The following is a 54,008-nucleotide window of genomic DNA, read 5'->3' on the forward strand; positions in this document are numbered from 1 at the left end:
GCCGCCCTGCGCCGTCAGCGGCACCTCCACCTCCATGCCGGCCCGGTCCCTGACGCCGAGTTCCTTCAGCGCGGCGTGATAGCCGATGCGGCGTTGCTGCAGCCGGTCGTTGCCGTGGATCGGCGTCGAGACGAATCCGATTCGCTTGTAGCCCTTGGCGGCGAGATGCATCGTCATGGCGTAGGCCGTCTCGAAGTTGGAGACGCCGACCACCATGTCGATCGGCTTGCGCCCCTTGATCTCCGAGATTTCCACCACCGGCGCCGGCCCGTTCTGAAGCAGCGTTCGCGCCGTCTCGCTCTGCACGAAGCTCTGAAGCACGAGGCCCGCCGGCCGCCAGCCGATCAGCGCGCGGATCGAGCGCTCCTCGGCTTCCGGCGTGAACTCGCCCTGTACCAGAAGCATCGAATAGCCGCTTTCATGGCACTCGTCCGACATGCCCTGCACCTGCTCGGCGATGCCGGAATTGATCAGGGGCGGCACCACCGTGCCGATCATGCGGCCGCTGCCGCGCATGCTGGAGGCGAGCCGGTTCGGCACAAAGCCGGCCTGGTCTATTGCCTTGAGCACCTTTTCGCGTGTCTCCGCCGAGACGAGGTCGGGATTGGAAAGCACGCGCGATACCGTCATTGGCGCGACGCCGACACGCTTCGCGATTTCGCGCACGCCGAGCCGCGGCGATTGCGGTTTTGCCGCGCGCTGCTTCCCCTTGGCCATGAATCCCCTTGCTCCCGTCGCGGCCGGCTTTTCTCGAATTTATCAGGCGACGCTGCAAACTCAAACGAGAGGTGACCGAGGGCCGGAACACGGAAGCCCTTCGATTCGCTTGAGATACCCATGGCTTGCGTCTATTCCACCCCGAAGAAGGAGACGCCGATGCCGATCACCCTTTATGGTTTCAAGAACTGCGACACGGTCAAGAAGGCGCGCAAGTGGCTGGAGAGCCGCGGCGTCGAACATGAGTTCTTCGACTACCGCGTCAAGCCGCTCGACGCGGGGACGGTGGACGGCTGGTTCACCCGTGCCGGCTGGGAAGCGGTATTCAACCGCAATAGCACCACCTTCAAGGAGCTGCCCGACGCCGAGAGGGCCTCCATCGACGCGGCGAAGGCGAGGAAGATGATCCTCGCCGAGACCAATCTCATCAAGCGTCCGGTCCTCGATACCGGCGACCATCTCCTGTTTGGTTTCAAGGCAGAAGCCTATGCCGAGGCCTTGCACGGGAAGTGAGGTTGCGATGCTTGGAGGTCGTTCGCATGCCGAACTGATGACGCAGTTCCGCGCGGCGCACCGGAACATCTGGAACAGGCGGTTTCACCTCGTAGGCATCCCCGTCCTGCTGGCTTCCGGCGCGCTTTGGATTGCTTCGCCCTTTGTCGCCGGCCTATGGATGTGGCCCGCCGTCATGATGCCGATCGGCTTCGCCTGCCAGTTCATCGGACATGCGATCGAAGGCAACAGGCCGGAAGTCTTTCAGGACTGGCGGTTTTTCTTCATAGGCATCGAATGGTGGTTCGACCTCCTGCGCGGCCGCGCATGACGAGGGTCCGGCTGTCCTCTGGAGCATTTCCAGCAAAAGTGTGAAGCGGTTTTGCGTCCGGCAATGCGGCTAAAACAAAAAGACGGAGCGGTTGCGCCGATTCCATAAGAACCGGAACCGCTCTAGGCCCACTCGCCCTTGCGCATGACCGGCGTGCGGCCGCCGCTGGCGTCCAGCCCGTCGATGTCGATCTGGCCCGAGCCGATCATCCAGTCGATATGGATCAGGCTCTTGTTGCCGCCTTGCGCGGCGATCTGCTCTGGCGTCAGCGTGGCTCCGTTGACGAAGCAGTCTGAATAACACTGGCCGAGCGCGATGTGGCAGGCGGCGTTCTCGTCGAACAGCGTATTGTAGAACAGGAGTCCGCTCTTCGAGATCGGCGAGGAATGCGGCACCAGCGCCACTTCGCCGAGCCGGCGCGCGCCTTCGTCGGTATCCAGGACCTTCTGCAATACGGCTTCGCCCCTGGAGGCTTTCGCCTCGACGATGCGTCCGCCCTCGAAGCGCACTTCGATATTGTCGATCAGCGTGCCCTGATAGGAGAGAGGCTTGGTGCTCGACACGCGGCCTTCGACGCGTCGCGCATGCGGCGTGGTGAACACCTCCTCGGTCGGGATGTTCGGGTTGCAGGTCACGCCATTCTTGGCGAGCGACGCGCCGCCCTTCCATTCGTGGCCATCGGCGAGCCCGATCGTCAGGTCGGTGCCGGGACCGGTGAAGTGCAGCGCATGGAAGTTCTTGCCGTTGAGCCATGCCGTGCGGCTCTTCAGGGCCGCATTGTGCGCCTTCCAGTTTGCCACCGGATCGTCGACGTCGACGCGCGACGCCGAAAAGATCGCATCGGCGAGTTTCCTGACCGCCACGTCTTCCGCGTCGTTCGGGAAGACGAGCTTCGCCCACGCCGCGTCGGGATAGGCGACGATGGTCCAGTTGATATAGAAACCGGTGATCTTCTCCAGCGCGGGCCGATAGGCGAGCGAATTCGCCTTGTTGGCGCGCGCCACCTTCGCCGGGTCCTCGTTGGCGAGCAGCATCGGGTTTTCGCCGCGCACGGCGAGCCGCGCCGCTCCGGCGGCAAAGGCCTTCGCCTGCGCCTCGTAGAGCCAGTCGGCTGCCCGGTCGAAGCTGGCGTCGGCGCCATGGCGGAAGCGGGCAAGCGTCATCTCGTCGTCGGAGAAGAGGCACGTCACCAGCCCCGCGCCCGCTTTATAGGCATGTTCGGTGATGAGCCGCGCCAACGGCAGCGCAGCCATGGAGGACGTCATCACCAGATCCTGCCCGGGCGCAAGCTGCAGCCCGACCTTGATGGCGACTTCCGCCAGCCTGTCCAGTTTGGCGGGATCGATAGCGGCGGAAGGATTGGCGCTCATGCAGAATTCCTCGGATGACGGTCTATCGAGCGACAGATAGACTGCGCGGCACGGGTCGCCAAGGGGCGCGGCGTACGGCCGTCCCGGCGCTGTTCCGAGCATCAACAGAAAAGCGCCGCCTGCGCCAAAGGTCATGATTGCAGCCTCGGTGCGCTGCAATATGGTCGGCCCGATGCAGCCCGCTTCTCCTTTCCGACTGGCCCTCGGCGGTCTTTTCGCGATTGCCGCCGCAATGGGCATCGGACGCTTCGTCTATACGCCGATCCTGCCATCCATGATGGCGGAACTCGGTTTGACGGCACGCGAGGCCGGTTTGATCGCTTCCGCCAACTATCTGGGTTATCTCGCCGGCGCCATCGCGGCGGCCGGCAGCTGGGCTGCCGGCCGCGAGCGCACGGTGATGATCATCGCCCTTGCCGGGAGCGCCGCGTTCGCCGCGGCGATGGCAGGCGTCGATTCGATGCCAGCGTTCATGCTCATCCGGTTTCTTGCCGGCTTCGCCAGCGCCTTCGCCATGATCTTCACGACCGCGATCGTTTTCGGGCATCTCGGCGTGGCGGGACGCGACGATCTTCAAGGCCTGCAATTCGCCGGCGTCGGGGTGGGCATTGCCGTATCGGCGATGATGACCGCGCTTCTGCACGGCGAGGGTGCGGCATGGACCGCGCCATGGATATGGTCCGGAGTCCTGTCTGCGCTGGCGCTGGTTCTCACTGCCATCCTGGTCGATCGCGGCCCGCCCGGCACAGGCCGCAGGACGATGGAGCCGCCGCTGCGCCTCGATTCCAGGCTCTCCGCCATGGTCATCGCCTATGGTCTGTTCGGTTTCGGCTACATCGTCACCGCTACTTTTCTCGTCGCCATCGTCAGGCAGAACGGCTCGGGGCCGCTGCTCGAATCGGCGGTATGGCTGGTCACCGGCATCGCCGTCATCCCTTCCGTCCACCTCTGGTCGCTGCTTGGCCGGCGCATAGGCTTGCCGCGCACATTCGCGCTGAGCTGCGTCGTGGAGGCGGTCGGCGTGGTGGCGAGCGTGTTGCTCGGCGGCACGATCGGCCCGTTGCTGGGTGGTCTGCTGCTCGGCGCCACCTTCATCGCCATCACCGCGATCGGCCTTCAGCTCGGACGACTCGCGGTGCCGCGGTCGCCCCGCCGCATCCTGTCCTTCATGACTGTTTCGTTCAGCATCGGCCAGATCGCGGGGCCGGCGCTGGCCGGCCTGCTGGCGCAGGCGGCGGGCGGCTATCTGCTGCCTTCGCTCGCCGCCGCGCTCGCCCTTGTGATCGCGGCGATACTGGTCGTCCGCATCGCGTGAACCAAATTCGCCATGTTTGCCGTATTTTACGCAGCACTTCCGCGGCCGATCAGCCATTTCAATTCGAACTGATCTGTGACTTGATGCCGGCCGATCGCTGATTTGTCCCGACGAGGATTGTCGCCAGGTGTTCGTTTCCTTCTTTCCGAAGCCGAAATTGTTCTTCGCGTCGGCTGTTCTGTGGAGCCTTGTCCTCGTCATTGTCTGGTTCATGGGCGGCGAGCAGTTGGGAGCCGCCCTCGGCCTGCCGCCCGCTGCGGCCGACGCCCCGCCCATCATCGGCGTATCGGTCTTCTGGTCGAAGCCGTTTCTTTGGTTCTATGCCTATTTCGCGGTCGGCGTGCTGCTGTTCTACGCCTTCTGGAGCTGGTTTTCGCCCCATCCCTGGCAGCGCTGGTCGATACTGGGTTCCGCGCTCATTCTTTTCATCGTCTATTTTCAGGTGCAGGTCAGCGTCGCCGTCAACAACTGGTACGGGCCGTTCTGGGATTACATCCAGAACGTGATGAGCAAGCAGACCACGTCGAACACGACGGAATATTACGGTCAGGTCGCGAGCTTCGCTGGCCTCGCGCTTGTCGGCATGAATGTCGCCGTGCTCAACGCCTTCCTTGTCAGCCATTGGATCTTCCGGTGGCGGACGGCGATGAACAACTACTACATGGCGCACTGGAGCAAGCTCCGCCACATCGAGGGCGCGTCGCAACGTGTTCAGGAGGACACGATGCGCTTTTCGCAGATCATGGAAGGCCTTGGCGTCTCCTTCGTCGATTCGATCATGACGCTGATCGCGTTCATGCCGGTGCTGATCCGCCTTTCCACGCACATTACCGAACTGCCGCTGGTCGGAGCGATCCCGCACCCGCTGGTGATCGCCGCGGTCGGCTGGTCGCTCTTCGGCACGATCTGCCTCATCGTCGCGGGCGTGAAGCTCCCCGGACTGCAATTCCGCAACCAGCGGGTCGAGGCGGCCTATCGCAAGGAACTCGTTTACGGCGAGGACGATGCCGATCGCGCGCGGCCGGCGACCGTTTCGGAACTCTTCGCCAACGTGCGAAAGAACTACTTCCGCCTCTATTTCCACTACGTCTATTTCAACGTGGTGCGCTATACCTACCTCCAGGCCAACAACATCTTCTCCCTGTTGATCCTCGGGCCGTCCATCGTCGCCGGAACGATCTCGCTCGGGCTAATGAACCAGATCAGCTATGCCTTCAGCCAGGTCACGTCCTCGTTCCAGTTCCTCGTGAATTCCTGGTCGACCATCGTGGAACTGCTGTCGGTTCACAAGCGTCTGCGGGCGTTCGAGGCGGCCATAGACGACGAGCCGCTGCCGGACATCGATCAGCGCTATCTCGAACGCGAGCGCGCCGGAATGGCCGCCCACGAGCAGCCGGCGTCCTGATTTTCACCGACGACGTCTCCGCGAGGGCGGCTCAGCCGCCCGCCGCGCTCTTCGCTGCGACGGTATCTCCGCTGGTTCGCGCCAGATAGTCGCTGTAGGTGACGCAGGCGACGTCGGGGCGGATGCAGACCTCGCCGGCAAAGCGCTCCAGAGCGCGCCAGTAGGCGCCGCCGTTCATCTGCGTGAAATGGAAGCCGAGTTGCAGCGGTGTCCTGTCGCCAGAAATTTCCTTCTCGAATGCCCTGCGGAACGCAAGATAGGTCCGCTCCTCGAACACGCCGTCGTCATCCCGGCGCTCGAAACCGCCCGAATGCCGGACGAAGAGATTGTAGTCCATCGCGATCACGCGCCGTTCCTTGGGTCCCTCCGGGATTTGCGGCAGCGCGAAGCGCGTGACCGCCGCGGACCTGTCGGGGCGTTCGGGCGCGCGCGACACGCCGCTGGCGTCGAATGTGAAACCCTTGGCTGCGAGCGCCTGATAGAGACCCGGTCCTGTCGAAAGATAGGGTGCGCGAAACCCCTTGATTCCGTTGGCTGCGAAATCGCGCCATCCATCCGGCTCGCCGTCGATGCCGTTCGCCGTATAGGCCTCGGTCAGCGCGGTGCGGAACGCGCGGAACTCGGCCAGCCATTCTGCCTTGCTCCAGCCCTTGCCGTCGAAATGACCGCAGGCGTGGCTGCCGATCTCGTGACCTTCGCCATGCGCCGCCCAGATCTGCCTCAGCCGTTCCGTGACATCATCGCGCGTTGGCGCGAAGCCGATATTGGATTTTCCCGCTCCGTGTTCCGGCGCGACGTAGCTCGCGCGCCGCTCCTTCGGAATCAGGAACACGCAGGACAGGAAATATGTGAACCTCGCGCCGGTCTTCGCCGCCAGCGCGCGACTGCGTTTCCATTCGGCGATGCCGTTCGAATTGTCGAAGGAGATGAGCACATATTGCGGATTGTCCGCCTTCACGAACGTCTGTCCGGGCTCGGCCAGCGCCGGTGGACTGACGGCTGAAAGGGCGATGGCAAGGCTGACGGCGACACGGAACGATGACAGGGACGACATGTTCCGCCGGTAGTCGCGAAATATGGCCTCGATTTGGAGACGGATCGGTTTGCCGATCTCTCCCGATGGAGTAGGTTCGTCCCGCCAGCAAGATTCAGCCAGCAGGACGTCATGCTCGTTCTTATTCTCGGCCTCGTGATTTTTCTCGGTACGCATTCGATTCGTATCCTCGCGCCCGAATGGCGGGACCGGCAGCGTGCCGCGATGGGCGACGGGCCCTGGCGCGGCGTCTATTCCCTCGCTTCGCTTGTCGGCTTCGTGCTGATCGTCTGGGGCTTCGGCATGGCGCGCGCCGAAACCGGCTATCTTTACGATCCGCCGGTCGCGCTACGCCACGTCGCGCTCCTGCTGATGCTTTTCTCCTTCATCTCGCTCGCGGTCTCGATCTTCCCCGCCGGCCGACTGAAGGCGATGCTGAAGCATCCGATGCTGCTGTCCGTGAAGATCTGGGCCTTCGCCCATTTGCTGGCGAATGGCGAGACGGCGTCCGTCGTGTTGTTCGTGGCGGTGCTGGCCTGGGCGGTGATCGACCGCATCGCGCTGAAACGGCGTGGCGCGCCCGTTGCGCAGCCCGGCCCGGCGAAATGGGATGCCATCGCCATTGCCGTGGGCATCGTGGCTTACGCGTTGTTCGTGTGGAAACTGCATGCGTGGCTGATCGGCGTGTCGCCGATGTAGCGCGAAAGTGAACCGGATACGGGTCGGAAGCGCGCCGGTTCGGGCTAATTTCCGCGGCGGGCCTTCCCACCCGTCAAAATTTCGCTAAAACGCGGGCTCAAGCGAGGCCCGGTTGGGCGCAGACGGGCAGACGACATGTCGGACGATACCTTTATCCGCGAAGTGAACGAGGAGATGCGCCGCGAGCAGGCTCAGGCGATCTGGGATCGTTATGGCCCCGCGGCCATCGCCATCGCCGTACTGGTGGTTCTGGCGACGGCGGCGTGGGTCGCCTACGACTATTGGGACACGTCGCGGGCCAATGCGTCGGGCGACAAGTTCTCGCAGGCTTTGGTGCTCGCCAACAGCGACAAGGCCGACGAGGCGCTCGCCGCGCTCAAGGATCTCGAGGACAATGGCTACGGCGCCTATCCGCTGCTGGCCCGCATGCGCGCCGCCACCGTGCTTGCCGACAAGGGCGATGTCGCCGGCGCGGTCGCGGAGTTCGACGCGGTCGCGGCCGACACTTCCATTCCCGTCGCTATCCGCGACATGGCGAAGCTGCGCGCCGCCTTCCTGCTGGTCGACAATGGCAGCTACGCCGATGTCGCAAACCGCGCGGAATCGTTGGCGGCGGACACCAATCCGCTGCGTTTCTCGGCGCGTGAGGCGATGGCCCTGTCCGCGTGGAAGGAAGGCAAGGCCGCCGACGCGTTGAAGCTTTACGAGCAGATCACCGCCGATCAGAATGCGCCGCGCAACAGCCGTGAGCGGGCGACCATGATGGCCGAACTGATCCGCGGCTCCGGCGATGCGTCGTGATGCATGAGCTTCACCGCAGCCATAATCGGCCGGCCGAACGTCGGTAAGTCGACGCTGTTCAACCGGCTCGTCGGCCGGCGGCTGGCGCTCGTCGACGACACGCCGGGCGTGACGCGAGACCGCCGCGTCCATGCAGCAAAACTCTACGATCTGACCTTCGACGTCATCGATACGGCCGGTTTCGAGGATTCCGGCCCGGAAACGCTCGCCGGCCGCATGCGCCGGCAGACCGAGATCGCCATAAGCGAGGCCGACATCATCCTTTTCGTGATCGATGCGAAGGGCGGACTGCTCCCCGACGACAAGACCTTCGCCGACATTGTGCGGCATTCCGGCAAGCCGGTCGTGCTCGTCGCCAACAAGGCCGAGGCGCGCGGTGCCGGCGCCGGCATGCTGGAGGCGTGGGAGGTCGGCCTCGGCGAGCCTGTTCCGATCTCCGCCGAACATGGTCAGGGCATGCCCGATCTTCGCGACGCCATCGTGGAGGCGCTGGGCGAGGAACGTGCGCTGGGCTCGGACGACGAGGACAAAGACCTCATCGCCGAAAGCGAAGTGCTGATCGGCGAGGATGTCGAGCCGGATGACGAAGAGCCGGCCTATGACGACACCAGGCCGCTGCGCATCGCCGTGGTCGGCCGCCCGAACGCGGGCAAGTCGACCCTCATCAACGCGCTGATCGGTGAGGAACGCCTGCTCACGGGTCCTGAAGCCGGCATCACGCGCGATTCGATCTCTGTCGACTGGGACTGGCGTGGCCGCAAGATCCGCCTGTTCGACACGGCCGGCATGCGTCGCAAGGCGCGGGTTCAGGAAAAGCTGGAAAAGCTCTCCGTGTCGGATGGCCTACGCGCCGTGCGCTTCGCCGAAGTCGTCATCATCGTGCTCGATGCGACGATCCCCTTTGAGAAGCAGGACCTGCAGATCGCCGACCTGATCATCCGCGAGGGCAGGGCGCCTGTCATCGCCTTCTCCAAATGGGACCTGATCGACGAGCCGCAGCGCGTGCTTGCCGAACTGCGCGAGAAGACCGAACGGCTGCTGCCGCAGGCGCGCGGCATTCGTGCCGTTCCTCTCTCGGCCGAAACGGAGCGCGGCCTCGACAAGCTGATGGAAGCCGTTATCGCGACCCATCAGGTCTGGAACCGCCGCGTTTCCACTGGCCGGCTCAACCGCTGGCTGGAAGGCATTCTGGCGCACCATCCGCCGCCGGCCGTTGCCGGCCGCCGGTTGAAGATCAAATATGTGACGCAGGCGAAGACCCGGCCGCCGGGCTTCGTCGTCTCGTGCTCGCGCCCCGACGCGATGCCCCAATCCTACGTGCGCTATCTGGTCAACAATCTGCGCGACGCCTTCGACATGCCGGGCGTTCCGATCCGCGTCGCCCTGCGGACCTCGGACAATCCGTTCGCCGGCAGGGCGAAGAAGCGCGGCTGAGAATCCCGGTCCAGCTGCAATATTGCTCGAATCCGGCCGTTAACCGCTCGTCAAGGTTAATGCATCATTGTCGCCCTTCAGTGGGGTTCTGTTGCGTCCTGGAGAGCGTACGTGCAGCGATTTCGTCTGGCGCGGCGGGCGTCCTATGCCTTGCCTGCGGCGCGGTCCTTCCTGTCTCCGTTGGTGGTTGGTCTCGGCCTTTGGGTCGGATTTCCGACGGTTGCCGCCTATCAGGACATGACCAGCATGGTCTCGGGGCTCGAAGGGCAGGGCGCACGCTGGACCGCTTTCGTCGAAAAATCCGTCGCCGGCTCCCTGCATGTTGCGGAGATGCCGTTCGCCAATGCGGATGACGTGACCGGATCGATATCCGGTTCGGGCGTCGAGATGCCCGGCATAGGCAAGGTCGCGCTGCTGGCAAAGGGCGCCAAACACGCCGGCAGCAGCGACGAGGCCCGCATCAACCGCGCCGACAAGCGCGACCGCGTCGTCAAGGTGGTCCCGGTGGCGCCGCCGAAGGCCTTCAACGCCGGCTCGGTTTTCCGGCGCAGCAGCTCGCTTCTGCGGCCGACGCTCGACGGCGATCTGAAGATGGCCTTCGCCAGGCCGGACATCGCCGGCAAGGAGATCGAGATCGCCGCCGCTTTCCATCCGACAGTGGAAAAGAAGGTGCATCCCGCTGTCCCGAGCTATCTCGCGGACCTCGTCACCAACGACAAGCCCGATGTGCTCGCCACCGCCTATGCGCCGGCCGAGCCCGACTATGCGAAGGCCTCGCCCTTCGAGACGCTGCTGCGCGACGAAAAACCGAACGGCGGCCGTTTCATCCCGCCTATGCTGCCGGGCGACCACGCCTGGATGGAGACGCCTCTCCCGGCCTCGGCGTTCTCGCCGAAGGAACAGGAGTGCCTCGCCAACGCCATCTACTTCGAGGCGCGGGGCGAATCGACGCGCGGACAGGCTGCCGTCGCGCAGGTAGTGCTCAATCGTGTGCGCAATCCCGCCTATCCGGATTCGATCTGCGGCGTCGTCTACCAGAATCAGGACTGGAAGAACCGCTGCCAGTTCTCCTTCGCCTGCGACGGCATCAAGGACCGGGTGCTCAGCCCGTGGCACTACCGCCGCGCCAGGGAAATCGCCATGGCGGTGACGGCCGGCAAGATTTTCATCCCCGAGGTCGGCTCGTCCACGCATTACTATGCGCAATATGTCAGCCCGGGCTGGGCGCGCACGATGAAGAAGATGACCAAGATCGGTCTTCACATCTTCTACCGCACCTATGGCGGCGGCTGGAGCTAGCGGGCGTCTCCTTCGCCAAACGGGAAGAATCTGACCTCCGACGATCCCCGACATCTGTGCGCATGATGTCGCACCGAGCTAAGTATCGGAAATAAAAGCAAAAAATCCCTTGGACGAACTGCCTTCCGGTGGCTTGACTGCCGGAAGACCGCTAACTATGTTGCGCGCGACTTTGAAGCGGGCAAGGCGGAGACGTTCTGGCCGGGCGAGGGGGTTGCGATGGCCGATAATGACGGGCCAGGCGAAACCGGCGATACCAGGCCCGGAACGAGCGGAAGTGCTGGCCGTGAAGGCGATCTCGAACGCCGCCGCCGTGATCTCGACGCGATACTTGCGGCGAGACGGCCGGCAAAAGGGATCGAGGCTGACAAGCCGAAGTCGGGCGGAATGGCCGGGTTCGGCAATGCACTCAAACTGTCGAGCGAGTTCATCGCCGGCATTTTGGTTGGTGTGGGGCTGGGTTGGGTGATCGATCACTGGGCGGGTACGTCGCCCTGGGGATTGATCGTCTTTCTTTTCTTGGGCTTCGGCGCCGGCGTGCTGAATGTCCTGAGGTCGGTCGGCAGGGTTGCCGAAGCCGGCATCAGGCAACCGGAAGACAAAGGCGGTACGCCGCCGAAAACGTGAAACCTGCGCCGCTCTGGCGCTGCTGTCGAGGGCTCTAGGTGGCAAACGATCCGATCCATCAGTTCCAGATCTCGAAGCTGATTCCGATCGAAATCGGCGGCATGGATTTCTCGTTCACCAATTCCTCTCTGTTCATGGTGCTCACCGCGGCGTCGGCCGGCGCCTTCCTTTATATGACGACCTCGCAGCGCGGGCTGATCCCGAGCCGCCTGCAGTCGATCTCCGAAATGTCCTACGAGTTCATCGCCAACATGCTGCGCGACGCCGCCGGCAGTCACGGCATGAAGTTCTTTCCGCTGGTCTTCTCGCTCTTCATGTTCGTGCTGGTCGCGAACCTCTGGGGCATGTTCCCTTATTTCTTCACTGTCACCAGTCACATCATCGTCACCTTCGCGCTGGCACTTCTGGTGATCGGCACCGTTATCATCTATGGCTTCCTGAAGCACGGCTTCGGCTTCCTGAAACTCTTCGTGCCGCAGGGCGTGCCGGGCATTCTGGTGCCGCTGGTGGTGGCGATCGAGGTCATTTCGTTCCTTTCGCGTCCGATCAGCCTTTCGGTACGTCTCTTCGCCAACATGCTCGCCGGCCACATCACGCTTAAGGTGTTCGCGGGCTTCGTCACCTCGCTCAGCGCCATGGGCGCGGTCGGCGTGATCGGCTCGGTTCTGCCGCTGGCGATGACCGTCGCGCTGACCGCTCTCGAGTTTCTCGTTGCCTTCCTGCAGGCCTACGTCTTTGCGGTGCTGACCTGCATGTACCTCAACGACGCCCTGCATCCGGGGCACTGACGATCATCCACGGGGCGGCTCGCCGCCTCCAGACAAGCCATTCCAGTTTCACGAAGGAGTTGAACAAATGGAAGCTGAAGCAGCACGTTACATCGGCGCTGGTATTGCATGCCTCGGCATGGGTGGCGCAGGCATCGGCCTGGGCACCATTTTCGGTAACTACCTGGCGGGCGCGCTGCGCAACCCCTCCGCCGCCGACGGCCAGTTCGGCCGCCTGATCTTCGGCTTCGCCGTGACGGAAGCTCTGGGCATCTTCTCGCTGCTCGTCGCGCTTCTGGCGCTGTTCGGCTGATCGATCGGAACGCTCTCGGGCCGGCTCGCCTGCCGCGGCCGGCCTCGGACAGGGGATGACGATGTTTGTGACACCTGGCTATGCTCAGGAAGCGGCTCCGGCCGAAGGCGAGGCGCATGATGCGGCCGCCGGCGAAACCGGACATGCCACGGAGACGCATGCGTCGACCGAGCACGCGAAAGGCGAGTTTCCGCCTTTCAGCCCGCAATACTACCCGTCCCAGATACTCTGGCTGGTCATCACCTTCGGGCTTTTCTACCTTTTCCTGAAGAAAGTCGTCCTGCCGCGGGTCGGTGGCATTCTCGAAGTCCGCCGCGACCGCATCGCCGGCGATCTCGATCAGGCGGCCCGCATGAAGGCGGAGGCCGACGCGGCCATCGCCGCCTATGAGCAGGAACTCGCCGAGGCCCGGGCCAAGGCGAACGCCATCGGCCAGGAAGCGCGCGACGGCGCCAAAACGGAAGCCGAGGTCCAGCGCAAGCAGATCGAGAAGGATCTTGAAGGCAAGCTCGGCGAATCGGAAGCGCGCATCGCCTCCATCAAGGCTTCGGCCATGAAGGAAGTCGGTTCGATCGCGGAGGATACCGCTACCGCGATCGTTCAGCAGCTCGTCAGCGGGAAGACCGACAAGGCGGCGATCGCCGCCGCCGTCAAGGCAGCACGGGAGTAGCCGGCATGGATGCGACATTCTGGGCCACCGTTGCTCTCGTCCTCTTCCTCGCCATCATCTTCTACCTGAAGGTGCCCGGCATGATCGGCAGGTCGCTGGACGGGCGCGCCGCCAAGATCGCCAATGAGCTGGAGGAAGCCCGCAAGCTTCGCGAGGAATCCCAGCAGCTTCTGGCCGAGTTCCAGCGCAAGCGGAAGGAAGCCGAGAAGGAAGCCGGGGAGATCGTCGAGGCTGCCAGGCGTGAAGCGGCGATTCTTGTTCAGGACGCGCACAAGAAGAGCGAGGAGTATGTCGCGCGCCGCACCGCGATGGCCGAGCAGAAGATCGCCCAGGCCGAGCGTGACGCGGTGAACGAAGTCCGCTCGACGGCCGTCGACATCGCGATCGAGGCCGCCCGCAAGATTCTGGAGACCAAGGTCGATGCAGGCGCCGATGCGGCGCTCTTCTCCTCCTCCGTGCAGGAATTGAAGTCGAAGCTCAACTGAGCATCGTTTCGTTCAACTCTGGTGACTGGGGCCATCGCGGCGACGCGGTGGCCTTTTCATTTGCCGATCTGCCGACAGAGGCACGGAACCAAAGGCTCCTTCCGCCAGTTTCGCACCCGGTTGCAAACAGCGTGCAAGGAGAGCGGCATGGCTCGCGAGGAAAATACCGGAAAGTCGGAACAGGAGCTGCGCGAGCGGGTGTGGGAACTCGCCGATGACATCGGATTCTGTATGTTCGTCACCTGGGACGGAGAGAGGCAGAAGGCGCGGCCCATGGATGCGCATGTGGACGAGGACGCCGGTTCGGTCTTCTTCCTGACCGACGTCGACGGCGGCAAGGTCGATGAGCTTGAGGAATTCCCCGAAGCGCTCATCACATTTTCCGACAAGATGAAGTTCGTCAGCATGAGCGGCAGGGCGACCGTGTCGAACGACCGGACCAAGATACGGGAGCTGTTCGAAGCGTCTTCGAAAGCCTGGTGGGATTCGGCGGAAGACCCGGACATCCGTCTGATCACCCTCGTTCCCGATCAGGCCGAGCTGTGGGACAGCCCGAACCTGCTGATATCGAGCATCCTCATGCTCACGGCGGCGGTGACGGGCGCCAAGCCGAAACTCGGCGATCACGCTAAGGTCGCCATCTGATCCCGATGGCCGCCTTCAGACGAGGGCGGCCACTTCCTCTTCCAGATCGGCCTGTATGCGAAACGGAGCGAAGGAGGTCCGGTGGAGCCTCGGCACGGCGCCGTGGAGATGGATGGCGGCGCGATGGCGTTCGGTCGCATAGCCCATATGGATCTCGAAGCCGTAGCGCTGGTCGGCGCGACCGCATCCGCACATCATGCGGTCCCGCATCACCTTGGCGACGATGGAAGCCGCCGCGATGGACTGGGAACGCTGGTCGCCCTTGATCAGCGCCTTGCCCGGGCATGGCAGGCCCGGCGGCACGTCGCGGCCGTCGGCCAGCGCCAGCATGGGCCGTATGTGCAGGCCGCAGACGGCGCGGCGCATGGCCTCGAGGCTGGCTCGCAGTATGTTGATCCGGTCGATGCCCTCCGCCGCCACCGACGCCATGGATACCGCCCGGGCCTTCGCCAGAATCTCGTCGAACAGCGTCTCGCGCTGGGCGAAGGTGAGTCGCTTCGAATCGTCCAGCCCTGCCGGGATTTTTTGCGGATCGAGGATGACCGCCGCCGCCACCACCGGACCGGCGAGCGGTCCGCGACCTGCCTCGTCCATGCCCGCGACAGGCGCGAGGCCATCCCGCATCGCCGCCTCCTCGAAGGAGAAGTCGGGTCTGATCACCATCTCGAAGAGGGGCGGAGAATCGGAAGTCCGGCGAGCCATGGTAGCGACGATGGTCGCATCGGCTCCGATTCTCCGCAAGGCCTTCCCGGCCGCAGGGGTAACGGCGGGGAGGGCTACACCGTCGGGCTTGGGGGCGGGCCGGACGGGATTCTTCTGAGACTGCGCCAGCGGCGACGTCCGGCTCAGATCAGGATGAGTTGTTCGCTCTCCCTGTCTCCGCCGAGAAAAAGATCGTTGCGCAGCGGGCGTTTCTCCACATTCAGCCCGAGCCGCTTGGCCGCGATCTCGAAGCGCCTGCCGATCTGCCAGGCATAAGGCCCCGTGCCTTTCATCCGCTTGCTCCACTCCGAATCGTAATCCTTGCCGTCGCGCATCGAGCGGACTAGCGACATCACGTGCCGGTACTTGTCCGGATAATGCCTGAGCAGCCAGTCCTTGAAGATCGGCGCGACCTCCAGCGGCAGGCGCAGGATGACATAGCCCGCTTCGGCCGCGCCCTGGGCCTGGGCCGACTCCAGGATGCGCTCGATTTCCGAATCGTTGAGTCCCGGAACGATCGGCGCCACCATCACCGACACCGGAATGCCGGCCTCGTGCAACCGCCGCATCGCCTCCAGCCGCTTCGACGGGGTCGAGGCGCGCGGCTCCATCGTCCGCGCCAGCTTGCCGTCGAGCGTCGTCACCGAGAGGGCGACCTTGGCCAGCTTCTTCTCGGCCATGCGGGCGAGGATGTCGATGTCGCGCGTCACCAGCGCCGACTTGGTCACGATGCCGACCGGATGCCGGCGCGATTCGAGCACTTCCAGCACCTCGCGCATGATGCGGTACTGCTTCTCGATCGGCTGATAGGGATCGGTGTTGGTGCCGATGGCGATGGTGCGCGGCTGGTATCCGGGTTTGCCGAGTTCCCGTTCCAGAAGCCGCGCCGCATCCGGCTTGGCAAACAGCTTCGATTCGAAGTCGAGTCCCGGCGACAGGCCCATATAGGCGTGGGTGGGGCGCGCGAAGCAGTAGACGCAGCCATGCTCGCAGCCGCGGTACGGATTTATCGACCGGTCGAAGGAAATATCCGGCGAATCGTTGCGGGTGATGATGGTGCGCGGCTTTTCGACCTGCACTTCGGTCTTGAAGGGCGGCAGCTCCTCGAGAGAATTCCACCCGTCGTCGAAGGCCACGCGCGCGGTCGGCTCGTATCTGCCCGACGGATTGATGCCGGCGGACCTGCCGCGGTTGCGCTCGGGCCTCACCCTCAGGCCGCTCTCTTCGATCATCGCGTTTGCCATATCTGCGCGTCCTGCTCCGAAAGCTGCAATATCGGCGCGCACGATCTGTTCCATCTTCGCCCGTTCCCAGGGCGCCTGTTTCGGGATTTGAGTCGCTGGTCTCATGAAATTATTCCTATTCCTATCATGAGAACAAAGCAAGAACTTTATGGTTCGATATGCCCAACTGGCGCCGGGCCGCCGTTTCGGATAATCGGTAAGGAATGCTGACCGTTCTGATCGAGACGAAGAACAGCGAGGAAGGATTGGCGCGCACGCTGGCGTCGCTCGTTTCCGGAGCCATAGAGGGTGTCGTGCGCGACGTGATCGTTTGCGACCGTGGCTCGGCCGATCAGACGCACCGCGTCGCGGAGCATGCGGGCTGTCATCTCGTCGCGGCCGGCCTCGCCGCCGCCATAAGGCAGGCAAAGAGCGAGTGGCTGCTGATCCTGGAGCCCGGCGCAAGACTTGCGGAAGGCTGGATTGAACCGGTGCTCATCCATGTCGAGCGCCAGTCCATGCCCGCGCGCTTCACGCCGTCGAGGGCGGCGCGGGCATCCTTTCTTGCGCGCGTCTTTTCGCGGAAGCGGGCGCTGGCCAATGGGCTGCTGATTGCGAAAGGACAGGCGGCGTCTCTTGCCCTGAAGGCGCGCGGCACGGAGGAAATGGCGCGCGGCCTGTCGGCCAAGCGGCTGACCGCCGAAATCATCACCGCAGCGCGCTAAGGGAGCGTCTGTTCGTGCACTGCCGCGACTTCATCGGCGTTCCGGCATAGATTCTATGGTCGCGCTCCGCTTCGCTGTGCTTGCCAGAGGATGACGAAGGCGGAAGGATGTGCACTGGTCTCAGGATGGAAGGATGGACGCAATGAAGCCGACATCAACCTTCGTTGCGGGGAGCGGAGACGGCTACGAACAGGTGATGGGTCGCTGGAGCAGGCGCCTAGCAACTCCCTTTCTCGATTTCGCCGGGGTGGCCGATGCCGAACGCGTGCTCGATGCGGGCTGCGGCACCGGCAGCCTGACCTTTTCGCTGGCCGGGCGCATGGATGGAGGTTGGATCGACGCCGTCGATCTTTCGGAGATCTATGTCGGACACGCCGCGGAGCGCAACGCCGATCCCCGCATCAGTTTCGCGGCCGCCGACATATGCGCGCTTCCCTATGATGCGGCGACTTTCGACCGCGTGCTTTCCATGCTGGTGCTGCACTTCGTGCCCGAGCCGCAGCGCGCGGTGAACGAATTGCGGCGCGTGGCCAGACCCGGCGCGACCGTCGCGGCGACGGTCTGGGACGTGCGCGGCGGCTTCGTCGCCAACCGCATGTTCTACGATACGGCCGCCGCCGTCGACGCGGAGGGCGCCCGCCGCCGCGCCAGAAACTTCACCCGGCCGATGACGCGGCCCGGAGAATTGGCTTCCTCCTGGCGCGAGGCCGGATTCATCGACATTCGCGAAGCCTCGCTGATGATCCGCATGGAGTTTTCGTGTTTCGATGACTACTGGGCGCCTTATTCGGGAAAGGATGGCCCGGGCGCGGAATATATGGCGACCCTCGACGATGCGGCGCGCCAGCGCATCGGTACGCTGGTCAGGGACGCCTATCTCGACGGAGAGGCGGACGGTCCTCGATCCTATGCCGCCGTGGCGTGGGCGGTTTCGGGCCGCGTGCCGGGTTGAGGCGGCCGGGCTACTTGCCGCCGCGCCGCAGGTGTTCGTCCAGCCGCGGCATGATCTCCACGAAGTTGCAGGGCATGTGCCGATAGTCGAGCTGGGCCTTGAGGATGCTGTCCCAGGCGTCCTTGCAGGCACCGGGGGAGCCCGGCAGGACGAAGACGAAGGTGGCGTTGACGACGCCGCCGGTCGCGCGGCTCTGGATCGTGGACGTGCCGATCTTGTCGTAGGAGATGCGGTGGAAGACCTCCGAAAAGCCGTCCATGCGCTTCTCGAAGATCGGCTCCAGCGCCTCCGGCGTCACGTCGCGGCCGGTAAAGCCGGTGCCGCCGGTGGTGATCACCACGTCGATCTCGGGGTCCCTCGACCAGCCCAGCACCCTTTCCCTGATCCTTTCGATGTCGTCGGTGACGATGTCGCGCGCGGCAAGGACGTGTCCAGCTTCGACGATGCGGTCAGCCAGCGTCTGGCCGGATTTGTCGTCCGCCAGCGAACGGGTGTCGGACACCGTCAGAACAGCGATGCCCACAGGCATGAAGGGGCGTGTCTCGTCCATGCGTGCCATCATTGTCCGGTTCCCGAGGGAATACTGCGTGTCGCGGCCACGAACCATTCCGGATGACGGCTGCGAATGGCGGCGGCGGCGCGCTTGGCCACATTGTTGGTTTCGAACAGGCCGAAGCAGGTTCCGCCCGAGCCCGACATGCGCGAGAAGCCCGAGCCGGCGCGGTCCAGAGCGGCGAGGACCACGCCGATGGTGGGATCGATCGAGCGGGCAGGGGCTTCCAGATCGTTGCGGGTGATGTCGAGCCAGTTGCGGATCGTATGGAAATCGAAATGTGCGGGCAGCGCCGGCAAGGGCGGATTGTCGCGCCGCTGCAGCCTGCCGAATACGTCGGCGGTCGAGACCGAGGTGCCGGGATTGACGAGCACGAGGGCGAGCGCCGGAAAATCGTCGACGGGCGAAAGCACCTCGCCGATGCCGCGCGCGACCAGCGGCGTTGCGGCCAGGCACATGGGCACGTCAGCACCGAGCGAAACGGCGATGCCGGCGAGTTTCGCCCCGCCAAGATCGAGATGCCAGTGGCGGTCGAGGGCCTGCAATACGGCGGCCGCGTCGCTGGAGCCGCCGCCGACACCCGACGCGACGGGCAGGTTCTTTTCGAGGGTGATCCTGACGGGTTCGGGGTGGTGTGCAGCCTCCCGCAACGCGTCGCGCGCCCGGATCATCAGATTGCTACTATCTGCCGGAACATCCGCAGCATAGGGACCGGTGACGACAAACCCGTCCTCCCCGGCCGGCTCGACCGTCACCCGGTCGCCAAAGCGGGTGAAGACGACAAGGCTTTCGAGCAGGTGATAGCCGTCGGCGCGCTGCCCTGTCACATGCAGGGCGAGGTTGATCTTCGCCGGTGCCAGATGCGCGAGCGAACTGGTCTGCTGGTCCACGAAAGAACTGCGATCAATCCTTGGCGACGCGGTATTCGCCGGTGGCGGGGTCCTGCACCAGCGTGCCGTTCGCGCCCGTGCGAGCCTGCCGCTCCTCGCGGCGCACCTTGGCGGTGACGCGCTCCGCCTCGCGCACGAAGGCGCGGTATCCGAAATATGCGGCGATCCCGATCACCGCGAAGAAAATGAGCTGCGGCATGAACATCTCCCACCACCGCCGGCGATATGCCGGCCACGTCGGGTCAAGCGGCTAGATTAAACCGCTTTTCCCAATTCTCAAAGTCCGAACCGAGCCCAAAGCACGCGGTCCTCTATCGCCTGGATCAGCCCGGACGCCGCCGCGCCCGCTATGCCGCCCGCTTCCGCTTCGCCGCGGACGCCAAACAGATTGAACTTGCGGCCGAAAAGGCCGCGCGGCGCGGATACGAGCCGCAGCCGCGTCTTCTCGCCGTAACGTTCCTTGAGCACCGCGCGCATGTCGCCCAGCCCGTCGGCCAGCCCCAGTTCCACCGCCCGCTGGCCGGCCCAGAACAGGCCGGTGAAGATGTCGGGGTCGTCCTTGAGCTTCGCGCCGCGCCGCGACTTGACGAGATCGATGAAGACATCGTGGATTTCGAGCTGGAGCGCCTTCAGCCGCTCGACGTCCTCCTGCTTTTCCGGCTGGAAGGGATCGAGGATCGACTTGTTCCTGCCGGCCGTGTGCACGCGCCGCTCGACGCCGATCTTTTCCATCAGCTCGGTGAAGCCGAATGAGGAGGAGATGACGCCGATCGAGCCGACGATGGACGAGGGATCGACGAAGATCTCGTCGCCGGCGATCGCGATCATGTAGCCGCCGGATGCCGCGACATCCTCGACGAACATGAGAACCGTCCGATTCTTTTCCTTCGCAAGATCGCGTATGCGCTTGAAAACAAGGCGGGATTGCACCGGGGAACCGCCTGGCGAATTGATCGAGATGGCGACGGCCGGCGCCTCCATGGAGAAGGCTTTTTCCAGCAGGCCGGCGGTCGAGGCGAGCGACAGCGTCTGGCGCAAGGGGCCGCCGCCGCTCATGATCGTGCCGTTCAGGCGGACGACCGGGATTGTCACGGCGTCGCTGCGCATCCATCTGGGCAGCAGGCGTCTGAAGAAACGCTTCAAGGAAACTGTCTCCGCTTCGGTTTTTCTGATGTAGTGGATTACAGGCCGTGCGCAATGGCTGCGTGGCGTTTCGTCGATCCGTTGTCGCCAAAGTCCGTCAATCGCCGAAAAGCGAGGCGCGGCCATTGTTGATCGCATCGGCCCGGGCGGAAAAGCGGTCGCCTTCGTCATGCAGCACGAGCGGCGGGCTCAAGGTCAGGCTCGCGCGCGATCCGCGCACGGCCCTGACGATGATGCGGATCGCCTTCTGGTCGGCGCGCGGATGGACAGGCACGATTTCCGCGCCGCCGAAGCGGCCTTCGAGGGCGGCGAGCAGGGGTGCGAGCGATACCGGGCGAGCGATGATCGCCAGTCCGCCGCGCGGTTTCACCACGGCAGCTGCGCTGCGCAGCCAGCTTTCGAACAATCCATCATCCATGACATGCGCACTGCGCTTCAGGATATCGGGCGTCGCGCGGTCGGCCTTGACGTTGAAGGGCGGGTTCATGATGGCGAAGTCGAATGTCCCGTCGCCAAGTCCTGCCGCAACCCGCGCCTTGCCTGTCAACGTGACGTCGGCTTCGAGAAGGTCCACGCGCCCGGCAAGATGGTTGTTGGCGGGATGGGCGAGGGTCTGCCGCGCGAACGCGGCCATCTCCGGGGAACGCTCCACCAGCACCACCTGCGACGACGGACAGCGCGACGCGACGGCAAGCCCGGCCGCGCCCGCGCCAGCGCCGAAATCGGCGAGCCGCCCGGCGAAACCGGCAGGTGCCGCGGCTGCCAGCATCATCGCGTCCATGCCGGCCCGATGCCCGCCCTTCGCCGGCTGCACCAGCCAGAAATTGCCCCTGTGGAAGGCGTCGAGGGTGGTGTCGGAGGTCATCGGAGGGGCTTCGTGTTTGCTTTTTCCAACCCCTCTCCGGTTCGCTTCGCGAACCACCTCTCCCCAGAGGGGCGAGGAACTGCGGTCACGATCTTTCCGCTATGCCGGCGCTTCTCCAGCTTGGGTTCCTCGACCCTCTGGGGAGAGGTGCCGAGCGAAGCGAGGCGGAGAGGGGTCGCTGGTGAGATCATCGACCTGCCGCCTGCTAGCCGCTTCAGCCTTCCCGTATCTCGTTCGCTATACCCGCGTCGGCGAGGATCGCCCTTGCTTCTGTCGCTTCAGTATCCGGCACGAGGATGCGGCGCGGCAGGATGCCGATCGAGCCGTCGAGCACGCTCATGTTCTGGTCGGCTACCAGACAGTCGATGCCGGCGTCGCGCAGCAGCGACTGGACGAAGGAAATCACGACGGCGTCGTTGGTGCGCAGAAGCTCGATCATGCCGTCAGCGTGGCAGGTTGCGCGCCGAGTTGCAATGCGCGCCAATTCGCCATCTGTGCGCCGCGCCGGGCTTCCCCTAGACTCTTGGGCGGCGCGGTGCGATCAAAGCGCCGAAAGAGAGCGGAGAACGAGTGTGGGCGTAGTCGTCAATCTCGAGGGCGGAAAGCGCGAGGCGGCATCGATCAAGCCGCTGATCGACCTCACCGCCAAGGATATGGGGCGGGTCAACGAGCTGATCCTGTCCAAGGCCGGCTCCGACGTGGAAATGATCCCGGAAGTCGCCAACCATCTGATCTCGTCGGGCGGCAAGCGCCTGCGTCCGATGCTGACGCTCGCCGCCGCCCAGATGTTCGGCTATGCCGGCGACGGCCATGTGAAGCTCGCCACCAGCGTCGAATTCATGCACACCGCGACGCTTCTCCATGACGATGTCGTGGACGAGAGCGACCTGCGGCGCGGCAAGAAGACGGCGCGCATGATCTGGGGCAACCAGGCAAGCGTTCTGGTCGGCGATTTCCTGCTCGGCCAGGCCTTTCGCATGATGGTCGACGTGGGTTCGCTCGACGCGCTGGACATCCTGTCCACGGCTGCCTCCATCATCGCCGAGGGCGAGGTGATGCAGCTTGCGGCCGCCAAGAACCTCGAAACCACCGAGGATGAGCATTTCGCCGTCATCAAGGCCAAGACGGCCGCGCTGTTTTCGGCTGCGGCGGAGGTCGGCCCAGTCATCGCCAGCGCCTCCCGCAACGACCGCGCGGCGCTGCGCTCCTACGGCATGAATCTCGGCCTTGCCTTCCAGCTCATCGACGACGCGCTGGACTATGGCGGCAACAGCGCTGACCTCGGCAAGAATGTCGGCGACGATTTCCGCGAGGGCAAGGTGACGCTGCCCGTGATCCTGGCCTATCGCCGCGGCACCGCGGCCGAGCGTGCGTTCTGGAAGGCGGCGATCGAGGACAACGAGACCGACGACGCCGCGCTGGAAAAGGCGGTGGGCCTGATGACGCGCCACGGCGCCATCGCCGACACGGTCGGCCGTGCCCGCCACTTCGGCGAGATCGCACGCGACGCGCTGGCGCCGCTGCCGGCGACGCCGCAGAAGGCGGCCCTGATCGAGGTCATAGAATTCTGCATCAGCCGCGCGGTGTGAACCGGACGCTAACCATGCGGCTGTAGCGTCGGGCTTGCGCAGGCGCGGGCTGCCGATGTTGTGATCGGCGCCGCGATTGACGTGCATCGCAAAAAGGCCATGCTTTTTGCGCAATGCACGAGCTGATCCGCCGCGCGGCGCGATGGGTCGGAAAGGAACGGAATGCAGCTCAAGGGTTCGACCTCGCGGATGGCGCTGGCAGCGCTGGCCGCGATCATGCTTTCGGGGACGCCGGGCTGGGCAAAGCAGGCGTCGGAGCCGGTGCGCATCAATTCGTTCTCCGGCGCGTTCCTCGCGGCGCGCGTGGCCGAGGTCGACAACGACCTCGATGACGCCATCGCCTATTACAAGCGAGCGCTGGCTTTCGATCCCGACAACCAGGCGATGCAGCAGAGCCTGATGCTGGCGCTGCTCGCCGACGGCCAGTTCGACGATTCGCTGGTCTATGCCGAGAAGCTGAAGACGGTGGCCGAGGTCGAACGCTTTTCGCGTGTGGCGCTGGCCATCGACGATATCCGCAAGGGCAAGTATGCCGAGGCGCAGTCCGTGCTGAAGCTGGCGCTCGCCTCCGATCTCGACCGCCTCATCGCCGGCCTGCTGACGGCCTGGGCGCAGCAGGGCGCGGGCGACACGAAGGCGGCGCTGAAGACCATCGACGATCTGCGCGGTCCGGAATGGTACACCATGTTCAAATCCTACCATCACGCGCTGATCGCCGAAGCGGCCGGCATGACGAAGGAGGCGGACGAGGCGTTCGCCAGGATCATCGACGACGTCAATTCGGGCGCGGCCGCACCCGACACATGGCTGCGCGCCGCCGAAGCGCAGGCGCGCCACCTCGCGCGCCGCGGCGACAAGGCGAAGGCGATCGACGTTCTGAACAAGGCAGAGCAGTTCGTGGCGGGCCGCCTGATGATCAACCAGCTCCGCGCCAAGGTGGAAAAGGGCGAGAAAATCTCCGCCTTCATCGAGAAGCCGACCGACGGCGCGTCCGAAGTGCTGCTCGATCTCGGCAGCGCGCTCAATCGCGGCGGCGGCGAGCCGTTTGTGCGTCTCTATCTGCGGCTGGCTCTGGCGCTGCGGCCCGACAGCGACGCCGCGCTGTTGCAACTCGCCTCCTATGCCGAGCAGCAGCAGGACGCCGAAGGCGCGATCGAGCTCTACAATCGCATCCCGAAGGATTCGCCCGTCTATCGCGCGGCGGAATTGCAGCTCGGCCTGAACCTCGCCGATCTTGATCGCCATGCCGAAGCGGAGACGCGTCTGAAGAAGCTCATCGCGTCCGACCCCGGCGACATGCGCGCCTATCTGGCGCTTGGCGGCGTCTACGCCTCGCAGGAAAACTACGCGGCGGCGGCGAAGAACTACGACGAGGCCGTGGCCCATCTCGAGACCGCCCGCTCGCTTGACCGGACGGATGGCGGCGAAACCGCCAACTGGAACATCTACTATCAGCGCGGCATCGCCTATGAGCGGCTGAAACAGTGGCCGAAGGCCGAGCCGAACTTCCGCAAGGCGCTGGAACTCGCGCCCGACCAGCCGCAGGTGCTGAACTATCTCGGCTATTCCTGGGTCGACATGAACATGAACCTCGACGAGGCGCTGGGCATGATCCAGCGCGCCGTCGACCTGCGCCCGAGCGACGGCTACATCGTCGATTCGCTCGGCTGGGCGCATTACAAGCTCGGCCGCTACGATCAGGCGGTGGTGGAATTGGAGCGCGCCGTCTCGCTGCGTCCCGACGATCCGGTGCTCAACGATCACCTCGGCGACGCCTACTGGCGGGTCGGACGTCGTCTGGAGGCGACCTTCCAGTGGAGCCATGCGCGGGACCTGAAGCCGGAGCCGGCCGTGCTGGCCGAAGTGGAGAAGAAGCTCAAGGAAGGCATGCCGCCCGTGCCGGACAAGGCGACGGCCGATCAGCCGGTCGAGCCCGCGCCGCCTGCCGTCGTCCCGGCAGAGGAGCCGAAGGAGGAGAAACGGACGGAAGCTGCCCCCGCTGAGGCGGCGCCTGTCGTGCCGGCCGCCTACAAGGTGCTGCCGGGGCAGTCGCTCTGGTCGATCGCCGACGACGTGCTCGGCAACGGCAACCGCTACCTCGAAATCCTCAACCTGAATCCGCAGTTGCAGGGAAACCCCGGCCGGCTCGTTCCGGGGCAGGAACTGATCCTGCCGGCGGGGAACTGAGGACGCTCGCACCGCTGGGATAGCGGCACCGCGCCTGTTCTGTTTCGGGTTTCGCCATCACCTCTCTCCGCCTAGCGGAGCCTGTCCTCGGGCTGGCCAAAGGCCGGAGAGAGGTCAAGGTCCCTTAACTCCCCTACTTCCTCCCGATCGCCGAAATATCGAACGGCGTCGTCTGGTAGAGTTCGTTGATCCAGTTGCCGAAGAGCAGATGCGCGTGGCTGCGCCAGCGATTCTCCGGCTGCCGCTCCGGATCGTCCTGCGGGAAATAGTTGCGCGGCATGGCGATCGGCACGCTGGCGTTGCGGTCGCGGAAATACTCTTCCCCGAGCGAACTGGAATCGTACTCGATGTGGTTGAACATGTGGAGCGAGCGGTGAGCCGGGTCTTCCAGCAGGCAAAGGCCGGCCTCGTCCGACTCCATCAGCACCTTCATGCCGCTCGCCGCCGGAATATCGGCGCGGCGAACTTCCGTCCAGCGTGACACCGGGATCGAAAAATCGTCGGAGACGCCCCTGAGATAGGGCGAGGTCGGCGCGAGGTTGCGGTGCCGGTAGACGCCGAACGCCTTCTGCGGCAGGTCGTATTTCGGCATGCCATGGAAGTGATGCACCGCCGCCTGCGCGCCCCAGCAGATGTTGAAGGAGGCGTGCACATTGGTCTGCGTCCAGTCGAAAATGCGGCGCAATTCGTCCCAGTAAGTGACCTCCTCGAACGGCATCTGCTCGATCGGCGCGCCGGTGACGATGAAGCCGTCGAACTTCTCCGCCTTCACGTCTTCCCAGTTCCGGTAGAAGGAGATCATGTGTTCGTTCGGCGTATGCCGGGCGACATGGTTGGTGATCTTCACCAGCGTCAGCTCGACCTGCAGCGGCGTCGCGCCGAGCAGCCGCGCGAACTGCGTCTCGGTCCTGATCTTGTTGGGCATCAGGTTGAGCAGGCCGATATGCAGGGGGCGGATGTCCTGGCGCACCGCTTCGGCCTCGCGCATCACCATCACGCCCTCGGCTTCCAGCGTGGCGCGGGCGGGGAGGTCGTTCGGAATCTTGATCGGCATGCGATATCTGTCCCTTGTCTCGCATCGGGAGTCGGACAGATTGTGTGGCGTGATCCGTTTGGTTGCCGGCCGGCCACATCCTCCCGTCAGGAGCGCCACCTTGCCCGGAACGGCAGGTTGGCGTCGGGCATCGGCCCGACTCTTGATGTTGCCGCCTATCTAGCCGTGGCGGAAAAGGTTTTCAATGGGGACGCTGCGCGGAGCATCGGCTGTCTCGACATATCACTAACACGAAGTCTCGTCGGTCCACTCGATCCTGTCGAGATCACGGGCGCCATCGACGACCCGCACGATCTGCACATCCTCGCCCGCAATCCGATAGAGCACGATCCAGCGTTTAATGACCAGAGAGCGGGCATCAGCCGCGATTTCCGGTCGTGCGCGACCGATCAGGGAATGCGAGCGCAGGACAGCGCACTGCTCTTCGATCGTGTCGTAGATGCGATCGGCGACAGAAACGCTCGAATGTTCGGCCAGGTAAACCCAGAGGTCCAGCAGGTCTTCGCGAGCGCGGCGGGTAAAAAGAACCTTCCCCAATTCAGCTCTTCCGGGCCGCCAGACGCGCGCGTGCCTCCGCCTTCAGAACATCGAAGGAAAGGTCGCCCGCATCGCCGCTGTCTATCCCCTCCTTCCATGCCGCTCGAAGAAGGGCGATCTTTTCGCTCTCCCGCTGCTCCGCCTTTTCCATCATGCGGAGAGCCTCCCGCACGACTTCGCTTGATGAGCTGTAGCGGCCCGTCGTGACCTTCTGCTTCACGAAGCGCGCGAGTTCATCGGTAAGGGAGACGTTCATGTTCATGGCGTGCCACCGTCGGGTATTGAAGCTATGCCTTAAAATAGCAATTTTTGCCATGAGGTCCAGTCTGCCGCGCGGCGACGAGCAACGGTGCGGCAATCGTCTCGCGCTTGACCCACGGAGGCCTCCGCACTAGGACGGGCCGGCTTTCCCGCCCATCCGTCGAGGCAGATTTCCCGTGGCGCAGAACTTTTCCGATCCGAGCCGGTCTTTTCAGGGACTGATCCTGACGCTTCACAATTACTGGGCGGATTACGGTTGTGTTGTCCTGCAACCATACGACATGGAGGTCGGCGCCGGCACCTTCCATCCCGCCACCACGCTCCGTGCGCTCGGCCCGAAACCGTGGAACGCCGCCTATGTACAGCCATCGCGGCGGCCGAAGGATGGTCGCTACGGGGAGAACCCCAACCGGCTCCAGCATTATTACCAGTATCAGGTGATCCTGAAGCCCAACCCGTCGAACCTGCAGGAGCTTTATCTCGGCTCGCTGGCCGCGATCGGTATCGATCCCCTGCTGCACGACATCCGCTTCGTCGAGGATGACTGGGAAAGCCCGACGCTCGGCGCGTGGGGGCTCGGCTGGGAGTGCTGGTGCGACGGCATGGAAGTGTCGCAGTTCACGTATTTCCAGCAGGTCTGCGGCATCGAATGCGCGCCGGTCGCGGGCGAACTGACCTATGGTCTGGAGCGCCTCGCAATGTATGTGCAGGGTGTCGACAACGTCTACGACCTCAACTTCAATGGCCGCGAAGGCGACGAGAAGGTCACCTATGGTGAGGTCTTCCTGCAGGCCGAGCAGGAATATTCCCGGCACAATTTCGAATTCGCCAACACCGCCATGCTGCTCAAGCATTTCGAGGATGCTGAGGCCGAGTGCAAGGCGTTGCTGGAAGCCGGCGCTCCGCGTCCGGGCGAGACGCTGCACAGGATGGTGCTGCCGGCCTACGACCAGTGCATCAAGGCGAGCCACGTCTTCAACCTGCTCGACGCGCGCGGCGTCATCTCCGTGACCGAGCGGCAGAGCTACATCCTGCGCGTCCGCAACCTTGCCAAGGCGTGCGGTGAAGCCTTCTTGCTGACTGACGCCGGCGGGGCGAACTACGCGGACAAGGCGGCCTGACATGGCCCGCGAGGCGCTGACGATCATACCGCCGGGCAAGCCGTTGCGCGGCCGTGCCTCGCCACCCGGCTCGAAGTCGATCACCAACCGGGCTCTGCTGCTGGCGGGGCTGGCGAAGGGCACGAGCCGGCTGAGCGGGGCGCTGAAAAGCGACGATACCCTCTATATGGCCGAGGCCCTGCGCCAGATGGGCGTTCCGGTGACCGAGCCGGACGCGACGAGTTTCGTCGTCGAAGGTTCGGGCAGACTTGCCGCGCCTTCCGCGCCGCTGTTTCTCGGCAATGCCGGAACCGCGACGCGCTTTCTCACCGCCGCTGCCGCGCTGGTCGACGGCACGGTCGTAGTCGACGGCGACGAACATATGAGGAAGCGCCCCATCGCGCCGCTGGTGGACGCCATGCGGACGCTCGGCATCGACGTTTCCGCGCCGACCGGCTGCCCGCCGGTGACGGTGCGCGGCGGGGGCGGCTTCGACGCAGACAGCATCGTCATCGACGGCGGGCTTTCCAGCCAGTATGTCTCGGCGCTGTTGATGATGGCCGCCTGCGGCCGCAAGCCGGTGACCGTGGCACTGACAGGAGAGCATATCGGCGCGCTCGGCTATATCGACCTGACGACCGCCGCCATGACCGCCTTTGGCGCGAAGGTCGAGCGGGTCGACAACGTCACATGGCGTGTCGAGCCGACCGGCTACCGTGCGACCGACTTCTTCATCGAGCCGGATGCGTCGGCGGCGACCTATCTCTGGGCTGCCGAAGTGCTGACCGGCGGCGAGATTGACCTCGGCCTTGCCGCGAAGGATTTTTCGCAACCGGACGCGAAGTCGCACCAACTGATCGCAGCCTTTCCGCATATGCCGGCGGAGATCGACGGCTCGCAGATGCAGGACGCCGTGCCGACGCTGGCCGTGCTCGCCGCGTTCAACCGGACGCCGGTGCGCTTCACCGGCATCGCCAATCTGCGCGTCAAGGAGTGCGACCGCATCCGCGCGCTTTCGACAGGCCTGAACGCCATCCGCCCCGGCCTCGCGCGTGAGGAGGGCGACGATCTCGTCGTCGCGTCCGATCCGACGCTTGCCGGCAGCCATCCGGCGCGCATCGACACTTTCGCCGACCACCGCATCGCCATGAGCTTTGCCCTTGCCGGGCTGAGGCTCGACTGGATCACCATTCTCGACCCCGACTGCGTGGCCAAGACCTTCCCCGCCTATTGGGACACGCTGGCCGCACTCGGCGTCTCCACCAAAGCCTGATAAGGCCATCGTCATGCCCGATCTTCTCCTTGAACTTCGCTCCGAGGAAATCCCCGCCCGCATGCAGAGAAAGGCTGCCGGCGATCTGCGCAAGATGGTCACGGACGGTCTGGTCGATGCGGGTCTTACCTACGAGGGCTGTCAGGAATACTGGACGCCGCGCCGGCTGACGCTCGACATTCGCGGCCTCACCGCCCGTTCCAAGGACGTGCGCGAGGAGAAGAAAGGCCCGAGCACCAAAGCGCCGGAACAGGCGATTCAGGGCTTTCTGCGTTCGGCGGGGTTGGCCGACATTTCCGAGGCGCATGTCCACAGCGACCCGAAGAAGGGCGATTTCTACGTCGCCCATATCGTCAGGCCGGGCAGGGCGGCGGAAGAGATCATCGCCGAACTCGTGCCGGCGGTGATCCGTTCCTTTCCGTGGCCGAAGTCGATGCGCTGGGGCAAGGCTTCGGCCAAGCCCGGCGCGCTGCGCTGGGTGCGGCCGCTGCAATCCATCGTCTGCACCTTCGGTCCGGAGACGGGCGAGACGGCGGTGGTCGACTTCGAGATCGACGGCATCCGCTCCGGCAACGTCACCCATGGCCACCGCTTCCATGCCCCCGAGGCGATCACAGTGCGCCGCTTTGACGATTACGTGTCGAAGCTTGAGGCGGCAAAGGTCGTGCTCGATGCCGAGCGCCGCAAGCGCATCATCGCGGCGGATGCCAGGGATCTCGCTTTCGCGCGCGGCCTCGAACTGGTCGAGGACGAGGCGCTGCTGGAAGAGGTTTCGGGACTGGTCGAATGGCCGGTCGTGCTGATGGGCGAGTTCGAGCAGGAGTTTCTCGACATTCCTGCCGAGGTCATCCGGCTGACCATCAGGGCGAACCAGAAGTGTTTTGTCGTCAGGGCAGGGGGAGAAGAGCTCTCCAACCACTTCCTCCTCACCGCCAATATCGAGGCGAAGGATGGCGGCAAGGAGATCGTCCACGGCAACGGCAAGGTGGTGCGCGCGCGCCTTTCCGACGCGCTCTATTTCTGGAAGACCGATCAGGCAGACCTTCCGGACCTCGCGCTGCTGGAAAATTCGGCGAAAAAATTCGGGCTCGACCTGACGAAGCCGCTCGATCAGCGCATGGCGCGGCTCGACCACCTGAACGTCACCTTCCACGCCAAGCTCGGCACTCAAGGCGAGCGCGTCGCGCGTATCGCAAAGTTGGCGGAAGAGATCGCGCCGGTGGTGGGCGCCGATCCGGCCCTCGCGCGCCGCGCGGCAGTTCTCGCCAAGGCGGATCTCCAGACGGAAGTCGTCGGCGAGTTTCCGGAATTGCAGGGCGCGATGGGCCGCAAATACGCGCTGTTGCAGGGCGAGGACGCCTCCGTCGCGACGGCGCTGGAGGAGCATTACAAGCCGCAAGGCCCGTCCGATCGCGTGCCGACCGACCCGGTCTCGATCGCTGTCGCGCTGGCCGACAAGCTGGACACACTGGTCGGCTTCTGGGCCATCGACGAGAAGCCGACAGGCAGCAAGGACCCGTTCGCGCTGAGACGGGCAGCGCTGGGGGTGATCAGGATATTGGTCGAGAATGGAGTGAAGCTCCGCTTGGGTTGGGCATTCGGCATTATCGCTGAGTCGGTAACCCAATCGATTTCGAAGCGCTTCGTTCTCAAAGTCCCGAATGAAATGACGGCTGAACAAATCTCGGATTTGGCGTCTGCGCTTCACGGCATTGTTGCCGATCTAAAAGTTCAGGAAGGCACCAACGAGTTGGTCGCAATGGCCAATATTTTTATCAATCCAGTAAACCTTTTTCAGTTCTTTCTTGAGCGAATAACAGTATATTTGCGTGACAAGGGGCATAGCGCTGACCTTGTGAATTCCGTGGTTACCGTCGACGCTCAAGACCTCCTCCAGATCGTCCGCCGCGTCGAGGCGCTCGGAAAGCTGCTCGACACCGAGGACGGCAAGAACCTGCTGGCCGGCACCAAGCGTGCGGCGAACATTCTGGCGGCCGAGGAGAAGAAAGGCACAGCGATTGCCGTGTCCGTAGACCCGGCAAAGTTCCGCGAAGAGGCCGAAACCGCGCTGTTCGCGGCGTTGAATCAGGCCGAGAGCAAGGCGGCGCAAGCGATTCAGAACGAAGACTTTTCCGCCGCCATGGTCGCGCTTAGCGCGTTGCGTGAACCGGTTGATTCATTCTTCGAGCGCGTTCTCGTGAATGATGAGGATGCGGCGGTAAGGGCCAACCGTCTGGCGCTGCTCGCCCGCATTCGCGCCGCCACGGATCAGGTCGCGGATTTCTCCAGGATCGCGGGGTAAGGCTCCGGTCCGCCAAAGACGGATCGGAAGGTCCAGCGGAGCTAAGGTGCCGAATGCCGTAAGCCCAAGCGAAGGGCTGGGGCCTCGACCTCCCACGCGCCCTCAATACCCGATGACACGCACCTTCACGCTCTGGCGATAGACCTCCACTTCGACCACCGGCTCGCCATTGACGATGGCGCGTCGCGTCGCCTGGCTCATGGCGCTGCCCTTGTTCAGCATCCGTTCGAATTTCGCGCGCGCGGCCGTCGAGCCGAACCACGGATCGTCCTGATCCTCGCGGTCGCCGCGGCCGAACTTGTGCCAGTTGGCCCGGTCCTGCCGCACCATCTGCGCGGCGGTGTCCAGCCGATAGCCGTCGCTGGCGTGGTGGTCGTTATCGGAGATCCGCGCCACATAGCTGCCCAGCAGCTGATCCGCCTGAGCCGAACCAAGCGTCGCGGCGAGAACCGCGCCGGCGAGCAGAATGCCTGCGTGCCGTTTCATGAAATGCCTCCCCTGAAGCGTTGCCCGAAGCCGGACCTTGCCGCTGCGCCGTGGCCGAAATTGGACGGCGTTCGCCAGATGTAACGCGCGCGACGGCGCCGGGCAACGGCGCCTCTGGCGGGAGTCGGCGCGCGGCTCTCGATTCCGGGGTCAGTCGACGGTGGCTGTCGGCTCGATCGGTTGAGGCTCGGGAGGGGGCGGCGGCGCCGGCTGTTCCCTCACGGCCTGGGGCTGGGCGATCGGATCGACCGGCGCGCGTGGCGCGACCGGAGCGCTCGGAGCCTTCGCCTCGACCGCGCCTTCCTGCTTCTGCGGTTTCACGACCGCCTGCGGCTGCTGTTCGTCATCCATCTGCTCGGAGCCGGTGCCGTCCGGCGAGATCGCGCGGGTGAAAGCCTCGCCTTCGATGCCGGCCCGTATGACCATCGGCAGCGGCGCTATGACCATTGGCTCCGCCTCGGATGCCATATCCTCGGACTCCACCGCCGCGATCTCCGCCGGGCCGATCACCAGCACCGAGGGCGAGCGGGCGAGTTCGCTGCCGGCAGTGATCACGCTCACCGAATTGCCGTCCACTTCTCCATCGTCGCCGATGACGATGATGGACGAAGCCTGGGCGCTTGCCGAAGCCATCGCCAACAGAAATGCCGTCGCCAGAATACGCATGACACACCCACGCAGCACGATCCCTGACGCTTTCTAGCAGCCGTGGGTTGATATCTGCTTTCCGCCGCGACGGCTATTTTAGCCATTGCGGGCTTGCGGCGGGGAAATGCGGGCGATAGGCAGCGCGGATGGTCCGGCAACGTGCCGGGCACCGGGAGTCCCATGTTGGCAAGGGTCATCAGAGCCGAAGAAGCGCTTGCGCCGGCGTGCGCGATACTGGCCGCCGGCGGCGTCGTCGCCATGCCGACGGAAACGGTGTACGGGCTGGCGGGCGACGCGACGAACGGCGACGCCGTGCTGCGCATCTTCGAGGCGAAGGGCAGGCCGCGCTTCAATCCCCTGATCGCCCATGTCGCTTCGCTGGAGATGGCGCATGGGCTGGCGCGCTTCGACGCGCTGTCGCTGAAACTCGCCGGGCGCTTCTGGCCGGGGCCGCTGACGCTGGTGCTGCCGCTTGGCGAAGGCTCGCCAATCCACCCGCTGGTCACCGCCGGCCTGGACACGGTGGCGTTGCGCGCGCCGCGCGGTTTCGGCCGCGAGTTGATCGCCGCATTCGGCCGCCCGCTCGCCGCCCCAAGCGCCAACACGTCCGGCCGCATCAGCGGCACGAGCGCCGACGCCGTGCTTGCCGATCTCGGCGAAAAGATTCCGCTGATCGTCGACGGCGGCCCGACGCCCGTCGGCGTGGAATCGACCATCGTCAAGGTCGAGCCGGAACGGATCGTGCTGCTTCGCCCCGGCGGCGTGCCCGTCGAGGAGATCGAGGCCGTGGCGGATCGTCCGGTGGTTCGGGCCGAGGGCGGGGAGGTCGTGGCTCCCGGCATGCTGGCGTCGCATTATGCGCCTGACGCGGGCGTCAGGCTCGATGCCGATGCGGTGCGTCCCGGCGAGGCACTGCTTGCCTTCGGTCCCCGCCGCATCGCCGGCGCGCAGGCGGCGCGAGTCGTGCTCAACCTGTCGGAGACCGGCGATCTGCGCGAGGCCTCGCGCAATCTCTTCGCCTTCCTTCGGCAACTGGACCGCTCGGGCGCTGCCTCCATAGCGGTTGAGCCCGTTCCTGTGAACGGCCTCGGCGAAGCCATCAACGACCGTCTGGCGCGCGCCGCGGCGCCGCGTGATATTCCCGTTTCTGGATCATAGGCTCAGCAATGACGGACAGCGCCCCGTTTCCCGCGGCCGAACTTCTCGACCGCTTCGCCGCGATCGTCGGGGAGCGTTACGCGCTCCGTTCGCCGGCCGACACCGGGCCTTACGTCACAGAGCGGCGCGGCCTGTGGGCGTCCGCCACGCCGCTGGTGCTTCGGCCCGGAAGCGTCGGGGAGGTAAGCCGCATCCTGAGGCTCGCCACCGAGACCCGCACGCCGATCGTGCCGCAGGGCGGCAATACCGGCCTTGTCGGCGCGCAGGTACCGAGACGTCGCAGTGTCGAGCTGGTCCTTTCGCTGTCGCGGCTCAATCGCATCCGCGAGATCGACGTGGCTGCCAACACCGCGACCGTCGAGGCCGGCGTCATTCTGGAAAACCTGCAGAAGGCGGCGGACGAGGCCGACAGGCTGTTTCCGCTGTCGCTCGCCGCACAGGGCACCTGCCAGATCGGCGGCAATCTGTCGTCCAATGCCGGCGGCACCGGCGTGCTGGCCTATGGCAATGCGCGCGAGCTTTGTCTCGGCGTCGAGGTCGTGCTGCCGACCGGCGAGGTGCTGGACGATCTGCGCAAGCTGAAGAAGGACAATACCGGCTACGACCTCAGGAACCTTTTCGTCGGCGCTGAAGGCACGCTCGGCGTCATCACCGCGGCGGTGATGAAGCTTTTTCCGAAGCCGAAGGGCCGCGAGATGGCGTGGGCGGCCATGTCAAGCCCCGAAGCGGCGCTGAAACTGCTCAACCGAGCGCTGGACATGGCCGGCAGCGCGGTCACGGCGTTCGAGCTGATCGGCCGGCGGCCGTTGGCGTTCCTGACGAAGCACCGTCCCGACGTCATGCTGCCGCTGCCCCTCGGCGCGCCGTGGTACGTGATGATCGAGATCTCGTCGGGCCGCTCGGCCGAGGACGGCCGCCGGCTTGCGGAGGATGTGCTGGCTTCCGCGCTTGAGGACGGCTTCATCGACGACGCGGCGGTCGCCCAGAGCCTCGCGCAGGGCAGAAGTTTCTGGCTAATCCGCGAGACGCTGCCGGAAACGCAGGCGCCCGAGGGCGCGTCCATCAAGCACGACATTTCCGTGCCGGTATCGTCCATCCCGGCCTTCATCCCGGAAGCCGAGGCCGCCGTGCAGCGCATCTGTCCCGGCGCGCGCCCTGTCTGCTTCGGCCATATGGGAGACGGTAATCTGCACTACAACGTGACGCGCCCGGAAGTCATGGCCGACCGGGACTTCCTCGACCTCTACAAGCCGATGAACCACGCCGTGCATGATGTGGTGCGCGCCTTCGGCGGCTCCATATCGGCCGAGCATGGCATCGGGCAGCTGAAGCGCGACGAACTGCTGGAGACCGCGCCTCCCGTCGGCATAGATCTCATGCGCCGCATCAAGGCGGCCTTCGACCCGGCCGGCATCATGAATCCGGGAAAGCTCATCTGAGCGCGGCAAAAGTAACCGTATTCTGACCTGCGGTGGCATTCCGATAACCATCCGCCGGACAATGAAAAATTTAACCGAACTTCTAAGGTGGACAGTAAGGGACGCCGCCTAGTCTCCCACACATAACGAGGCCGGATAACCGGCCCGGAGAAGCCGGTCACCGGCTCTCAGGAGAGACAGGATGGCAACATGAGTTCCGGACTGAAGCCAGTCTGGGCGGGGCAGAACATGCGCCTCGACCCGTTCCGCTTGCCGCAAGCCGCAAGCTACGCGACGCGCGACGATGCCGGCGAGGTTATCTTCTCGATCGACCGCCGGGGCGCCGTCATCCACCGCATTCTGGCCAGAAGCGGGCTTCCCGCGACGATTGTGTTGCCGGCGCGCGCCTTTCGCGGCGTGGCGGCGCGGGCGATCGAGGATGCCGACGGCAATGTCACGGTGACGCTGGAACTCCTGCACAGCGATCCGATGCTTTCGGTGCCGCTGCTCGTCGCTGGCGATCTCGACGACGTCGCTGCCGACTGGCGCACCTGGTCGGAGGCCTACGGGCTGCCGATGCTGCTGATCGAGGCGGACGGCATCGCGCGGACGCTGGAGGAATCGCTCGGCTGCGCCATGCTGCGCGGCGCGACGCCGCCGGAGCGCCGGCAGGGCCGCTCCTCCATTCGCCGTCGTCCGCGCTTCCTCGCGCGCCGTCGTCAGGGCAATCTCGGCCTCAGGCTCATCGTCGGGGGTGAAGAGATCATCGCGCGCGACGATCTCTGATCGCGCATCGCGCCGGGTCGCTCAGACGAGCGGCTTCAGCGCCACCCACGCGCCGCCCGCGACGAGGCCGAGGAAGATCAGCCAGCCAACGGCCGAATTCGACCTGAACAGACGCAGGCATTGCGCCGGATCGTTGATGTCCAGCGCGACGATCTGCCGGCCCATATGGATGGCCGCGGCGGCAAGGCCGGCCAGCGCCGGCAGCGGCGCTTCCGCCGCCGCGAAGGCCAGCGCAAAAAGCATCAGCGCGCCGCCATAAAGCCCGACCAGCCAGGATTTGGTCTGGTCGCCGAACAGGCGCGCGGTGGACTTCACGCCGACAAGCGCGTCGTCTTCCTTGTCCTGATGGGCATAGATCGTATCGTAGCCGATGACCCAGAGGATCGAGCCTGCGTAGAGCAGATAGGCGGGGCCGTCGAGATCGGCGAATTCCGCCGCCCAGCCCATCAGCGCGCCCCATGAAAAGGCAAGTCCCAGAACGAATTGCGGCCAGTAGGTGATTCGCTTCATGAAGGGGTAGGCCGCGACGACAGCCAGCGACAGGACGCCCAGCAATATGGCGAAGCTGTTGAACTGCAGGAGCACGCCGAGGCCGACCAGCGCCTGGACGACGAGGAATGCCCAGGCCTGCTTGCCGGACACCTGGCCGGAAGGCAGGGGCCGCGAGCGGGTGCGTTCCACCTGCGCGTCGATGTCCTCGTCGACGATGTCGTTGTAGGTGCATCCCGCGCCCCGCATGGCGATCGCGCCGACAAGGAAAAGCAGAAGATGCCACGGCGACGGAAGCAGCGACAGAAGCGGCTCGCCCGGCAGCGGGTAGGCCGACGCGGCCAACGCGGCGGACCACCAGCACGGCCACATCAGAAGCCATACGCCGATCGGCCGGTCCCAGCGGGCGAGCTGCGCGCAAGGCCAGAGCCAGCGCGGCAGGACACGATAAACCCAATGCCCGCTCGGCGCGTCGGCGACGCGGCCCTGTCCGGCTCTTGACTGGATGGTTTCCATGGCTGCCGGAGTGGCAGGCGGGGAGTGGGCCGTCAAGCCGGCAGGGCGCCGCGCTTCTGATGACGCTTGCGTGTGAAGGCTTGATTTTCGTCCCTTCACTCCATACGGGCGTAGCATGAACATCCTCCTCATCGGCTCGGGCGGGCGCGAGCACGCGCTGGCCTGGAAGCTCTCCGCATCGCCGCTGCTGACGAAGCTTTTTGCCGCGCCGGGCAATCCGGGCATAGCGGAGGAAGCCGAATGCGTCGCGCTGAATGTCGATGACCATGCGGCCGTCGCGGCCTTCTGCAAGGACAAGGCGATTGATCTCGTCGTCGTCGGGCCGGAGGCGCCGCTGGTTGCGGGCCTCGGCGATGCGCTGCGCGCCAATGGCATCAAGGTGTTCGGGCCTTCGCAGGCAGCCGCGCAGCTCGAAGGCTCGAAGGGTTTCACCAAGGATCTCTGCGCGCGCTTCGGCATCCCGACCGGCGCTTACGGGCGCTTCCGTTCCGCCGAGGAGGCGAAGGCCTATGCGCGGACGCAGGGCGCGCCGATCGTCGTCAAGGCCGATGGGCTCGCGGCCGGCAAGGGCGTCACCGTCGCCATGACGCTGGACGAGGCGCTGGCCGCCATTGACGCCTGTTTCGACGGGGCGTTCGGCGGCGCGGGCGCGGAGGTGGTGGTCGAGGAATTTCTGGACGGCGAGGAGGCGAGTTTCTTCTGCCTCTGTGACGGCATGAACGCGCTTTCCTTCGGCTCGGCGCAGGATCACAAGCGCGTCGGCGATGGCGATACCGGCCCCAATACGGGCGGCATGGGCGCCTATTCGCCCGCTCCCGTCATCGACGCCGGCATGCATGACCGCATCATGAGCGAGATCGTGGAGCCGACCATGCGCGGCATGGCCGAGATGGGCATGCCGTTTGCGGGTGTGCTGTATCCCGGCGTCATGGTCACGAAGGACGGGCCGAAACTCATCGAATACAATGTCCGCTTCGGCGATCCCGAATGCCAGGTTCTGATGATGCGCCTGAAGGACGATCTGCTGGTGCTGCTGAAGGCCGCCGCCGACGGCCAGCTCGCGCATATGTCCGTGCGCTGGCGCGACGAAGCGGCGCTGACCGTCGTCATGGCTGCGAACGGCTATCCCGGCGCGGTGGAGAAAGGCAGCGTCATCCGCGGCGTCGAGGCCTTGGGCGACGGCGTTCAGGTCTTCCATGCCGGCACGGCGAGGAAGGACGGCGAGCTGGTCGCCAATGGCGGGCGCGTGCTGGCTGTCACCGCGACCGGGCGCACCGTCTCGGAGGCGCAGCGGCGCGCCTACGCGGCGGTCGACCGCATCGACTGGCCGGGCGGCTTCTGCCGCAGCGACATCGGCTGGCGCGCGGTCGAGCGGGAAAAAGCGTCAGCCTGATCCGTCAAGCGGCCGAAGGGCCGGGATCGTCGAAGCCGCCATCGCTCCATCCGCCCCGAGGCGCGACCGGCGCGCCGGCCTGCGCATCGGCGTCGTGCACCAGACGCAGGACACGCGACACCGGTCGCGACGGATTGACTTCCGTGGAAAGCGCGGTGCCCAGCCGCTCGCGCCGGGCCGCTTCCGGCTGGTAGACCACTTGAACCACGCTCAGCGTCTCGCTGCCGCCATCGGCCTTGGGGATGGTCATGGATTGGCCTTCCGCCAGCCCGATCAGCGCCAGCGCGCGCGGGTGGCTGATCGGCAGGCTCTGCCCGACCAGACCGCGCATCTCTTCCGGCGTGATAATGCGCGTTTCGGCGGGCGCGTCGTCGACGCGGAAGCGAACGCGGCTCGACAGCGTCACGACCTCCGGCGCGATATCCTCGCGAAACATCAGCATGGCCCGCGACAGCTTACGCCGCAGGATTTCGGCCGCGATCGGGTCCCGCCCGATGGCGCGCTCCCGCATCACTTCCAGTATCGTATGGTCCTTGGTCGTCAGTTGGTAGGTTTCGTTGCTCGACATGGCGCGTCTCCGGCCAGCCCGGCGGGCATGGCTCGATCAGTGATCCGTTGCGTGTGAACCCGCCCTGCGCCGCGCACCGTGGCGGCGCAGGGTCAGGCTCCCGCGATGGGGAATCTCGCGCGATGTGGAGAGAGGACGCAGCGCATGTCTATGCCGCTGACGGCGTGTCGAGGTCTTCGGCCGGCGCGGTCACCGCCGTCACGGTGAGTGCATGCTCGCGTCCGTCACGCGCCGTCCAGCCGATCGATTGGCCTTCGGACAGGCCGATCAGCGCGGCGCCCACCGGCGTCAGGATCGAGACCCTGCCTTCGGCGATATCGGCGTCGCCGGGGAACACCAGCGTCACCGTCCGGGTCTCGCCGGCGTCGGACGAATAGGTGACGGTCGAGCCCATCCGGACGGTCTCGGGCGGCAGGCTGCCGTCGCCGACGACGCGGGCCCGGTCGAGTTCGGAAAACAGCGTGTCCGACAGTTCCGGATTGCGCGCGGCGATGGCGTCCGCCAGCGCCGACAGACGCTGATGGTCGCTTCTCGATATGCGGATGCTCGGCTTGCGCCGGCTCTTGATGGTCTCTTGCATGTGAACTCTCATGGTCTTGCGGACCTGCCGCACCGCGATGCCGGGCAGGTCGCCTGAAACGCAATAGGATTGATGGAGATGCGCCGCTTTACGGAATCCGGGCTTCAATAGGGAAGCCTGCAGGTGTTCCGCCATGTTCGCCCCGCGGCCCGGGGCGCACATTTATGGCAACCGAGCCGGGGGTTACGATCCCGCGATGGGACAAACCCGGAAAAGGCAGAAGCCTGATGTTTCGATTGCGATAGTCATGCCTCATAGTTGGGGAATGAGGTCGCCAAGTCAAGTGAGACCGCTTGACGCCGCAGTCAGGTCCGCCCGGCAGTGCGGCATGATGGCGAATATCGCCGAAACGCGCGAAAGCGCCGCCGCATCATTTGACGCTTACGTAAAAAGAATCTAGCCCTTCGTGTTCATCGATCCCGATCCGCGAAGAATCGCGCGATCGCGATTTCGCACCATCGAGGAGAAGCATGTATCGCGCGCCCGTCGAAGAAATCGCCTTCACGCTGAAACATGTCGCGGGCCTCGATGCGGCCATCGATACCGGCGCTTTCGGCGATCTGTCGGAGGATCTGGTCGACGCGATCCTCGCGGAAGCCGGACGGTTCGCCACCGAGGAGATCGCGCCTCTCTACAAGGCCGGCGACGGGCACGGCGCCGTCCTGAAGGACGCGGCGGTGACCACGCCGCCGGGATGGAAGGACCTTTACCGCCACTGGACCGAAGGCGGCTGGAACGCCCTGTCCGGTCCTGTCGCTTTCGGCGGGCAGGGCTTGCCGACCATGCTCGCCGTCGCGGCGCTCGAAATGTGGAATTCCGGCGCCATGGCCTTTGCCATCGGGCCGACGCTGACCATGGGCGCGGTCGAGGCGCTGGACAAGCACGCCTCCGACGACTTGAAGGCGGCCTATCTGGAAAAGCTCGTCTCGGGCGAATGGATGGGCACCATGAACCTGACCGAGCCGCAGGCGGGCTCCGACCTCGCGGCGCTGAAGGCGCGTGCCGAGAGGGCCGGCGACGGCACCTACCGCATCTTCGGCCAAAAAATCTTCATCACCTATGGCGAGCACGATTTCACCGGCAACATCGTGCATCTCGTGCTGGCGCGGTTGCCCGACGCCCCGGCCGGAACGCGCGGCATATCGCTGTTCCTCGTGCCCAAATTCCTCGTCAATGCGGACGGGTCGCTCGGCGCCCGCAATGACGTGTTCTGCGCCTCGATCGAGCACAAGCTGGGCATCCACGGCTCCCCGACCTGCACCATGATCTATGGCGACGGCTTCGCGAAGGACATGCCGGCCGGCGCGATCGGCTGGCTGATCGGCGAGGAGAACAAGGGCCTCGCCTGCATGTTCACCATGATGAACAATGCCCGCCTTGCCGTCGGCATGCAGGGCATAGGCGTGGCCGAGGCCGCCACGCAGAAGGCGCTCGCCTATGCGAACGAGCGCCGGCAGGGCAAGGCGGCCGGCTACAGCGGCGAGGGGATGACGCCGATCGTCCACCATCCGGACGTCCAGCGCAATCTGCTCACCATGAAGGGGCTGACCGGCGCGGCGCGCGCCATCGCCTACGCCTGCGCCCATGCGCTGGACATGGCCCATGCGTCGCAGGGCGATGCGCAGCGCCACTGGCAGGAACGCGCCAACCTGCTGACGCCGGTCGCCAAGGCCTTTTCCACGGATATCGGCGTCGAGGTCGCCTCGCTCGGCGTGCAGGTGCATGGCGGCATGGGCTTCATCGAGGAGACCGGCGCAGCGTCCTTGCTGCGCGACGCGCGGATCGCGCCGATCTACGAAGGCACCAACGGCATCCAGGCGATCGATCTCGTGACGCGCAAGCTGCCGCAGTCGGACGGCGAGCAAATCGCAGGCTATATCGCGGAACTGCGTGGCGTGGAGCAGGAACTACGGCAATCGAACCTGCCCGGCCTCGGCAGGTCCGCCGATCGGCTGGCGGAAGCGCTGGACGCCTTGCAGGAAGCGACCGGCTTCCTTCTCGCCGCGCAGGGGGAAGGGCGGCAGCAGGAAGCTCTGGCAGGCGCGACACCCTATCTGCGGCTGTTCGGCCTCGCGGCCGGCGGCGTCTATCTGGCGAAGGCGGCGCTCGCCGACGGCAAGGGTCCGCGCATCGCGCTCTGCCGCTTCTTCGCCGAGAACCTGATCGGCGAGACGGCGGCGCTGAAGTACCGCGTCATCGGCGGGGCGGAGAGCCTGTCCGAGGCGGCGGCGACGCTTGTGGCGTAGGGGTCATGGCCGTAAAGGGCCGGACCGGCAACTGGATTTCGCTTCTAGCCGCTTTGGAGACATCTGCATGACCGATCACATCGTCGTTGAGCGCCGCGGCGCGGTGCAGGCGATCCGCATCAACCGGCCGGAGAAGAAGAACGCGCTCACCCGAGCCATGTATGCCGCCATGAGCGCGGCGCTGCGCGAGGGCGATGCCGATCCCGCCATCCGCTGCCATGTCTTTCTCGGGGTGCCGGGCGCGTTCTCGGCCGGCAACGATCTCGCCGACTTCCTCGTCATCGCCACCGGAGGTGAGGGCGGCGGCGAGGTCTGGGACTTCCTGCTGGCGCTCGCCGGCGCGCAAAAGCCGATCGTATCCGGCGTCGACGGTATCGCGGTGGGGATCGGCACGACGCTCAACCTTCACTGCGACCTGACCTTCGCCACGTCCCGCACCGTTTTCCGCACGCCCTTCGTCGATCTCGGCCTCGTGCCGGAGGCGGGCTCCAGCCTGCTCGTCCCGGCTCTGATCGGCCGTCAGCGCGCCTTTGCGCTGCTCGCGCTGGGCGAGGGGCTTTCCGCCGAAAAGGCGAAGGAGGCGGGCATGATCTACGAGCTTGTCGACGAATCGGCGCTCGAGGAACGCGTCTTCGCCGCCGCCGGAGAGATCGCGGCAAAGCCGCCGGAAGCGCTGAGAATCGCGCGCGACCTGATGCGGGAGCCGCGCGAGGCTGTTGTCGAGCGGATCGGCAAGGAAAGCGCGCTTTTCCGCGAGCGCCTGACCTCGGCCGAGGCGCATGCCGCGCTCACCGCCTTCATGTCGCGCAAGAAGACGTGATAGAAGGGCCGCCTTCGCTGCTTCGGCGGCGCGACGTGGAGGCCGCCGGCACGTGACCACGCAACGCAAGCTCACCACCATCCTTTCGGCCGATGTCGAAGGCTATTCGCGGCTTATGGGCGCCGATGAGGAAGGAACCTTCTCGGCGCTGAAGGCGTCGCGCGACGTGATCGCGCGCCACATCGCCGGCTACGACGGGCGGGTCGTCAACACCTGGGGCGACGCGCTCATAGCGGAGTTCGCGAGCGTCGTTTCGGCCGTGCGCGCCGCCATCGACATCCAGAGCGAGCTCGCCGAACGCAATGCCGGCAAGCCGCCCGACATGCGCATGCTCTATCGCATCGGCATCAATCTCGGCGACGTCATCGTCGACGGCGACGACATCTATGGCGACGGCGTCAACATCGCGGCGCGGCTGCAATCCGAAGCGCAGCCGGGCGGCGTCCTCATCTCCAACAGCGTCTACGATCAGGTCCGCAACAAGCTGACCGTCGCCTTCGAGTTTCTCGGCGAACTCGACGTCAAGAACATCGAGGAGGCGGTGCCGGCGTTCGCTATCCGGATCGGCCCGGCTCCGGAGCCCCAGACGCCTGCCAGTCCACCGGCGAAGCCACGTCCGGCGCCCGTAGCCGATCCGCGCTGGGGCCGTGACGGAACGCCTTCGCCGTCGCCGCGCAATGCGCCCGAACCCGTCGACACGCAGGAAAAGCGCCGCCGGATTTTTCTCGTCGGCGTGCCCGCGCTTCTGGTCGGCATAAACCTGCTGACGTGGGGCGGCACGTTCTGGGCCAAATGGCCGCTGCTCGCCTTCGCCATTCTGGGCGCGCTGCACTGGGCGCGGCGTCGCGGCGTCGACCAGCCGCTGGCGTTTCTCGGCGTCGTCGCGGCGACCGTCTTGCTGGTGAACCTGTTCACCTGGGAAGGACGTTTCTGGGCAATCTGGCCGCTGCTCGCAATGGCCGTTCTGGCTGCCGCGCGCTGGTACCTTTGGCCGGGCGAGAGCCGCGAATAGTTCTCCGGCGCGAGCCCGGCAGGCTTTTCAGGGATAGAGCCGCGTCTTGTCCCAGCCGCCTGCGATCCTGACGAACTTCATCCGGTCGTGAAGCCGGAACGGCCGGTCGTGCCAGAACTCGATCTCCTGCGGCACGATGCGGAAGCCCGACCAGTAGGACGGTCGCGGAATCGCGCCGATGGCATAGCGGGCGGTGTATTCGGCGACGGCCTTTTCCAGCGCGAACCTGCTTTCCAGCGGGCGCGACTGCTTCGAGGCCCACGCGCCGATGCGGCTGCCGCGCGGGCGCGTGGCGTAATAGGCGTCGGCCTCCTCGTCCGACACCACCTCGACCGGACCGCGCACGCGCACCTGACGCCGCAGCGACTTCCAGTGGAAACACATTGCAGCCTTCATGTTGGCCAAGAGTTCGCGGCCCTTCGCGCTTTCGAAGTTGGTGTAGAAGACGAAGCCCGCCTGGTCGAAACCCTTGAGCAGAACCATGCGCACATCGGGCAGTCCGTCGCTGTCGACGGTCGCCACCGCCACCGCGTTCGGATCGTTGGGTTCGCTTGCGGTCGCATCCTCAAGCCATGCGGCGAACAGCTCGAAAGGCTCGGGGCTCTCGGTGAAGTCACCGGTTGTTCCGATATTATTCTGCAATTTCAATGCCTTGCGAAGTGGGTTCCAAAGGTTTCCAAAAGCGGGTTTCCACGGCTCTATTTGACCAGTCTTATCTCTGGCTTGCGGCGCGCTTCCTCAACCTTCGTCACCTTCTCCATCGCCTGAACGGCGAGGCGAACCTGGCTGGCTTCGCGGCTATACAATTCGGCATATGCGATGTTGTTGTGGCCTAGCGCTTCCATGATCTGCCGCGTCGAGGCGTCGGCTTCCGCCAGTTTCACGCCGAGCGCCTTTCGCAGTCCGTGCATCGTATAGCCGGCCGGGACGCCAGCATCAGAACACCATTGCGCCATGCGATTGCTTAGAGAGGCGCTGCCATAGGACCCGCCGCGAGCGGATACCAAGACGGTTTCAGTTTCGCGCGATAGGGGGGCGAGTTCTTGTTCCAACATCGTTGTCATGGGTAGGAATATGGTTTTCCCCCGTTTGCGGCCCTTAAACTGGATGAACTCGAAGCCCTCGATCTGTCGGACCACGCCATCTATGACGACTGTCTTTGTCGTAAGGTCGCTCCATCGCAGGCGAGCGACATCGCTGACCCGATTGCCAAGCCATAGCGCCAGCGCATAGGCTGTCCTCTGCCTTGTTCCGACTGCCCATTTCGCTTCGTATAGCGCCATGACGGCGAGGGGCCATGCCTTGTGGCCGTCCGTGGCCGGGTTGCGCGTCATTCTGTAGGTGGGATCGGCTTCGATCCATTCCTCATCCAACGCTACCAGGATGAGTTTGCGGAGGCAGATAAGAACGATTCGCTCCATATGCGGCGTGTCGGAGAACTTCGCCAGAATGGTCTTGACGTGGCCGCGCTTTAGCTCGGCAACAGGCCCGTCTCCAATCTCGACAGGCCCCATCTTGATGGAAAGAATGCGCTCGATCGTCAGACTGTATCTGGTGCGGCTCTTTTCATCCAGCGCCTTCCATTCCGGCGCGCCCTTCAAAATCCGATATGCAGCCTTGAGACTTTTCGGCAAGCCTGACCGGGGGTGGATGATGACCGGCGCGGATCGTCCCGCAATGGCCCTATGGTAAGCATCATCGAACGCCGGACTGTGCGGCTCGCCCGGCAGCATGACATCTTTCTGGCCATTCCTGCGAAGGCGCCAGCGCGTCTTGCCGTGCCGCGTCAACATGGACGACACGCCTGGGTAGTCTGGATGCTTCATGGCGCTCACCATAGGCAGCGCGTCATTTCACTGCATAGAGCCTGTCGAAGAAATTTCCACTATCCACATCAGGCAAGTCGTTGAATGCTACATCAAGCGCCACGCGATCCCATACCGTGCGTCCGTCCACGCGCTTGGGCTTTGGCATCCGGCCGTCTTTGACCATTTCGTCAAACTTGGTCGAGCCGACGCCGACATATCGTGCGGATTCTTCTCGGCTTAGGCCGCGTGGCGGATATGCCAGACTGTCCGCCGCCCTACTCACCCACGCCTCCATCGGTGAGAGAGCGGACCGCGGCAGTGTTTAGCATCCAGTTTTGAAGGCGGAGGTAATTTTCAACATCTGGAGCTTTTCGCCCGGAGCATATCCTTGAAATGGTTGCCCGCGATATTCCTGTATCGCGGGCGCAATCCGATTGTTTGATGCCACGTATCGCTATTTGCATGCGGACCGATCGGGCAAAATCCTCTGCATCGAACAGATTCCCGCCCTGCGCGATGATCTCAGCCGGCGTCATGCAGGATACCTCCTAGAGCCTTCCCTGCCGGGGAAATAAACGGTCTCGTCCGTGTCAGCCGCCACTAAGTAGTCGGGAGCCGGCGTGCTTCCGTACACCAGCCGCCACCAATACACCCGTGATCTCAAGAACGACTACGCCGTCATCCCCGTCGATGGCACCATTGGCGACAAGGACTTCTATGACCCCGCGTGGGGTCCTCGGTGTTTCAATGATCCAGAAGGATTGAAGCGGCCAACAAAAATCGACGGCTCCTTGTAGTGTCGTATAGAGGCGATACCAGTCAGCTTGCGTGACTTCTCGCCTGAGGTCGTAACTAACCACGTACCAAGCCATTATACCCCCTCCTCCCTTTACCCCATGCAAGCATGAGGCAGGAGGGGAGTCGAGTCAGGGCTTAGGCCGCCGCCTGCACATCAAAATCGAAGTGAATGCGGTCATAGGGGAACTCTACGCCTTTATCGGCACGGTCGATAACCCCTGCATTGATGAGACGCACTATGTCCCGATGCACGGCCTGTACGTCACGGCCGACGCGTCGGGCTACTTCGCGGATGGACAGAGGCCCTTGACCGGCCAGCGCCTTGACGATGGCGAGACGGGCAGGGGCCAGCACATGGTGCATCTGATCGTAATCGGGGAAGTTGAGTGAGGGCGCGGCCTCGGGGGCATCGCGACCTTCCTTCACCATGCGATCCAAATCAGCGAACCGCGCAGCGGCGTCTTCCATCGTTCCGATGCGGATGGTCAGTGTGGTCATTTCAGCATCCCTTCTGCGTCCTGATTGAAAGTCCGGATCAGCGCTTCCAGCGTAGTGAATTCATAGCGTTCCTCACGCCCGCCGATGTGACGGTGATCGCCCTTTCCGCGCTCGTTGTCGTAGCGAAGGACACATTCGCCGTTCACAACAAGAGCGAGCCGGTACTTGAAACTATGGGCGCTGCCGGGAACCGGGGAAGGCAGATGCCAAAGAACAATCTCGATGAACGCCTCGTCGCTGAGGTTGGTACGGGATTTCTCTAACAGCCGAGCCTTCATGTTGTTATCGCTAACAACATCTGAGAGTGTTGTCAATTAAAACAACAGAGAAGGCTTCTTAGGAAGCCCCTTACTTGTTCAGCGCGGATGGATGCCTAATCGCAGACGCCGTTCTCGTCAGTAGGAACAACCATTGGAACGCCGTCAAATACGATCTCGGCGTCGTCCTTCACGAGCAAGGTTCGAGTGCTCCCGTCGTCGCAGGCCATCTTGGCTTCGGCTTGGCTGACCGGCCAGTTCTCTATTCTGCAAACGACATCCGCAGCATTGTTTCGCTTGAGGGTGAAGGTGCCGCCTTCGGCTGAGACGAGAGCGGTCTCGCAGCCTGTGTCGGCCCACGTCTTGGCGTGAGCGATGGAAGCGGTGGCGAGAAGCCCCAAGATAATCAGCGTAGCGCGCATCGTTTCGTCCTCCAGCCCTCATCATATAGGCGCGGATTATGGCATCAAAGGCCCAATCGTTCGTTGATGTCGTACTTGGTGAAGCCGTTCACGGCTCGCCGGTGCAGCGTTACGAAGACATGAAGGCGATAGCCTCCGCAGTCGTCAACCGCGCCAATGCGCTTGGCGTGTCCGTCAAAGACGTGATTTCTGCGAAGGGCCAATTCGATGCTTTCGGCAAGAGCCTGCCGCCCGGTGCTGAGGCGTTCCGTGCCCTTGCGGAAAAGGCAATTGCCGATGTGGTGCAATTTGGCCCGACGCACGCCGGGATGTTCTACGCCACCCCGTCTGCGACAAAGAACCTCCCTTCCGGCCTACAGCCCGTCACGCAGACGGCAGGCCACATCTTCTTCGATGACCCGAAGAACCGAGCCATCGCGACGAGCCAAGGGTACATCACCCCGGAAAAGAGTAAGGGCCTGGGATTGGCCGCCCTCGCTCCGAACGGTCTCATTGATACCGTCACAGCCCCTGTGAACGCCGCGAAAGATTTTGCGCAGGGCCTCTATTCTCGTTTCTCTCCCGTCGAGAGCATGAATGTCTCTCCGATGCCGTCGAACATGGCGGCCGGTCTGCAATTCGCGCACGCAAATCAATCAAACATCGCGCCCGGCTTGGAAGATGCCCTCATGGGCGTGTCCGCCGAACTTGGGCAGCCGCTTGGCATCACGTCTGGCTATCGCTCTCCGGCCTACAATGCGGGCGTCGGCGGCGCAAAAAGCAGCTACCATACAAAAGGTCTCGCCGCTGACATCGACATGACTGGCATGACGCCAGCCCAGCGGCAGGACCTCGTCACCGAGTTGACGCAGCGCGGCGTTGGCGGCCTCATAGCCTATTCCAGGTCACCGAACATGATGCATGTGGACATGCGCCCGCGCGATCCCTCGGCGTCGCCCCACTTCATGTTCGACAAGACTGCGGCCCGAATGCCGAATGCGCCGGGCTGGTTCAAGGAGATGGCAGAGTACGGCGGCATAAAAACGCCGGATGTTGGCCCGGTTCCGCCGTCTCGAACAGATCCCGCGCCAAGCCCGGCCAGACCGGACAATATGGCGTTCTCTGGCCCAAAGGGGCAGTTTAGCGTCTCGACGCCTTCCCCCGCCCGCCCGGACAACTTCTCCGCTCCGGGCCAACTGGTCGGGCAGAAGGCCGGCAGTCTCGGCAACCTCGGTGGCATGACGGCCTACGCTGCAACGCCATCGGTTGATCCTTATGCAGACATGGAATCGCGCCGGGCCAACGCCTTTTCGGCAATGCCGGCCACGCCTACAGCATCCATCAACCCGACGTCGATCGCTCAGACGCCGACCATTCCCGCCCGTCAGAGCGTCCCTTGATGTAGCCGGCGCCATAGAGCGCAGCGGCGACGATAAGCAGCGTCACGGCCAGATATGGGCCGGGGATGAGGCGGAGGAGCGCGGTCATCAGAACAGCCATCCGAGAACGAACCCGGCCCCGAATATCGCCATGGCGGCGGCAACCGCGATCAGGATGACGGGAACGAGGAGGATTACGACTGCACCGGCCGCGAATTGAGGATCGTTGACCATCACAGCACCTCCTGCACGGCCTTGCGCCATTGGAAGCAACGCCAGTGGTTGCGCGGCCGGCGTAGACGTCTGCTGCAGTCGCCATGGGCGGTTGAGACGGGCGCACGGAGGCGGAGGACACGGGCGCTCTCGGTGCGACATTGACCGTTGGCGGAACAGGCGCAACCCGCGTCGCAACCGGCGTCACCATTGGAGCGACAGTCGGGGTGAACTTCACGGGAGAAACGACGGTCGGAGCCACCGAGGGCGCAACGCTTGTCGGCGCAACCGCAGATGCCGAAATGGCAGTTGGGCTGATGGATGCGACGGAAGGGGCCGAAAACCGTGCTGGCGCGTCTGAAGGACGACAGGATCACCGTCTTTCAGGACGGCGTTCGCATCGACAACGAAGTGTTGGGAGCAGATGATGAAGAACTTTGCCGTCTTCTCGGCTCTTGCGGCTAGCCTCCTGCTGGCGGGCTGCCAGACGAAGGCGCTGACATCGCCATGCGATGTTCTGGTGCCGATCAACCCCCTGCCGGCGACGAACACTTATCTCGTCCAGCACGACAGGCCCACTGCGCAGCAGATTGCAAAGCATCGCGGCCGCTACCAGCAATACCGGTGCGGCACATGATCATCGCCCACATCCGCACCAGCTTCGCAGAGGCGTTCTTTCCCCGCCTCTCCGAATGGACGCCGGCCGGCACCATCGCCTTTCTGGGGTGGATACTGACTGTCAATCCGGACCTGATGTTTTCGACCAGCTCGGCGGCCTATGACCTGATGCTGTCCATCGCATCACAGCCGCACTGGTCCCTAATCCTGATGACCCTTGGCGCAGCTCGCCTTGCCGTTCTTCTCATCAACGGTGCATGGCGGCGAAGTCCATGGGCGCGGGCCTTGATGGCGTTCGTCTCCTGCTTCCTCTGGACGCAGATCATGCTTTCCTTCCTGCCCGTCTTCGGCCTCGCATTCGGCATGTCCGTCGGCTTCCTCGTGACCGACGTGATCAACGTGTTCCGGGCTATGCGCGACGCCCGGACTGTAGACGATGCCTATGCCGCGAGGTCGCGCGCCCATGTCCCCGACTGACACGCCCGATGTGTGGGCAAATCTCGGTATCCTCCTCGCAGCAGCCGTCGCGGCTCTGGCGGGCTATTTCGGACCAAGGGTATTCGGAAAGACGCCCGCCCCGAAGACCGATCCGGTCCTCACCGGCATAGGACTGGCGCTCGGCGACAAGGAGCAGTCGGAGCGCATGGTCGAATGTCTCGACCGCATCGCCAGGGCGCTGGAGGCCATAGCCGACAAGCGTCAGACCGAGATGCAGGACACCATGGAGGAGATACTGGAGCGGCTGTCTGAGAAGGAAAAGCGCCGCTGACCCAATCCAGCCCATTCCGGGCGGATGCGCCACCTGTCGCGATACAGGGCTTACCACCACTTCAATTGCCGCGCGGTCCGGAAGGGTCGCGCGGCTTTTTGCTACTTGGGGAACGCGCCGACGCCCCGTAGTGCATACTCAACCTTCTCCTTAAGTTCGCCTTGAGGCGCATCGGGGAAGATCGCGTGAAGCCGTTCCACTTCGGCATCGATATTGACTTGTTTCGGCGGGGCCTGCGCGGCGCGGGCGGCAATGTCTTTGAGCTCAGCTCGAAGCTGCTTGTTGGCATCAATCATGCGGTCTTCCTTCCGATCGTAGGTGTTGCCTTTCGCTCGTTTTCAATGGCGCCGCGGATGGCCTCACCCGCTCGCTTCGTGGCGTCCTGGCATTCCAAGAATCCAGTGACCTGTCGGTGTTCGATCTGCTCCGTCGCCAAAGCCTCGGATGCCATCGTGTAGGCCAACTCTCGGAGAGACATGTTGTCCCGGATATTGGCCCTGTCGGGCAGGCCACGCGCAATGCGTATCTGTTTGGCTGTGCCGCCCAACAAGGCCTTGTAGGTCTCGTTGGTGCACAGGGCATATTCTACCGGCAACTTCACGCCATGTGCGTCGAGCGCGGCGGTGTATTCCTTACGCACACCCTTGCCAATCTGCCGGTGGAGGTCGCGGTCGCTGCTCGCGGGCTTGCGCGAGAGGATTTCAGGAATGAGAGTCTCGTCGCCGCGCTGGTAGCGAAGAAACACATCACGGATTTCGATCCCCAGCGCTGGCGAGAGAAATTCCGCGAATGACAAGGCGAGATTTTCGTGCGCCCACGTCCCGCCTGATTGACCGGTCTTTGTGTAAAGTACTGATCTATATTCGCTTTTCGTCCAATTGCCGGATTTTCCGGTAATTCGAGCGAGCATAACTGCTATCGACTTAAGCGTGTTGGGAAGAGCGGACCAATCCGATGGTCGCTGCTTTGTAGTGAACCCGGCCGCCTTGTGGATATCGTTGAGACAGACCAGTCCGTGTTCGTCGACCCGTATGCGGGTTTTCTTGAAAAGCATCACTTTCATTTCCGGCATAAGACATAAACCTTTCGATATGTCGTTATGCGGCGAGCGACGGATTGCCTCTTGACATGCAGACTATTTTTACCACATGTCCCTCGACGTGATCACGACACCCACCGCGAGGTGGATCTGGCCCGGCGGTGCTACAACACCGACCGGGCTTCCTTCGTTTCACCGACAATTTCAGTAAAACTGTCTGGAGATAGTAGTCCCACTACGATTCCGCAAGGGCAACTGTCACGTTGCTGCGGATTCGGTGGACCTATCCCCTAAACCAGGTATCTATGCTCGCCCGCCTCGGTTCATGCCGGGGCGGGCGTTTTGCTTTGTGGGAACAGCGTTGGCTCGCGCTGCCTACGCCACGTCGGGAACCATGCCCACGGTGATCGTGACGGTAGCGACGTTGCTAGCAAGGCCGTGACTGTCAAAGACTCGATACCCAAAAGTATCGGTTCCCACGAAGCCCGCGTTCGGCGTGTATGTTATTTCGCCAGTGTAGACAAAAAGCATTACAGAGCCATGTGCGGGGCCAGTGTAAAGCATGGCATAGAGACCATCGCCTTCACTGTCGGAATCATTGGCGAGAATCCCGGGGCTAGAAACGATCAGAGCAACGCCTTCGGGTGTTGTATAATTGTCGTCACCGGCGACTGGCGCGTCATTCGCGCCGTTGATAGTGATCGTCAAGGCTGCGGAATCCACGCCGCCGCGACCATCGTTGATATTGCATGTGAAACTGTCGGTGAGGGATTCCCCTGCATCCAGCGCATTGACTGACGGATTGGAGTTGTCGAGCGTGTAGGTGTAGGTCCCGTCGGCATGGATGGCGACGACTCCATAGTTGAGAGTGAATGTTCCGCCATTGGTGACGCTCAAGGTGTCGCCGTCGACGTCGCTATCGTTCGCAAGAACGTTGCCAGAGATCGTATTCGGGGTTGCGTCCTCCGTAATGGAATTGGTGTCGGAGACGGCCACTGGCGCGTCATTCACCGGATCGACGGTATAGCCCAGGCTCGTGCTGAGTGAACCATTGTGACCGTCAACGACAGTGTAGGAAAGTGTCGCCGGGCCGTTGTAATTGGCAGTTGGCGTGACAGTGAAGGTGCCGTTGCCGTTGTCGACGACCGCGCCTTGGTTGCTGGTGAGGCCAGCCACAGAAAGTGTATCGCCGTCCGGGTCGGAGAAGCCTAGCAGCAGATCGGCGGCGGAAACGATGTAGGCCGCATCCTCGGTCGCATGCGCCAGCGTCGTCGTGGCACTGCCGACCGGAGCACTGTTGTCCCGTGTGATGATGCCGGTGCGCAGATCGACGGTCGCATCATCAAAACGCAGGAACTCGACGCCGTACAGCCGGTCGGTGCCGTCCGTGCCGGTGACAGATAAGGACGGCCCAAGCAGGCCGAAGAAATTCAGCAGGCCGTTGCCGTTGCTGCTCCAAGTATAGCCCTGATAGGAGCCGGCAAGCTCGACAGTATCAGTTCCAGCGCCACCGAAGATGGTGTCGTTGCCTTTGCCGCCATCGATGATGTCATCGCCGCCGCCGGCGAAGATGAGGTCATTGCCGGCGCCTGCGAGAATATGTTCAGCTGAAGAAAACCCGAAAAGAAAGTCGGCGCGAGCCGATCCGTTGATCATGCGCATCCCAAGCCCTCCCGATTTCAGGGGACTAAACGCCTAATCTGGTGTGCGCGCAACGGTTTTCCCGGTTGGCCTCGCGTAACGAGGCCCAGCATACCGGCATGCTTGTCGACGAGCGCCTTGGCCGTCCGGATTGCGCGATCTTCGCTCATCGGCTCGGCTTCTGCAGTTTGTGCTGAGGCGGCAGGATTTTGACATGGTCACCGCGAACCCCGTGAATGCCATTCCACCCTGCATTACCTGGTGACCGACATCGATCTCGACCCCTCCTGCCGACGCTGGTATTCAGACTTCGATTACACGACCATGCACGGAAGTCGTCGGCATCTTGATCAATTCGCTCATGCAGGGTTTTTCGGACTCCACATCCGCGAATCGAATCCTAGACTCGACTCGTCTTGTATGGAGTGCGCGTCATGGCCGTAGGCGGCGGATGGTGGGATAAGCCAGTGCGTATAGAGCGGCCTGATACAGGAAGGCCGTTCAACGTCAGCAACAACAACCGGGCCGCCGAACTGCTGCTCAACGAGTGGCCGACCGAACCGGGACCGAAGCATCTGGCGGCACGCAAGGCCGTGCTGAAGGCGATGGAGCGGGCGATGGATGCCAAGCGACAGGCTGCGGCCCGAAAGGCGTTTCACGAAGCAGCGAAGGAAGCCGGGATTGCGATGGGCGATTAGTGGCTCGTCA

General features: G+C 64.2%; 61 protein-coding genes and 1 riboswitch (1 of these 62 running past the window's edge). Of the genes, 33 read left to right on the top strand and 28 right to left on the bottom strand.

The window, feature by feature from the left end; all coding sequences use genetic code 11:
* A protein-coding gene (locus M9955_16050) for a LacI family DNA-binding transcriptional regulator (GenBank protein ID MCO5083155.1) crosses the window boundary here: on the bottom strand, positions 1-717 show its 5' portion. The gene continues 318 nt to the left of window position 1, outside the view; 717 of the gene's 1,035 nt are visible here — the first part of the coding sequence; its start codon is at positions 715-717; its stop codon lies beyond the left edge, outside the window.
* Positions 718-876: 159 nt separating this feature from the next.
* Between M9955_16050 and M9955_16055 the strand changes: the two genes are divergently transcribed.
* Both M9955_16055 and M9955_16060 read left to right on the top strand, forming a co-directional pair.
* Positions 877-1,230: an arsenate reductase gene (locus M9955_16055; GenBank protein MCO5083156.1), complete on the top strand. Its 354-nt coding sequence runs from the start codon at positions 877-879 to the stop codon at positions 1,228-1,230.
* A 7-nt stretch (positions 1,231-1,237) separates the two neighbouring features.
* On the top strand, positions 1,238-1,540 hold the full coding sequence (locus M9955_16060; protein ID MCO5083157.1) for a DUF962 domain-containing protein: 303 nt from the start codon (positions 1,238-1,240) through the stop codon (positions 1,538-1,540).
* A gap of 122 nt (positions 1,541-1,662) precedes the next feature.
* Here M9955_16060 and M9955_16065 read toward each other — a convergent pair whose 3' ends face one another.
* Complete coding sequence (locus M9955_16065; GenBank protein MCO5083158.1) at positions 1,663-2,910, bottom strand: aminopeptidase; 1,248 nt, start codon at positions 2,908-2,910, stop codon at positions 1,663-1,665.
* Between the two features lie 133 nt (positions 2,911-3,043).
* Here M9955_16065 and M9955_16070 point away from each other — a divergent pair, with 133 nt between their 5' ends.
* Both M9955_16070 and sbmA read left to right on the top strand, forming a co-directional pair.
* Positions 3,044-4,225 carry a YbfB/YjiJ family MFS transporter gene (locus M9955_16070; protein ID MCO5083159.1) on the top strand — a complete coding sequence of 394 codons (1,182 nt, stop codon included), beginning with the start codon at positions 3,044-3,046 and terminating at the stop codon, positions 4,223-4,225.
* A gap of 127 nt (positions 4,226-4,352) precedes the next feature.
* Complete coding sequence (gene sbmA, locus M9955_16075) at positions 4,353-5,630, top strand: peptide antibiotic transporter SbmA (protein MCO5083160.1); 1,278 nt, start codon at positions 4,353-4,355, stop codon at positions 5,628-5,630.
* 31 nt (positions 5,631-5,661) lie between these two features.
* Here the strand turns inward: sbmA and M9955_16080 are convergent, their stop codons facing one another.
* A complete protein-coding gene (locus M9955_16080) occupies positions 5,662-6,684 on the bottom strand; it encodes a polysaccharide deacetylase (protein ID MCO5083161.1) in 1,023 nt (340 codons plus the stop codon).
* Between the two features lie 111 nt (positions 6,685-6,795).
* Between M9955_16080 and M9955_16085 the strand changes: the two genes are divergently transcribed.
* From M9955_16085 to M9955_16130, 10 genes are all read left to right on the top strand, one after another.
* Positions 6,796-7,362 carry an NnrU family protein gene (locus M9955_16085; GenBank protein MCO5083162.1) on the top strand — a complete coding sequence of 189 codons (567 nt, stop codon included), beginning with the start codon at positions 6,796-6,798 and terminating at the stop codon, positions 7,360-7,362.
* A gap of 135 nt (positions 7,363-7,497) precedes the next feature.
* Positions 7,498-8,163 (top strand): tetratricopeptide repeat protein, encoded by a 666-nt coding sequence (locus M9955_16090; GenBank protein ID MCO5083163.1) that lies wholly within the window; start codon positions 7,498-7,500, stop codon positions 8,161-8,163.
* Positions 8,164-8,166: 3 nt separating this feature from the next.
* On the top strand, positions 8,167-9,597 hold the full coding sequence (gene der, locus M9955_16095; protein ID MCO5083164.1) for a ribosome biogenesis GTPase Der: 1,431 nt from the start codon (positions 8,167-8,169) through the stop codon (positions 9,595-9,597).
* A gap of 111 nt (positions 9,598-9,708) precedes the next feature.
* Entirely contained in the window at positions 9,709-10,896 is a 1,188-nt protein-coding gene (locus tag M9955_16100; protein ID MCO5083165.1) for a cell wall hydrolase, read from the top strand.
* A 219-nt stretch (positions 10,897-11,115) separates the two neighbouring features.
* Positions 11,116-11,523, top strand: a complete 408-nt coding sequence (locus M9955_16105) for an AtpZ/AtpI family protein (GenBank protein MCO5083166.1) — start codon at positions 11,116-11,118, stop codon at positions 11,521-11,523.
* Between the two features lie 38 nt (positions 11,524-11,561).
* On the top strand, positions 11,562-12,311 hold the full coding sequence (locus M9955_16110; GenBank protein MCO5083167.1) for a F0F1 ATP synthase subunit A: 750 nt from the start codon (positions 11,562-11,564) through the stop codon (positions 12,309-12,311).
* A 67-nt stretch (positions 12,312-12,378) separates the two neighbouring features.
* Positions 12,379-12,603, top strand: coding sequence for a F0F1 ATP synthase subunit C (locus M9955_16115; GenBank protein ID MCO5083168.1), 225 nt, complete (start codon positions 12,379-12,381; stop codon positions 12,601-12,603).
* Positions 12,604-12,664: 61 nt separating this feature from the next.
* Positions 12,665-13,273 carry a F0F1 ATP synthase subunit B gene (locus M9955_16120; GenBank protein ID MCO5083169.1) on the top strand — a complete coding sequence of 203 codons (609 nt, stop codon included), beginning with the start codon at positions 12,665-12,667 and terminating at the stop codon, positions 13,271-13,273.
* Positions 13,274-13,278: 5 nt separating this feature from the next.
* On the top strand, positions 13,279-13,758 hold the full coding sequence (locus M9955_16125) for a F0F1 ATP synthase subunit B (GenBank protein ID MCO5083170.1): 480 nt from the start codon (positions 13,279-13,281) through the stop codon (positions 13,756-13,758).
* A gap of 147 nt (positions 13,759-13,905) precedes the next feature.
* On the top strand, positions 13,906-14,403 hold the full coding sequence (locus M9955_16130; protein ID MCO5083171.1) for a pyridoxamine 5'-phosphate oxidase family protein: 498 nt from the start codon (positions 13,906-13,908) through the stop codon (positions 14,401-14,403).
* A 15-nt stretch (positions 14,404-14,418) separates the two neighbouring features.
* Here M9955_16130 and M9955_16135 read toward each other — a convergent pair whose 3' ends face one another.
* Positions 14,419-15,105 (bottom strand): ribonuclease HII, encoded by a 687-nt coding sequence (locus M9955_16135; GenBank protein MCO5083172.1) that lies wholly within the window; start codon positions 15,103-15,105, stop codon positions 14,419-14,421.
* 143 nt (positions 15,106-15,248) lie between these two features.
* On the bottom strand, positions 15,249-16,403 hold the full coding sequence (locus tag M9955_16140; GenBank protein MCO5083173.1) for a PA0069 family radical SAM protein: 1,155 nt from the start codon (positions 16,401-16,403) through the stop codon (positions 15,249-15,251).
* 149 nt (positions 16,404-16,552) lie between these two features.
* Here M9955_16140 and M9955_16145 point away from each other — a divergent pair, with 149 nt between their 5' ends.
* Complete coding sequence (locus M9955_16145; protein ID MCO5083174.1) at positions 16,553-17,053, top strand: glycosyl transferase family 2; 501 nt, start codon at positions 16,553-16,555, stop codon at positions 17,051-17,053.
* Between the two features lie 142 nt (positions 17,054-17,195).
* A complete protein-coding gene (locus tag M9955_16150; protein ID MCO5083175.1) occupies positions 17,196-18,005 on the top strand; it encodes a class I SAM-dependent methyltransferase in 810 nt (269 codons plus the stop codon).
* A 10-nt stretch (positions 18,006-18,015) separates the two neighbouring features.
* Here the strand turns inward: M9955_16150 and moaB are convergent, their stop codons facing one another.
* The 6 genes from moaB to M9955_16180 form a co-directional block, all read right to left on the bottom strand.
* Complete coding sequence (moaB, locus tag M9955_16155; GenBank protein MCO5083176.1) at positions 18,016-18,564, bottom strand: molybdenum cofactor biosynthesis protein B; 549 nt, start codon at positions 18,562-18,564, stop codon at positions 18,016-18,018.
* Entirely contained in the window at positions 18,564-19,448 is an 885-nt protein-coding gene (locus M9955_16160) for a 4-(cytidine 5'-diphospho)-2-C-methyl-D-erythritol kinase (GenBank protein ID MCO5083177.1), read from the bottom strand. The genes moaB and M9955_16160 overlap by 1 nt, the downstream gene beginning before the upstream one ends.
* 13 nt (positions 19,449-19,461) lie before the next feature.
* A complete protein-coding gene (locus M9955_16165) occupies positions 19,462-19,647 on the bottom strand; it encodes a hypothetical protein (GenBank protein MCO5083178.1) in 186 nt (61 codons plus the stop codon).
* Between the two features lie 77 nt (positions 19,648-19,724).
* Positions 19,725-20,591 carry a S49 family peptidase gene (locus M9955_16170; GenBank protein ID MCO5083179.1) on the bottom strand — a complete coding sequence of 289 codons (867 nt, stop codon included), beginning with the start codon at positions 20,589-20,591 and terminating at the stop codon, positions 19,725-19,727.
* A 97-nt stretch (positions 20,592-20,688) separates the two neighbouring features.
* Entirely contained in the window at positions 20,689-21,456 is a 768-nt protein-coding gene (locus M9955_16175; GenBank protein MCO5083180.1) for a methyltransferase, read from the bottom strand.
* 214 nt (positions 21,457-21,670) lie between these two features.
* Complete coding sequence (locus M9955_16180) at positions 21,671-21,895, bottom strand: DUF2007 domain-containing protein (protein MCO5083181.1); 225 nt, start codon at positions 21,893-21,895, stop codon at positions 21,671-21,673.
* A 133-nt stretch (positions 21,896-22,028) separates the two neighbouring features.
* Between M9955_16180 and M9955_16185 the strand changes: the two genes are divergently transcribed.
* Complete coding sequence (locus M9955_16185) at positions 22,029-23,045, top strand: polyprenyl synthetase family protein (GenBank protein MCO5083182.1); 1,017 nt, start codon at positions 22,029-22,031, stop codon at positions 23,043-23,045.
* 162 nt (positions 23,046-23,207) lie between these two features.
* On the top strand, positions 23,208-25,232 hold the full coding sequence (locus M9955_16190) for a tetratricopeptide repeat protein (protein MCO5083183.1): 2,025 nt from the start codon (positions 23,208-23,210) through the stop codon (positions 25,230-25,232).
* Between the two features lie 133 nt (positions 25,233-25,365).
* On the opposite strand, the gene metA is transcribed toward M9955_16190, so the two are convergent.
* From metA to M9955_16205, 3 genes are all read right to left on the bottom strand, one after another.
* Positions 25,366-26,286 carry a homoserine O-succinyltransferase gene (gene metA / locus M9955_16195; GenBank protein MCO5083184.1) on the bottom strand — a complete coding sequence of 307 codons (921 nt, stop codon included), beginning with the start codon at positions 26,284-26,286 and terminating at the stop codon, positions 25,366-25,368.
* A 48-nt stretch (positions 26,287-26,334) separates the two neighbouring features.
* Positions 26,335-26,440: riboswitch (SAM-I-IV-variant riboswitch) on the bottom strand.
* Between the two features lie 71 nt (positions 26,441-26,511).
* The gene (locus M9955_16200; GenBank protein MCO5083185.1) at positions 26,512-26,823 is read right to left on the bottom strand and encodes a type II toxin-antitoxin system RelE/ParE family toxin; all 312 of its coding nucleotides are present in this window, start codon (positions 26,821-26,823) and stop codon (positions 26,512-26,514) included.
* A 1-nt stretch (position 26,824) separates the two neighbouring features.
* A complete protein-coding gene (locus tag M9955_16205; protein ID MCO5083186.1) occupies positions 26,825-27,085 on the bottom strand; it encodes a type II toxin-antitoxin system ParD family antitoxin in 261 nt (86 codons plus the stop codon).
* Positions 27,086-27,260: 175 nt separating this feature from the next.
* Here M9955_16205 and M9955_16210 point away from each other — a divergent pair, with 175 nt between their 5' ends.
* From M9955_16210 to glyS, 3 genes are read left to right on the top strand one after another with little or no spacing between them, the layout of a single operon-like run.
* On the top strand, positions 27,261-28,205 hold the full coding sequence (locus M9955_16210) for a glycine--tRNA ligase subunit alpha (protein ID MCO5083187.1): 945 nt from the start codon (positions 27,261-27,263) through the stop codon (positions 28,203-28,205).
* Position 28,206: 1 nt separating this feature from the next.
* Positions 28,207-29,457 carry a 3-phosphoshikimate 1-carboxyvinyltransferase gene (gene aroA, locus M9955_16215; protein MCO5083188.1) on the top strand — a complete coding sequence of 417 codons (1,251 nt, stop codon included), beginning with the start codon at positions 28,207-28,209 and terminating at the stop codon, positions 29,455-29,457.
* A gap of 13 nt (positions 29,458-29,470) precedes the next feature.
* Positions 29,471-31,759, top strand: coding sequence for a glycine--tRNA ligase subunit beta (glyS, locus tag M9955_16220; protein MCO5083189.1), 2,289 nt, complete (start codon positions 29,471-29,473; stop codon positions 31,757-31,759).
* 102 nt (positions 31,760-31,861) lie between these two features.
* Here glyS and M9955_16225 read toward each other — a convergent pair whose 3' ends face one another.
* Both M9955_16225 and M9955_16230 read right to left on the bottom strand, forming a co-directional pair.
* The gene (locus tag M9955_16225) at positions 31,862-32,245 is read right to left on the bottom strand and encodes a hypothetical protein (GenBank protein ID MCO5083190.1); all 384 of its coding nucleotides are present in this window, start codon (positions 32,243-32,245) and stop codon (positions 31,862-31,864) included.
* A gap of 150 nt (positions 32,246-32,395) precedes the next feature.
* The gene (locus M9955_16230; GenBank protein ID MCO5083191.1) at positions 32,396-32,911 is read right to left on the bottom strand and encodes a hypothetical protein; all 516 of its coding nucleotides are present in this window, start codon (positions 32,909-32,911) and stop codon (positions 32,396-32,398) included.
* A 165-nt stretch (positions 32,912-33,076) separates the two neighbouring features.
* On the opposite strand from M9955_16230, the gene M9955_16235 reads away from it, so the two are divergent.
* From M9955_16235 to M9955_16245, 3 genes are all read left to right on the top strand, one after another.
* Complete coding sequence (locus M9955_16235) at positions 33,077-34,051, top strand: L-threonylcarbamoyladenylate synthase (GenBank protein ID MCO5083192.1); 975 nt, start codon at positions 33,077-33,079, stop codon at positions 34,049-34,051.
* 8 nt (positions 34,052-34,059) lie between these two features.
* The gene (locus tag M9955_16240; GenBank protein ID MCO5083193.1) at positions 34,060-35,490 is read left to right on the top strand and encodes an FAD-binding oxidoreductase; all 1,431 of its coding nucleotides are present in this window, start codon (positions 34,060-34,062) and stop codon (positions 35,488-35,490) included.
* A 189-nt stretch (positions 35,491-35,679) separates the two neighbouring features.
* Positions 35,680-36,255: a DUF6101 family protein gene (locus M9955_16245; GenBank protein MCO5083194.1), complete on the top strand. Its 576-nt coding sequence runs from the start codon at positions 35,680-35,682 to the stop codon at positions 36,253-36,255.
* A gap of 21 nt (positions 36,256-36,276) precedes the next feature.
* On the opposite strand, the gene ubiA is transcribed toward M9955_16245, so the two are convergent.
* Positions 36,277-37,260, bottom strand: coding sequence for a 4-hydroxybenzoate octaprenyltransferase (ubiA, locus tag M9955_16250; protein ID MCO5083195.1), 984 nt, complete (start codon positions 37,258-37,260; stop codon positions 36,277-36,279).
* Between the two features lie 115 nt (positions 37,261-37,375).
* Here ubiA and purD point away from each other — a divergent pair, with 115 nt between their 5' ends.
* On the top strand, positions 37,376-38,653 hold the full coding sequence (purD, locus tag M9955_16255) for a phosphoribosylamine--glycine ligase (protein MCO5083196.1): 1,278 nt from the start codon (positions 37,376-37,378) through the stop codon (positions 38,651-38,653).
* Positions 38,654-38,657: 4 nt separating this feature from the next.
* On the opposite strand, the gene M9955_16260 is transcribed toward purD, so the two are convergent.
* Together M9955_16260 and rnk are read right to left on the bottom strand one after the other, a co-directional pair.
* On the bottom strand, positions 38,658-39,221 hold the full coding sequence (locus M9955_16260; GenBank protein ID MCO5083197.1) for a nucleoside-diphosphate kinase: 564 nt from the start codon (positions 39,219-39,221) through the stop codon (positions 38,658-38,660).
* A 148-nt stretch (positions 39,222-39,369) separates the two neighbouring features.
* Positions 39,370-39,801, bottom strand: a complete 432-nt coding sequence (gene rnk / locus M9955_16265; protein ID MCO5083198.1) for a nucleoside diphosphate kinase regulator — start codon at positions 39,799-39,801, stop codon at positions 39,370-39,372.
* A 470-nt stretch (positions 39,802-40,271) separates the two neighbouring features.
* Here rnk and M9955_16270 point away from each other — a divergent pair, with 470 nt between their 5' ends.
* The 3 genes from M9955_16270 (at position 40,272) to M9955_16280 (ending at position 43,879) form a co-directional block, all read left to right on the top strand.
* Entirely contained in the window at positions 40,272-42,047 is a 1,776-nt protein-coding gene (locus M9955_16270) for an acyl-CoA dehydrogenase C-terminal domain-containing protein (protein ID MCO5083199.1), read from the top strand.
* Between the two features lie 67 nt (positions 42,048-42,114).
* On the top strand, positions 42,115-42,867 hold the full coding sequence (locus M9955_16275; GenBank protein ID MCO5083200.1) for a crotonase/enoyl-CoA hydratase family protein: 753 nt from the start codon (positions 42,115-42,117) through the stop codon (positions 42,865-42,867).
* Positions 42,868-42,919: 52 nt separating this feature from the next.
* Positions 42,920-43,879 carry an adenylate/guanylate cyclase domain-containing protein gene (locus M9955_16280; protein ID MCO5083201.1) on the top strand — a complete coding sequence of 320 codons (960 nt, stop codon included), beginning with the start codon at positions 42,920-42,922 and terminating at the stop codon, positions 43,877-43,879.
* Positions 43,880-43,906: 27 nt separating this feature from the next.
* Here the strand turns inward: M9955_16280 and pdxH are convergent, their stop codons facing one another.
* The 6 genes from pdxH to M9955_16310 all read right to left on the bottom strand — a co-directional run bounded on the left by pdxH (position 43,907) and on the right by M9955_16310 (position 47,662).
* Positions 43,907-44,521, bottom strand: coding sequence for a pyridoxamine 5'-phosphate oxidase (gene pdxH / locus M9955_16285; protein ID MCO5083202.1), 615 nt, complete (start codon positions 44,519-44,521; stop codon positions 43,907-43,909).
* 56 nt (positions 44,522-44,577) lie between these two features.
* Complete coding sequence (locus M9955_16290; GenBank protein ID MCO5083203.1) at positions 44,578-45,705, bottom strand: tyrosine-type recombinase/integrase; 1,128 nt, start codon at positions 45,703-45,705, stop codon at positions 44,578-44,580.
* A gap of 22 nt (positions 45,706-45,727) precedes the next feature.
* Positions 45,728-45,970: a hypothetical protein gene (locus M9955_16295; protein MCO5083204.1), complete on the bottom strand. Its 243-nt coding sequence runs from the start codon at positions 45,968-45,970 to the stop codon at positions 45,728-45,730.
* 650 nt (positions 45,971-46,620) lie between these two features.
* Positions 46,621-46,983 carry a winged helix-turn-helix transcriptional regulator gene (locus tag M9955_16300; GenBank protein ID MCO5083205.1) on the bottom strand — a complete coding sequence of 121 codons (363 nt, stop codon included), beginning with the start codon at positions 46,981-46,983 and terminating at the stop codon, positions 46,621-46,623.
* Positions 46,980-47,261 carry a DUF6516 family protein gene (locus tag M9955_16305; GenBank protein MCO5083206.1) on the bottom strand — a complete coding sequence of 94 codons (282 nt, stop codon included), beginning with the start codon at positions 47,259-47,261 and terminating at the stop codon, positions 46,980-46,982. Before M9955_16305 ends, M9955_16300 begins: the two co-directional genes overlap by 4 nt.
* A 95-nt stretch (positions 47,262-47,356) precedes the next feature.
* Positions 47,357-47,662 (bottom strand): hypothetical protein, encoded by a 306-nt coding sequence (locus M9955_16310; protein ID MCO5083207.1) that lies wholly within the window; start codon positions 47,660-47,662, stop codon positions 47,357-47,359.
* Between the two features lie 38 nt (positions 47,663-47,700).
* On the opposite strand from M9955_16310, the gene M9955_16315 reads away from it, so the two are divergent.
* From M9955_16315 to M9955_16330, 4 genes are all read left to right on the top strand, one after another.
* Positions 47,701-49,041 carry a D-Ala-D-Ala carboxypeptidase family metallohydrolase gene (locus M9955_16315; protein ID MCO5083208.1) on the top strand — a complete coding sequence of 447 codons (1,341 nt, stop codon included), beginning with the start codon at positions 47,701-47,703 and terminating at the stop codon, positions 49,039-49,041.
* A gap of 619 nt (positions 49,042-49,660) precedes the next feature.
* Positions 49,661-49,870: a hypothetical protein gene (locus M9955_16320; protein MCO5083209.1), complete on the top strand. Its 210-nt coding sequence runs from the start codon at positions 49,661-49,663 to the stop codon at positions 49,868-49,870.
* On the top strand, positions 49,867-50,328 hold the full coding sequence (locus tag M9955_16325; GenBank protein ID MCO5083210.1) for a hypothetical protein: 462 nt from the start codon (positions 49,867-49,869) through the stop codon (positions 50,326-50,328). The genes M9955_16320 and M9955_16325 overlap by 4 nt, the downstream gene beginning before the upstream one ends.
* Entirely contained in the window at positions 50,315-50,620 is a 306-nt protein-coding gene (locus M9955_16330; GenBank protein MCO5083211.1) for a hypothetical protein, read from the top strand. The genes M9955_16325 and M9955_16330 overlap by 14 nt, the downstream gene beginning before the upstream one ends.
* 101 nt (positions 50,621-50,721) lie before the next feature.
* Here M9955_16330 and M9955_16335 read toward each other — a convergent pair whose 3' ends face one another.
* The 3 genes from M9955_16335 to M9955_16345 all read right to left on the bottom strand — a co-directional run bounded on the left by M9955_16335 (position 50,722) and on the right by M9955_16345 (position 53,321).
* On the bottom strand, positions 50,722-50,916 hold the full coding sequence (locus M9955_16335; protein MCO5083212.1) for a hypothetical protein: 195 nt from the start codon (positions 50,914-50,916) through the stop codon (positions 50,722-50,724).
* On the bottom strand, positions 50,913-51,692 hold the full coding sequence (locus M9955_16340) for a KilA-N domain-containing protein (protein ID MCO5083213.1): 780 nt from the start codon (positions 51,690-51,692) through the stop codon (positions 50,913-50,915). The genes M9955_16335 and M9955_16340 overlap by 4 nt, the downstream gene beginning before the upstream one ends.
* A 342-nt stretch (positions 51,693-52,034) precedes the next feature.
* Positions 52,035-53,321 carry a cadherin-like domain-containing protein gene (locus M9955_16345; GenBank protein ID MCO5083214.1) on the bottom strand — a complete coding sequence of 429 codons (1,287 nt, stop codon included), beginning with the start codon at positions 53,319-53,321 and terminating at the stop codon, positions 52,035-52,037.
* A 413-nt stretch (positions 53,322-53,734) separates the two neighbouring features.
* On the opposite strand from M9955_16345, the gene M9955_16350 reads away from it, so the two are divergent.
* Positions 53,735-53,998: a DUF982 domain-containing protein gene (locus M9955_16350; GenBank protein ID MCO5083215.1), complete on the top strand. Its 264-nt coding sequence runs from the start codon at positions 53,735-53,737 to the stop codon at positions 53,996-53,998.
* Positions 53,999-54,008 lie beyond the last annotated feature (10 nt).

The sequence above is a fragment of the Rhizobiaceae bacterium genome (assembly GCA_023953845.1).
In the GTDB taxonomy this organism is placed as follows: domain Bacteria; phylum Pseudomonadota; class Alphaproteobacteria; order Rhizobiales; family Rhizobiaceae; genus Arvimicrobium.

Bases quoted from the DNA above. Each gene is read 5' to 3' on its own strand.
- M9955_16085 (MCO5083162.1), top strand. From the start codon at position 6,796: ATGCTCGTTCTTATTCTCGGCCTCGTGATTTTTCTCGGTACGCATTCG.
- M9955_16300 (MCO5083205.1), bottom strand. From the start codon at position 46,983: ATGACCACACTGACCATCCGCATCGGAACGATGGAAGACGCCGCTGCG.
- M9955_16080 (MCO5083161.1), bottom strand. From the start codon at position 6,684: ATGTCGTCCCTGTCATCGTTCCGTGTCGCCGTCAGCCTTGCCATCGCC.
- M9955_16305 (MCO5083206.1), bottom strand. From the start codon at position 47,261: ATGAAGGCTCGGCTGTTAGAGAAATCCCGTACCAACCTCAGCGACGAG.
- moaB (MCO5083176.1), bottom strand. From the start codon at position 18,564: ATGGCACGCATGGACGAGACACGCCCCTTCATGCCTGTGGGCATCGCT.
- M9955_16270 (MCO5083199.1), top strand. From the start codon at position 40,272: ATGTATCGCGCGCCCGTCGAAGAAATCGCCTTCACGCTGAAACATGTC.
- M9955_16190 (MCO5083183.1), top strand. From the start codon at position 23,208: ATGCAGCTCAAGGGTTCGACCTCGCGGATGGCGCTGGCAGCGCTGGCC.
- M9955_16290 (MCO5083203.1), bottom strand. From the start codon at position 45,705: ATGAAGCATCCAGACTACCCAGGCGTGTCGTCCATGTTGACGCGGCAC.
- M9955_16225 (MCO5083190.1), bottom strand. From the start codon at position 32,245: ATGAAACGGCACGCAGGCATTCTGCTCGCCGGCGCGGTTCTCGCCGCG.
- M9955_16320 (MCO5083209.1), top strand. From the start codon at position 49,661: ATGAAGAACTTTGCCGTCTTCTCGGCTCTTGCGGCTAGCCTCCTGCTG.
- M9955_16150 (MCO5083175.1), top strand. From the start codon at position 17,196: ATGAAGCCGACATCAACCTTCGTTGCGGGGAGCGGAGACGGCTACGAA.
- M9955_16125 (MCO5083170.1), top strand. From the start codon at position 13,279: ATGGATGCGACATTCTGGGCCACCGTTGCTCTCGTCCTCTTCCTCGCC.
- M9955_16230 (MCO5083191.1), bottom strand. From the start codon at position 32,911: ATGCGTATTCTGGCGACGGCATTTCTGTTGGCGATGGCTTCGGCAAGC.
- M9955_16350 (MCO5083215.1), top strand. From the start codon at position 53,735: ATGGCCGTAGGCGGCGGATGGTGGGATAAGCCAGTGCGTATAGAGCGG.
- M9955_16065 (MCO5083158.1), bottom strand. From the start codon at position 2,910: ATGAGCGCCAATCCTTCCGCCGCTATCGATCCCGCCAAACTGGACAGG.
- M9955_16245 (MCO5083194.1), top strand. From the start codon at position 35,680: ATGAGTTCCGGACTGAAGCCAGTCTGGGCGGGGCAGAACATGCGCCTC.
- glyS (MCO5083189.1), top strand. From the start codon at position 29,471: ATGCCCGATCTTCTCCTTGAACTTCGCTCCGAGGAAATCCCCGCCCGC.
- M9955_16115 (MCO5083168.1), top strand. From the start codon at position 12,379: ATGGAAGCTGAAGCAGCACGTTACATCGGCGCTGGTATTGCATGCCTC.
- M9955_16090 (MCO5083163.1), top strand. From the start codon at position 7,498: ATGTCGGACGATACCTTTATCCGCGAAGTGAACGAGGAGATGCGCCGC.
- M9955_16130 (MCO5083171.1), top strand. From the start codon at position 13,906: ATGGCTCGCGAGGAAAATACCGGAAAGTCGGAACAGGAGCTGCGCGAG.
- M9955_16180 (MCO5083181.1), bottom strand. From the start codon at position 21,895: ATGATCGAGCTTCTGCGCACCAACGACGCCGTCGTGATTTCCTTCGTC.
- M9955_16070 (MCO5083159.1), top strand. From the start codon at position 3,044: ATGATTGCAGCCTCGGTGCGCTGCAATATGGTCGGCCCGATGCAGCCC.
- purD (MCO5083196.1), top strand. From the start codon at position 37,376: ATGAACATCCTCCTCATCGGCTCGGGCGGGCGCGAGCACGCGCTGGCC.
- M9955_16260 (MCO5083197.1), bottom strand. From the start codon at position 39,221: ATGTCGAGCAACGAAACCTACCAACTGACGACCAAGGACCATACGATA.
- M9955_16055 (MCO5083156.1), top strand. From the start codon at position 877: ATGCCGATCACCCTTTATGGTTTCAAGAACTGCGACACGGTCAAGAAG.
- M9955_16340 (MCO5083213.1), bottom strand. From the start codon at position 51,692: ATGCCGGAAATGAAAGTGATGCTTTTCAAGAAAACCCGCATACGGGTC.
- M9955_16140 (MCO5083173.1), bottom strand. From the start codon at position 16,403: ATGGAACAGATCGTGCGCGCCGATATTGCAGCTTTCGGAGCAGGACGC.
- M9955_16135 (MCO5083172.1), bottom strand. From the start codon at position 15,105: ATGGCTCGCCGGACTTCCGATTCTCCGCCCCTCTTCGAGATGGTGATC.
- M9955_16345 (MCO5083214.1), bottom strand. From the start codon at position 53,321: ATGCGCATGATCAACGGATCGGCTCGCGCCGACTTTCTTTTCGGGTTT.
- rnk (MCO5083198.1), bottom strand. From the start codon at position 39,801: ATGCAAGAGACCATCAAGAGCCGGCGCAAGCCGAGCATCCGCATATCG.
- M9955_16325 (MCO5083210.1), top strand. From the start codon at position 49,867: ATGATCATCGCCCACATCCGCACCAGCTTCGCAGAGGCGTTCTTTCCC.
- M9955_16145 (MCO5083174.1), top strand. From the start codon at position 16,553: ATGCTGACCGTTCTGATCGAGACGAAGAACAGCGAGGAAGGATTGGCG.
- M9955_16120 (MCO5083169.1), top strand. From the start codon at position 12,665: ATGTTTGTGACACCTGGCTATGCTCAGGAAGCGGCTCCGGCCGAAGGC.
- der (MCO5083164.1), top strand. From the start codon at position 8,167: ATGAGCTTCACCGCAGCCATAATCGGCCGGCCGAACGTCGGTAAGTCG.
- M9955_16335 (MCO5083212.1), bottom strand. From the start codon at position 50,916: ATGATTGATGCCAACAAGCAGCTTCGAGCTGAGCTCAAAGACATTGCC.
- M9955_16175 (MCO5083180.1), bottom strand. From the start codon at position 21,456: ATGACCTCCGACACCACCCTCGACGCCTTCCACAGGGGCAATTTCTGG.
- aroA (MCO5083188.1), top strand. From the start codon at position 28,207: ATGGCCCGCGAGGCGCTGACGATCATACCGCCGGGCAAGCCGTTGCGC.
- M9955_16240 (MCO5083193.1), top strand. From the start codon at position 34,060: ATGACGGACAGCGCCCCGTTTCCCGCGGCCGAACTTCTCGACCGCTTC.
- M9955_16060 (MCO5083157.1), top strand. From the start codon at position 1,238: ATGCTTGGAGGTCGTTCGCATGCCGAACTGATGACGCAGTTCCGCGCG.
- M9955_16105 (MCO5083166.1), top strand. From the start codon at position 11,116: ATGGCCGATAATGACGGGCCAGGCGAAACCGGCGATACCAGGCCCGGA.
- M9955_16330 (MCO5083211.1), top strand. From the start codon at position 50,315: ATGTCCCCGACTGACACGCCCGATGTGTGGGCAAATCTCGGTATCCTC.
- M9955_16165 (MCO5083178.1), bottom strand. From the start codon at position 19,647: ATGCCGCAGCTCATTTTCTTCGCGGTGATCGGGATCGCCGCATATTTC.
- M9955_16205 (MCO5083186.1), bottom strand. From the start codon at position 27,085: ATGAACATGAACGTCTCCCTTACCGATGAACTCGCGCGCTTCGTGAAG.
- ubiA (MCO5083195.1), bottom strand. From the start codon at position 37,260: ATGGAAACCATCCAGTCAAGAGCCGGACAGGGCCGCGTCGCCGACGCG.
- M9955_16315 (MCO5083208.1), top strand. From the start codon at position 47,701: ATGGCATCAAAGGCCCAATCGTTCGTTGATGTCGTACTTGGTGAAGCC.
- M9955_16275 (MCO5083200.1), top strand. From the start codon at position 42,115: ATGACCGATCACATCGTCGTTGAGCGCCGCGGCGCGGTGCAGGCGATC.
- metA (MCO5083184.1), bottom strand. From the start codon at position 26,286: ATGCCGATCAAGATTCCGAACGACCTCCCCGCCCGCGCCACGCTGGAA.
- M9955_16310 (MCO5083207.1), bottom strand. From the start codon at position 47,662: ATGCGCGCTACGCTGATTATCTTGGGGCTTCTCGCCACCGCTTCCATC.